The sequence below is a fragment of the Mastigocoleus testarum BC008 genome, assembly GCF_001456025.1.
GTDB lineage: Bacteria > Cyanobacteriota > Cyanobacteriia > Cyanobacteriales > Nostocaceae > Mastigocoleus > Mastigocoleus testarum.
On sequence record NZ_LMTZ01000156.1, the window covers coordinates 1 to 57,671 of the forward strand.

Sequence of the window (57,671 nt, forward strand, 5' to 3'; positions counted from 1 at the left end):
GCGTCATGGGTCATATTCTACGACACATGCTCTACTTTTGTTCCTTCTTCTTTTTTCTTCTTACCCCGACTTACTGAGCGGATACAAAGATTGTGTATTTTGTAAAAAAAGTAATAATGCTCGGGGAAAATGAGACAACCGAGTTATTACAACAAATAAAAAACTATATTCAAAGACTAATATCTCTAATTAGGAATCAATCTCTGCTAGTTCCATCCAACGTTCGGTTGCTCGATCTATTTCTTCTTTAAGTATTTCTACTTGTTCGTAGAGTTGTTGCACTTGCGTATAGTTTCCCGGAGGGACACTTGTCATTTCCCGTTCTACTTCTGCTTTGTGATTTTCGAGTTGGGAAATTTTTTCCTCTAACTGTTCAAACTCCTTCCTTTCCCAATTCGATAACCTATGTTTCTTCTTCTTCTCTATTTTCTGGGGTTTTGGCTGAGTTGTTTCTGATTCTGCTTTTTTAGTTTTTTCCTTAGCAGCTATACTTTGTTGCTGTTTTTCTTCAGCTTGCTGATAATCCAAATAGACAGAATAGTTACCCGGATACTGTCGCAGTTTACCAGATTCTTCAAAAGCAAAGATTTTATCTACAGTACGATCTAAGAAATAGCGGTCGTGAGAAACTGTTATGACACAACCTTTAAAATCTTCTAAGTATTCTTCTAGTACTGCCAAAGTTTGAACATCTAAATCGTTAGTCGGCTCATCCAAGATTAAAACATTTGGCGCACTCATCAACACGCACAACAGATATAAGCGCCGTTTTTCTCCACCCGAAAGCTTATGAATTGGAGCATATTGTTGATTGGGAGGAAACAGAAATCTCTCCAACATTTGAGAAGCTGTAATCCTGTTTCCATCCGTAGTGTTGATATATTCCCCTCCCTCTTCTTTAATATACTCAATTACTCGTTGATTTTGATCGATTGCGTCTAATAATTGTTCGGAGTGCTGATCGAAATACCCAATGTGAATGGTCGAACCAATGTCAACAGTACCGAAATCAGGCTGTACGCGTCCAGTGATGATGTCCATTAAAGTTGATTTTCCAGCACCGTTACCACCAATAATCCCCACGCGGTCTTCTGGGCTAAACTCATAGCTGAAATCTTTAATTAAAATACGACTATCGTAAGATTTAGCAATATTATTTAGCTCAATAACTTTTTTGCCAATACGACGACTAACAGTGGACATATCAACTTTACCCTGAGCTTGTTTAAACTCAGTATTTTGCATTTCCTGAATGCGATCTATTCTTGCTTTTTGCTTAGTACTTCTGGCTTTGGGTCCTCTTTTAAGCCATTCTAACTCGCGTCGTAGTACTCCTTGATGTTTGCGTTGGGTTGTTACAGCAGTTTCTTCAGCTAAAGCTTTCTTTTCCAAATAATATGAATAATTACCTGTAAAACTATAAATATCTCCTCGGTCTATTTCTACAATTCTGTTGGTTACTTTGTCTAAAAAATAACGGTCGTGAGTTATTAATAGTAATGCACCACGATAGCGTTTTAAATAACTTTGTAACCACTCTACGGAATTAGCATCTAAATGGTTGGTTGGCTCATCCATTAATAATAAATCTGGCTCAGAAAGTAAAGCTGATGCTAAGCTAATACGTTTGCGATAACCACCAGACAAACTACCAACTTTTACGCTAAAATCTGTTATTCCTAATTTAGAAAGAATAATTTTGGCATTTGTTTCCAGATCCCAAACACCATTTGCTTCCATCTGCTGCATGACTGTGGAAAGACGAGACATTAATTGGGAATTTTCTGGATTATGGGCTAATTTATCAGATATTTCTTGATATTCTCGCACTAAATCAATTTGTTCGCCACGGTCAGCAAAAACTTGTTCTAAAGCTGTGTAATCTTCATTTAAATCTGGATCTTGTGGTAAGTAAACGATATTAGCACCAGAATTTACTAAAATTTGACCGCTATCAATTGATTCTATTCCAGCAATTATTTTCAATAAGCTTGATTTACCAGAACCATTAATGCCAATTAAACCAACTTTATCACTATTATCGATACTCAAGTTTGCATCTTTGAGGATTTCTTTGATGCCAAAATCTTTTTTTACTGATTGTAGCGTAACAATACTCATAGTATTTAATATTTAGTGCTTATATTTTCAATATTTATATTTTGGCTTACAGATTTTACAATATCTATGGATTTTTCGACAATTGACTACTTTAGTAAAGACTTTTTTATGTTTGGCTTAAGGTGAATTAATGCAAATACATTGTTGAATTTATTGCACAAAATTGATTTTTTTAAGTTTGGACTTTGGATTGATGAATTTACTTTCCCATTGATGGATTTAAATTGTTATATGTGGGCTTCTATTATTGTAAGATAGTAAAGATATTCAACTAAGAACACTTGCATAAATAATTTCCTAAGTTTTGAATGGTGAAGGCTAAGTAATAACGCAGAGCAAAAAAAGTTATTGGGAAGTTATTTTTTCTCGCCTCCTAAGTAAGTAGACGAGGAAAAATTAAACTATGTAAATAAGTATAAAATATCTGTATTTGGCTCGTAGTAGCGCTTTAGCGCTAAGATGCTATTACAAACAAGTTATGATTTTTCTTACTAACCTACTTAAAACCAATTATTCAACAACCTCAATAGTCGCAGATAGTGCTGCTAGTTGACTACTATCCACAGCCTTTACGCCAGCACTTTTCAAACCGATACTTGCACGAGTAGTAGTATCTAAATCCCCTAACAGACTTTCCATTGACGATACAGAGTCATCTCCAGTAAGTTCTAACGGCTCACCAGAACGCGTTCCCCGACCTTTGGCTATCTGCTTGAGTCCCCGCAGAGCATTTCTTAAAGGTTTTTTACTGGCTAATATCAGTAATTCTAGAAAGCCAGATGGACCTTGGACGACAAAGCGGAAATCGTTTTGCAGGTTAGGTGTGGTAGGAGGTACCACTAGTTTATTTCCAGGTGCAACCAATGATGCATCTTCCGGCGAATCATAATCTGATGGGTACAGCAAAATAATGTTACCATTGCTGTCTATTACCAATACGGAAATATACAGATTGTGATTTTCGTTATTACTTACGTGTATTTTAATTTCAGTGTTCGGCTTGAGTGTTGGTAACTCGGGATTAAAATTTTGCATTACAAGCCCACTTTCTTTTGCACCCCGACTACCAATCCTACTAGAATTTTCTTTAATCCTATTGGGAACGATATCTGCAACTACCTTGAGACCAGATGTATTTTTGTTGAGGATGGAGTGCAAAATTCGACCTGCAAGCAAAATTTTAAATTTGGGTTGCAGTCTTTCTATTGCTGCATCGACTGATTCTTCTCCAGACCCAAAACTATCAGCAATTGGAATCATTCCGGAAGTAAATAAGCCAATACTTTCTAAGGATGGTAAAGGTGTGACTTTTTCTTTTTCTGCCAGTTTCAGATATTCTGGTGTCATTTTACCGAGAATAAAGTCTAAATCTTGCTGTTGATTAATAGCCACTAACTTTAATCGGTTAATTTTTGCCAATTTTTTACGGGCGATCTCAGTCTCATTGACTAAAGATGAATCAATTCCAACTCGCAAGCTCAGATCTGTAGGTATTCCCCTTACTCGTTCCCGCAATAACACGCCAGGTTTAATTGCTCTTCGCTGTCCGTTGAGGAATTTACCTTGTCCTACCATACCCTCACGAGAAGTTTGTTCGATCTGTGCCAAAGTCTTTCCTTGGGGATCGACTAAATTAAATATTGCTCCTTTTTCAGATAATCCCCCACCCAACCACATTGTTATTTTTTCACCTTCGACGCTTTGAACCACAGCTTCAGCAACTTGTGTGGTGGGTTTAAGGAAGTAGACTGGTTTTTGTTTATAATTACTTTGCGGCTTATACTCAATTTGAGGTACTTGAATTCTATGGCTTAACTTCGCAACATCTGCGGTACTGCGTTGTAAATTGACAAAAGTTATTCCCATAGACTGATTGACAGTTTGCTGCCAAAGATACCGAGTTAGCAGATAACTAAATGCTCCAGCATTAAAACCATTAAAGCGTGCATCTACGGCTAATTGGTCGCGCTTTGCTGAACCCCAACTTACACCTTTGGCAATCCCCTTTTGTCGTAGCTCCTGAAATTTAGCAGGGGAAAGCTTCAAGCGAGAAAGCCACTTGGCTTGATATTCAAATTCCTCAGAACTAGCTTCAGTTTTTTTCCCACCTAGACGCGTATCTGCTGCCCGCACTAGTAAATTACCCCGCGTTCCACCTCCAGAGTGACAACTATCCAGGACTACAGTGATGTTTTCTGTTTGCAATGCATAGGTTAATAGGAATAGTGTTTTGCCCATAATATCCCGAACTCGACTGGGGGTTGGCGTACCTGAGGCAAAACGGTCTATTGGTACCATAGTACCATTAATTCCATCAGGGTGAATCGGGTTAGGATCGACGACCCGCGAACCATGTCCAGAAAAGTGAAATACAACAACATCACCGGGTTTCGCCTGCTCGATCAAATGATTTTCAAATGCTGCGAGGATATTCTCACGGTTTGCTTGTTCGTCTGTCAGGGTGAGAATATCCTGAGGACTAAAACCAAAACGATGTAGTAGGAGTTCCCGTTGCATTTCCACATCGGTGACACAACCCCGCAATGCACCGATACCTGAAGTGTAATCGTTGATGCCGACTAATAAGGCTAATTTACGAGGGGTAGTTTGAGCTAAAACCTTACCGATTGAGTTACCCTGCTGGATGATATCAAGTTGATTTAAACCTAATGCAGTGAGAGTTGAACCGGCGAATTGCAAGAAACTACGGCGATTGACACGAGGCATAACTAAACTCTCTTTATTTTAGACAACTAACTGAGGTGATAATCTCCTCAGTCAGATCTTCGTGATTATCAGTATAAACCCAGAAAAAAATAGGAATATATATTTAAAAATTACTATCTTGCTTAACTTTCGATTAAGTTAAGTGTAGACTTTCATGGAAGAGTAGTATTTTTTTGAGAATAACCGATAAACTTGGGATTATTTACACATTAAAAAATTGAGATTAGCCGATTAAATTATGACAAAACCTAAAAATTTCATATTTAATTAAAATTTTCATTAGCTATTGCTATAAGTAATTTAACTTATTTTACCTTGCATAAAAAGTAGTTTATTTAACTATTAAATTAAGGCTGTGTAAATCACAAAACTAAATTGTTCAGATATTTAATTAATTATCTGGAAAAAATAAAATACGAAATATACCGGAAGTTGATTAATGGATTCACAACTTCTAACAGCTTGCTTGTGTGGTTTAACTGGTAGATTAACAATCTGTAAATTAATTATTGGTAGTTCACTCGTTGTCATTATTCTACCGGTGGTTGCTCAAACATCTCTCATACCAAGCACGAGCAACGAGCGATTACCCAATATTGATCGTTTCCCCCAACCTTTACCTATATCTTTGTTTGGATTCGAAGAAAAATGATGTTTTGGAGTAAGTTTGGTTTAACTGTTTTGTTAACAGCTAATTTGATTGCTGCTATACCAAGTTCAGAAATTCATTCCCAAACTCTCTCCTTAGGAACAAAAGGAGAGCAAAATGTCCTCGCTCAGTTTCAAAGCGATCGCACCAAAGCAGAAAGTTTATCCGAACAAGCTTTAGAAAAATACCAGGCAAATCAATTACCAAAAGCAGTCAAGCTATGGCAACAAGCTTTGAAGATACATCTTCAATTAGATAACAAAAAAGTTAATACTAAAAAATCAGATAACAAACAAGCAATTGCAACAATTTTAAAAAACCTCAGTGCTGTAAACCTGGAATTAGAAAATTACCCCCAAGCAATTACTTATTTACAGCAATATCTTACCCTTTCAAGAAAACTCAAAGACCAAACGGGGGAAACCATAGCTCTGACAACTTTAGCCAAAACCCGCAGGAAACAAGGTCAATTAAGCAAAGCCGCACAATATTATCAACAAGCTTTAATTTTGGTGCGTAAAACAGCTAATAGATCGGAAGAGGGCGTAATTCTGGGTAATTTAGCCATTGCTTATAAAACATTAGGCGATTACGTTAAAGCCATTGAAACTAACAAACAAGCGTTACAAATTTTTCGGGCGATCACAAACCCTAAGGCTGAAGGAATTGTTTTAAAAAATCTGGGTAACGCTTACGAAGCTTTGGGAGACTATAATAGCGCGATTAAATCCTACCAACAAAGTTTAGACATTGCCCACAAAATTAATCATCGAGTGGGAGAAGCTACCACTCTGAGCAACTTAGGACAAATTTACGCTAATCAAGGTAAATACGATCTGGCGATCACAAACTTCCAAAACAGTCTCAAAATTAGTTCTTCTGCAAATGATATTGCTGGAAAAGCAAGTACGCTGATTAACTTAGGCTCCACTTACTATTCTTTAGGAAAGCTAGATCGAGCAATTGAAAATTATCAACAAAGTCTTAAACTCGCTCAAAACATCAAAGACAAGCAAATACAATTTGAAGCTTGGGGTAGTCTGGGATTAATTTATGAAGACTTAAAGAAATATCCCACAGCAATCAAATACTTTGAAAAAAGTTTAGCGATCGCCCGCGAAATCGACGATCCCAAAGCACAAGCTTTAACGCTCAACAACTGGGGACATACTTTATTTAAGGCTAATAGATTAACAGAAGCGAAAGAAAAACTTACACAAGCAGTTAAGCACCTAGATCGACTTCGTTCGGGGCTCAGCGACGCTGACAAAATTTCTATATTTGATACTCAAGTTTATACCTACAACCTATTACAACAAATTTTAATCGCTGCGAAAGATAAAGAAGGAGCATTAGAAGCTGCAGAACAAGGACGCGCTCGTGCTTTTGCTGATTTAATCGCAAGTAAAATAATCAAACACCAAACAAATAATTCTCAAGAATTTGCGACCTCAATCGAAAAAATTCGAGAAATAGCGCGAGCACAAAACGCCACCTTAGTGGAATATACAATTATTCCTGCAGATGACTTTAAACATCGAGGTAAATTGCGCGCAGAAGCCGAGAAAATCTATATTTGGGTAGTTAAACCTACGGGTGAAGTTCTTTTTCGCCGTAGTGGTTTAATGTCTATGGGAGACAAAAACAAAATATCTCTGGAAAAACTTGTAAGTAACAGTCGCATTCAATTGGGTACGAGAAGTAGAGCCACTATTACAGTAAGCTCCAATACCAATATTCCGAAAACAGGTAATCAATTAAAACAGTTACATAAATTATTAATTCAACCTATTTCAGACTTATTACCATCCAAAGAAACAGATAAAGTCATTTTTATTCCTCAAGGTTCTTTATTTTTAGTTCCCTTTAACGCATTACAAGACGAATCAGACAAATACCTAATTGAAAAACATACTATTTTGATCGCACCTTCGATTGAAGTATTAAATTTAACTCGTAAGCAAAGTCAAAGATTAACTAAGGAAAATAAAGAAGTATTAATAGTAGGCAATCCGATCATGCCTAGGGTTGCATCCAAACCAGGAGCCGAGCCACAGCAATTAGAAGCCTTACCAGGTGCAGAAACAGAAGCAAAAGAAATTGCTCGCCAATTCAACACTACAGCTACGCTCGGCAGTCAAGCAACCGAAACAAATGTAGTGCAAAAAATGCCCCAAGCACGAATTATTCACCTCGCAACTCATGGTTTACTTGATGATTCCCAAGGTTTAGGAAGTGCAATCGTACTGACTCCCAATGAGAAAGATGATGGTTTACTTACTGCTGAAGAAATTCTCAATTTTAAATTTAAACTAAATGCAGAATTAGTAGTTTTAAGTGCTTGCGACACCGGACGGGGAAAGATTACAGGTGATGGTGTAATTGGGTTATCGCGTTCGTTTATTAGTGCAGGTGTTCCAACTGTAATTGCTTCTTTGTGGGCGGTACCCGACGCACCTACAGCATCACTCATGACTGAATTTTACCATCATCTGGAAATAGGTCAAGATAAAGCACAAGCATTACGCCAAGCAATGCTAAAAACCATGAGAAAACATAAAAACCCAAGAAATTGGGCGGCGTTTACTGCGATCGGTGAAGCAAATTGAGACATCTTTTGCTGTTCTTTTATTTTGCTCTTCTCTGAGAAACTTAATAATTGCTTAAGTATTTTTAATTACTTTGTATAAACAAGACGCATTAGCAAATAGTTTTGTTAAGAGGTTTTATTAATTTATTTGCTTAATTTTTGTATGAGTCCTGCCAACATTCAATACGCAATAACAGTAGGAATAAATGACAATAAATAATTCCTTATTTATCTTCATATAGATAGAAAATTTTCTAGTATATCCAGTTACTTGTACTCTCTTTAGCTACTCTAAAGTTAAGGGAGTATCATCTATACACCCAGAACTTATTATTATCTTTCCTCTATTTATTTAACTCTCCTTTATTTATTTAAGCACCCCACTAAATATCTTTTGTCTTTCGTCAAATATAGTGACCAATGCAGCTTGGGTCGTACATTTGCTTTAAATTTATTTGCTGATTGGTCTTTAAACCGTTAATTCCTGTTACTTTCTCAAGAAAGGGAAAATTAAAGTTTGAGCATAAAGTAAACATTATTAAAAGTGTAAGTTTATGCTCAACCATGAATTAGTTAATTTCGAGATGCAAATCATCAATTAATTTCTTGTTGATTCCCAATCACATCAGTTGGGTGCAACTCACCCCAACATCTAAACAAATAAATCTAGGGGTAAATGACCGTACATCTCATTGACTCCCTGTTCGGAATAAGACTGACAAGAAACTAAAACACCACGATGATGTCCGAGATAGGAATCAATATGGCATATGCCGTTTTTACCGTTTAACTTAATGTAAACCGGACCATCAATATGGGGTAAGTTACTAGGAGCTTCGTAACCAAAAGCATGAGAATAAGTTTTCATAGCCAGTATGCCTTTTTCTGCAGTCTCAGCACAAATTCCTAAAATTTGATAATCAGAAAGATTTCCTAGCAATAACAAAGCCGAGCGAATCCGGATTTTATCTGATTGCTTAATCGGTGGTGCCACATCTACACAATTGAATTTGTTTAAAATTCTTTTGGCTTCTGAAAGACCGAGATGATTCTGATTTTTACTGGTCATAAACCTGGATTATGAACTCACTTACTTGGTGTTGTTGCTTGATTTTAGATTCGATAATATAGCAGTTCTCATACGAATACAATACAACTGTCTCTGGTTTCAGAAGCAATAGTAATTTCGGCAGCCATAAAGGATTTGTATATTCATGGTCTGGAGAACTGCTATATCTAGTCTAGATTCCAAACTAGTTCTGAAGGTTTCCGGTATTAAAAATGAAAGGAACGCTATTACTATTTTTATCACTTCCACCCATTACTAGAACCCTCGGCATTTGAGCGCCACCCATTTTCCAGGCTTCAATTGCTTCTTTCTGTAGTACTAATTCACCACCTTGGGCTTTTAGGGTTTCTGCTAGAAGTCTTTGAGCTTCTGCTTTACCTTTGGCGCGATTAACCTCTGCTTGTGCTTCTTGTTCTGCTTCTTGGGCTACATAAACTGCTCTTTGTGCCCTTTGTTCTGCAATTTGTTTTTCCTCAACAGCTCTGGCAAATTCGGGAGAAAAAGTTAAGTCAATAACGCTGGTATCCAGTACGATAATTCCATATTTATCTAAACGCTCTCCTAAGGCACTATCAAAATCTTCTTTAAGTTCGCTTCTGCGGGTAATTGATTCTTCTACTGTTCTCCTTGCGGCTGCGATTTTAAATGATTCTTGGGTTTGGGGAGCAATAATTTTAGTAACAATATTTTGTAGAGTCCCCTGTTTGCGTCTAATTTCTACCGCTTGGGTTGGGTCTATTCGAAAGTTAATTGCGAATTTAGCAGTTAATTCTTGTAAGTCTTTAGTTGAACTTTGGGCTGGGATCTCATATTTTTGTACTGTAACATCATATATATCTACAGTCGAAATAAATGGTGGTTTAATATGAAAACCTTCCAGTAAAGCTCCATCTCTTGCTTTACCTAATATACTCAGTACACCCGCTTCTCCCGGATTAACAATCACAAAGGAATTGATACTGAGAATTATAATTAATGAAGTCAAAATTCCTGCCAGTAAACTCTGCCAATTACCAATCTGCTGATTTTTCACCCTTCTGTCTCCTTTGATTGATTCTCAGATATCCTACTTGATTTTCAGTAATACTTTAGTGCTAATAATCGTGGTAATATCAGTTTGAGGTAAACTTTTTTTCAACCTTGACTACTGTAGTTAAATCCTCTGGATCGTCAAGCACAAATTCGCGTTCGGTGCACCCTCTAAAACGTTTGCTTGACTACGGACACAAATATCATCAACAAATTTGGCAAGCAACAGCCTGTTCTATCCTCAATAAACTTTTTGACTTAGCACCACCAGCTTTGATTGGTATAGCTGTAGATGTAGTTGTCAACCAGCAGGATTCTATCATTGCCCGGTGGGGAGTTAAAGATATATTCGGACAATTTGTTATTCTTTCGCTTTTGACTGTCATCGTTTGGGTTTTAGAATCAGCCTTTGAGTATGCATACGAAAGACTTTGGCGTAATTTAGCACAGAATATTCAACACGATCTGCGTTTAAATGCTTACGGGCATTTACAAAATTTAGAATTAGCTTATTTTGAAGAACGCAGCACTGGCGGTTTAATGTCTATTCTTAATGATGACATTAACCAGTTAGAAAGATTTTTGGATGTGGGAGCGAATGACATCCTCCAAGTACTAACTACAGTCATTATTATCAGTGGTGCTTTCTTCTTTTTGGCTCCCAGTGTAGCATGGATGGCTATGTTACCAATACCTGCAATTCTTTGGGGTACCTTTGCTTTTCAAAATTTACTTGCGCCTCGTTATGCTGATGTTCGAGAGAAAGTCAGTTTTTTAAATTCCCGCTTGGCAAATAATTTGAGCGGTATCATTACGATCAAAAGTTTTGTTGCTGAAGAATATGAAAGCGCTCGTTTGAACAGGGAAAGTGAAGCATATCGTCAATCTAATGCTCGAGCAATTAAACTTTCGGCTGCTTTTACTCCTCTAATTCGCATGCTCATTTTGGTTGGTTTCACCGCCCTAATGGTGTTTGGTGGAATTTCAGCAGTTAATGGTAATTTATCTGTTGGGGCATATAGTGTTTTAGTATATCTCATTCAAAGATTACTGTGGCCTTTAACAAGACTGGGAAATACCTTTGACCTATATCAGCGAGCAATGGCTTCTATAAATAGGGTTATGAATTTATTGGATACTCCCATCACTATTCATCAGGGAGATATTTCTTTACCTATAGAGAATGTCAGAGGCGAATTGCTGTTTGATAATGTTACTTTTGCCTATAAAGACCGCTATCGGGTGATTAAAAACCTTTCATTGGAGATTCCTGCAGGAAAAACTATTGCTATCGTTGGCTCTACAGGTTCCGGTAAGAGTACTTTAATTAAACTTTTACTCCGATTTTACGATCTCAGTTCGGGCAAAATCGTCCTCGATGGAATTAATATTAATAATTTAAAATTGGCAGATTTACGTCGCTGTATTGGTTTAGTTAGTCAGGACGTATTCTTATTCCATGGAACAGTAGCAGAAAATATTGCTTATGGCAAATTTGACGCTACAGATCGGGAAATTCAAAATGCTGCAAAAGTCGCAGAAGCCCACGAATTTATTACTCAATTACCCGAAGGGTATAACACCGTAGTTGGCGAGCGGGGACAAAAATTATCTGGCGGACAAAGACAGAGAGTTGCGATCGCCAGAGCAGTATTGAAAAATCCGCCAATTTTAGTTTTAGATGAAGCAACATCTGCTGTAGATAATGAGACAGAAGCTGCAATTCAACGTTCTTTGGAGCGCATTACTGTAGATCGAACCACAATTGCGATCGCTCATCGTCTTTCAACTATTCGCAATGCTGATCGTATTTATGTTATGGAATATGGTCAACTAGTAGAATCTGGAACCCATGAAGAGTTAATAACAGAAAATGGAATTTATGCAAGTTTGTGGCGAGTACAATCGGGCTTAAAGTTAGTCGATGATTGATAGTCCATCATTAGTTGATCGTTAGTACTATTGTAGAACTGGTTATGTAATAAGTGGGACGGACATAGTCTTATATTTTTGCAATTCTTATACAAATCAAAAAAAAGAATGCGACAAATAAATTTCTCTAGAAACGTTCAATTGAACGTCTCTACCGAGGAATATGTTGCAATCATTTATTGAATTGGTATTATTTTCTCATTGATAAATGTTCGCACCGATCTACTCCTTTTGCGACATTTGCCAATAATTCATCTGCTAAATCGAGAAATTGTGCTACTCGTGGATCGCTTAGTCGGTATACTACATAACGACCCTGTTGCTCGCCCACAACTAGTTCGCAACTGCGCAGACACGCAAGGTGATTAGAGACGTTGGATTGGGTCAGTCCGGTTACTTCAACAATTTCATTTACGCTTAATGTTTTGAGACGTAATGCTAACAGAATTGATAAACGAGATGAGTCTGCCAATCCTCGAAATAATTTCAATTTGGGATCTTTAGTTTTAGCGATTGAATTAGTGGTCATAAGTTGATGATAACCGAAATGAAATTCATTTTCATATTAATAAACTACCTATTACATATCAGTACTTGCTGATATCAGATTTTAGTGATATCAGTAAATAATGATATGTGGGTGAAATTTGAATAAATAATCACCATGTTTTTCGTTTCAGGTTTGGAAAAATTCTTATTTTTCCAAACAAAAATGAAGGGGTTGTCCTATGCAAAAATTTTTCCAATTACAGACATTACAAGCTCGAATAAATGGAATGGATTGTCCGAGTTGTGCGAAAACAATTCAATCAAATCTAGAGCAGCTAACGGGTGTAAATGAGGTAAAAGTAAATTTTGGCAGCGCACAATTAAGTGTTTCCTACGATTCTCAAGGAATAACTCAAAAAGATATTTTTCATCGTGTGGAGTCTTTGGGTTACCAGATTCAATCAGTTATGACCCAAGGAGAAATGACTCAAACAGAGATAAATCAGGTTACAAAGCAAACAGCATCCTCTCAAACTAATTCTCAATTACCTCAGAAATCGAAACCTCAGAAATCTAGTATCTGGCAATTTTGGTTGACAACTCGTCGTGGACAAAGAGTGATTTTATCCGGTTTAGGGTTAGTACTGGGATTAGTTGCTCATTCCCTGGGATTATCAGTATGGGTGGAAAGAGCTTTCTATGGATTAGGAATGGTAGTTGTAGGATTTCCCATTGCTCGTGCAGGTTGGTTTGCACTTTTATCTCAGGAAGCTGATATGAATTTGCTCATGACCATTTCTGCAACTGGTGCTTGCATCTTGGGGGATTGGCTAGAGGGTGCAATGGTGGTGTTTCTATTTTCTTTAGGAACAACACTACAAACTTTCACTTTTGGAAGGACTCGCAATGCAATTCAAGATTTGATGGATTTAACTCCATCGGTTGCCACTGTTAAGCGTGATGGGGAAGAAAATACAGTTCCCATCGTCAATATTGAAGTTGGAGAAATCATTACAGTACGTCCTGGTCAACGTATTCCCCTGGATGGCATAGTGGTTTCTGGTATTAGCGCCATTGACCAAGCACCTATTACTGGAGAATCCATACCTGTAGATAAAGGACCTGAGGAGACTGTATTTGCCGGTACTTTCAATCAAACCGGGTACTTGGAAATCAAAACAACTCGCCAAGCAAATGAAACCACAATGGCACGAATTATTCATTTGGTCGAATCAGCCCAAGGAAGTCGTGCTAAAACTCAAAAGTGGGTTGATAAATTCGCTTCAGTTTATACTCCTGCAGTAATTATTGTGGCAGCATTAATTGCCTTTATTCCCCCTCTGCTGTTTGCTCAATCTTTGCAGACTTGGATCTACCGCGCTTTAGTACTTCTAGTTATTGCTTGTCCTTGTGCTTTGGTTATTTCTACACCTGTCTCCATAGTTAGCGCCATTGGTGCAGCTACCCGCAAAGGTGTTTTGTTTAAAGGTGGTATGAGCTTAGAGGCTGCCGGAAAAATGAATATTCTAGCTTTTGATAAAACTGGAACTCTCACTGAGGGTCTACCAAAAGTAATCGACATTTATAGTTTGGAACAAAGTAATTCAAATTCTATTGTAAATAATCCTGTTTTAAATCACTCCGTTTTAAACATTGCAGCGAGTTTGGAGCAAAATTCCGAGCACCCTCTAGCTAAAGCAATCTTAAGTGAGGCAAAAGTTAAAAAATTAATCTTACAGCAACCCCAAGATTTTATTGCTATTCCTGGAAAAGGTATTCAAGGGAAGTTAAACTTAAAGACTAGTTGTAGCTGTCATCATGATTCCAACCCCGTCACTTACTTGGTTGGTAACCGTCGTTTATTTTCTGAGCTTTCCCCACAAGTTGAATCAAAGCTCAAAGAGATCGCTCAGCTTGGTCAAACTCCTATACTAGTGGGAACTAAGCAAAATTTGCTTGGAATTATCGCTTTAGCCGATGGATTGCGCTTGGAATCAAGGGAAGCAGTCAGATTACTCAAAGAGACTGGTTTAAAAGAAATAGTCATGCTTACCGGGGATATTGAACCTGTAGCCCGAGAAATGGCGCAACAAGTGGAAATTTCCCAATATAAAGCTGAATTATTACCGGAAGATAAACTGACACAGGTAAAACAACTACAAGAACGAGGTATGGTTGGTATGGTTGGCGATGGGATCAACGATGCTCCAGCTTTAGCATCAGCAAATGTGAGTTTTGCCATCGGAAGGACAGATATTGCTTTAGAAACTGCAGATGTGGTTTTAGTCAGTGATGATTTGCGAAGACTTGCTTATGCAGTGACACTAAGTCGTCAGACAGTTTCTGTGATGCAGCAAAATATTGTGTTTTCCCTAGTTACCAAAGGTCTATTTTTGCTTTTAGGAAGTTTTGGAGTCGTAGGTTTAGCCGTTGCGGTGTTAGCAGACACTGGAAGTTCGCTGTTGGTGACTCTGAATGGAATGCGATTATTTAAGGTTTGAGGAAATATCATTCATCGGGAGGTACTTATATCGGTGCGTAGCTGCAGATAATAAGTTCTGGTGAATTATTTGTTGAAAATGTCTATACATTTCCAAATTAGCAACAAAAATCAATTTCGTTAAATGTAATGCCACATATCTAACTTTTTTCTGTTCCCTATTTCCTTTTCCCTATTTATTAGTCGCCAATATCTGAAATTTTTTACCCCAGAGATTCTCCCAATTCCTTTTATCTCGATCAACTCCATGAATAAAAAACCTGACGCAAGACAGTACGCTTATGCTACTCAACGCAACCGCGAACCAATTCTAGAAGTACTTTTGCAAGTACTACCACCAAACGGTACTGTACTGGAGATTGCTAGTGGTACAGGGGAACATGCTATTTTCTTCGCTCCTCGATTAAATCAACATAAATGGCTCACTTCCGAACCGAATCCCCAATTACGTGCCAGTATCAATGCTTGGTATCAGCATCATCCTGCAGACAATATTTATCCACCACTTAATATTGATGTTCGAGACCCTGTTTGGGCTGTAGAAACTGAATCCCAATTAGATTTACTCCCAATCATGGCGATTGTTAACATCAACATGATTCACATATCACCTTGGTCTGCTTGTTTGGGACTAATGGCTGGTGCTAGTCGTATTTTACCTGCTGACGGTATTCTCTATCTCTATGGTCCTTTTAAACGAGATGGTAAACACACTGCACCAAGCAACGAAGCGTTCGATCGCAACCTAAAAATGCAAAATTCCGATTGGGGAGTGCGGGATCTAGAAGATACAATCGCAGCCGCCAGCAAGCAGAATCTAAAATTGAAAAAAATATATCAAATGCCTGCTAATAACATTTCTGTTATATTTGAACGTTGCAAGTAATACTATTTATGACATTAAGAAACATTTTTTTCAAGATTGTTAACATTTCTACCCGTAAGCAGTAGACCAAAGGGGAAGTATTTGTTTACAATAGTTGTAGACCTCACTAGTTGTGTGTTTTAGAACTTGGTTGCATTTTGGTCAGGGAGTGAGAGCCTTGACCATTTTTTTTATTCTATTAGATTTAAAATATTTACACTGAAAGCATTACATTTATTATAATACTTATTGCATCAGTGTAATTACGAGTTTATATCTTTTTTATCTTCGATATTGGGTAATTAGATATCGACCGTTCTAATACTCATAAAAAAATAAATTAATTTGCGAATTCGCAAATTGATTTTGATTGTGTTTGAAAAGCAAGCTAAAGCCAATTAAAGCAAAATACTATTGAGAGGGCTAGATTTAATAGGACTAGATTTCTAAACTATTTAGATTTCTAAACTATTTAGATTTCAACCCCTAAAATTTAGTCAGCAACTATTAAGGACAAACTATGTCTTAATTCGTATGTCAATTTTATTTTTCGACTTTATCTATCGATTTGACCAACACGATGAATATTGATAATGTCGCTCATTTTTTTGATTTGGCTAAAAACCTGTTCTAGTTGGTAGCGATCACTAATTTCTATTCCTAAGTCAATCAAGGCTGGTTGATTATGACCGGTTTTGACAGTAGCATGACGGACATTGATCCCTTGATCGCTCAAACGTGAAAGGATATCTTTGAGAACCCCCACTCGGTCGAGTGCTTCTATCTGCACATTGACTGGGTAGGTGTGGGTATGACGACATCGACGGTTTGCAGTTCCGCAGTTCCAACTCACAGGTACCAGACGCTCGCAATCGACTGTTTCTAAATTGCGACATCCTTGACGATGGATGGTAATTCCTCGACCTCGAGTAACCGCACCAACTATCTGTTCGCCAGGAATTGGGGTGCAACAACCTGCAAGATGATAAACTAAACCCTCAATCCCAATGATGGGAGAATCACTTGCACGGGAGCTTTTAATCGTTGCGTCTCGTGATGTTTTGCTGCTTTCTTTGGGCAGACGATCTATTTGTTCCGGCTCAGATATTAGCGGTTGCTGTGCTTTAATAATTTCTCGCCAGCGGTTGAGGACCAAGTTTAAAGTAATTTCCCCATACCCTAAAGCTGCAATTAAATCATCCACACTGTGATAATTGCATCTGTGCGCCACATTTTGCATGGGCTCGGATTTAAGCATGGAGTCAAAACCCTTCTTGCCTAATTCTTTTTCTAACAGCTCTCTACCACGAGCAATATTCTCCTCGCGTCGAGAACGCTTGTACCATTGCTTAATTCTATTTTTGGCTGCGGAAGTGGCTACAAAGTTTAACCAATCTAAACTGGGGTGGCAATTCTTATTTGTAATAATTTCAATGATATCACCATTTTTTAGTCGAGATGACAGGGGTACCATTTTGCTATTAATTTTTGCCCCAGCACAATGATTCCCAACTTCTGTGTGAATGCGATAGGCAAAATCTACTGTTGTAGAACCAGGACTTAGGGAAATAACATCACCCTCAGGGGTAAAGACATAAACATCATCTTCGAATAAATTATTTTTGATGTTGTCTAGATATTCCTGAGCATCCTTGAGATCGTTTTGCCATTCCAACAACTGACGTAACCAGGTGAACTTTTCATCTTCTGGAGTCCAAGAAGTATTTAGAGAGCCACCAGTTTCTTTGTATTTCCAATGGGCTGCAATACCATATTCAGCAACTTGATGCATTTCTAAAGTACGAATTTGCACTTCCAAAGGACTACCCCAAGGTCCTATTACTCCAGTATGCAATGATTGATAGCGGTTGGGCTTAGGCAAACCAATATAGTCTTTAAATCTTCCAGGAATTGGTCGAAAAGAATCGTGAACTACAGCTAAAGCACGATAACATTCTTCATTGGAATTAACTATAATTCGCAAGGCTGCTAAGTCATAGATCTCGTGAAATTCTTTACTTTGTCGCTGCATCTTTTGATAAATACTATAAAGATGCTTGGGACGACCGCTTAAATCAAAACACTTAATCCCAGATTCTGCCAATTTATTACGCAGAGTTTCTGAGACTTTTTTCAACCTCTGTTCCCGTTCGGCACGCTTAGCTGCTACAAGTTTTTGAATTTGACGAAAAGATTCCGTTTCTAAATATTTAAAAGCTAAATCTTCCAGTTCCCATTTAATGCGCCAGATCCCCAAGCGATTCGCCAATGGAGCAAAAATGTCTCTGGTTTCTTGAGCGCTGCGAAGACGACTTCTCTCCGACATATGGTCTAAAGTTCGCATATTGTGGAGACGATCTGCTAACTTAACCACAATTACCCGGATATCTCGCGCCATCGCCAAAAACATTCGTCTAAAATTCTCGGCTTGACTTTCTGTTTTATTCTTAAAGTTAATCTTGGAAAGCTTTGTTACGCCCTCAACTAGACGACTAACTTCGGAGCCAAAGCGTTTTTCAATTTCTTCAATGGTTACATCTGTATCCTCCACTACATCATGCAAAAACCCAGCTGCTATCATATCAGCACTGCCACCTAAGTCACGTAACATGCTAGCAACAGCAACGGGATGGATAATGTATGGCTCTCCTGATTTGCGATACTGTCCTTGATGCAATTGATAAGCAAAATCAAAAGCATCCGCAATCAGTTGATTGCGCTCGAACTCGCGTTGATTTTGGGCATCATCACTTGTTTGTGATGATGCTTGCAAACAATCTTTTAACCATTCAGGAAGGGGAATATCGATTGGTGTAGTTGTAAGTGTACAGTTCATACTATACAGACTTGCTTGTACTCAGTTTTAAAGTTGGTAAGTTAGGCAAAAACGACGAGATTACTGCCCCAAATACTTTCGCAAATACATTTAGACAGACAAAGCTTTGGGTGAGAGTTTCCCTTCACTACTTATTCATTCCTTATAGTGTGGGATTCAAGCATAATAATCTCTTAATTTGATAAATGGCAAATAAATTGCAAAATCCGCCTCCTAACAACAGCAGGCAGAAAATTTGGTAAAAAAGTCAAAAAAGTTTATTGTGAAAAAAAAATAACTTGTTTCTAATACTATACTAATTAGCCTTAGATGTCTCTCTATTTTGAAAAATATAACTTGTTTGCAAATTTGTTGAATCAAATGCGTGAAGAACTTGATAGTTCTCAAACGAACATAGATAAACAAAAATTGCGTCAAGCTTTTATTTCCTTGAAACATTTTTATCTGGAAGAGATATTATCTGCAAAAACAGATATAGTCAATAATTCTTATTTTCAGCGAGAGCAATCTTATTTGACGGAAATCAGTAAACAAATGCGATTACTGGAGATGGACATAACTTTTTTCCAAGGCGCTCGCCAAATTGCTACTCTTAGAGGGCGCTTTGCATCTATCCATCAGCGCTTAAGTACTCTACTAGAATATTGCGATAATTTGACACAATCTACTGATAGGGAAAACTCGTAATTAAATTAACGATTGAACATGAAATATTTATTTTTATTTGTATTTTAAAGTACACAGTCTTTATCTGTTTTTTTATCCTGCAAAGAATTGAAATCTATCTTCTGTATGATTAAATACAAAATAAAATACGACTATATGATTGAGAAAAATTTTTAGCTTTCTACTTAAGCCTAACATTGCAGAATAATAGAAAAAAAGCACATAGAAATAGTACTTAGAAATTGAAAATAAGAAATGAAATATAATACAGGCTATTACTACTGGTAAAGCTAAAAGATACTTCCCCTACCAGATAAATATATTTAATCTGCTACAGTATTTGAAATTTCCAGTTCGAAAAATTAATAGCACTTAGCTAATTACTGATCGCGAACTATGAGTGAAGCTTTATTTCGTATTGAAAATTTGCGGGTATCATACCCGCACCGCGTTAATGAAAAAGCACATTGGGCTGTAGATAATGTGTCTTTTACTCTTGAAGCCGGGAAAAAAATGGGGTTGGTAGGAGAATCGGGTTGTGGAAAGTCTACCCTAGGAAGGGCAGCTATGAGATTGTTACCCCCGAAAAGCCTAGTTGAAGGTCGAGTAATTTTTCAGGGACAGTCAGTATTGGATATGTCTCCAGACGATTTAAGAAAATTTCGTGGCGAAGCGGTGGGTTTGGTTTTTCAAGATCCCATGACACGGCTCGATCCGTTAATGACAATCGGCAATCATTGTTTGGAGACTTTGTTGAGCCATTCCCCAAATTTATCTCGCAAAGAAGCTAAAAAAGTTGCAATTGAAACTTTAGAAAAAGTTAATATCCCCGCAAATCGCTGGGGTCAATATCCCCATGAATTTAGCGGTGGAATGCGTCAAAGGGTTGCAATCGCTTTAGCTTTATTACTCAAACCCAAATTAATTGTTGCTGATGAGCCCACTACTAGCTTAGATGTAACGGTATCGGCGCAAATATTGCAAGAGCTTACCCGCTTATGTAGTGAAGAGAATATGGCGCTGTTACTAATTTCCCACGATTTAGCATTAATTGCAGAGTACTCTGACGACATTGGGGTAATGTATGATGGCAAAATCGTAGAAATAGGTGCTTCTAAAGATGTTTTTGGGCGACCGCAACATCAATATACTCGTTCCTTGCTGGAAGCTGCTTTACACGTACAAACTATAGATGATGGTGAATCCCAACCCCAACTTTCTTCTGTAGGAAGTAACAAAAGCGATGATATCGAAAATTCTGAAAATCCTATTTTGCGAATTAGTGAATTACGTCAGCACTTTTCCATCGAACCAAATCTTATAGAAAGATTATTTAAAGGAAAAGGTCAAACCATCAAAGCTGTCGATGGAATTAATTTGGAATTATATCCTGGAGAAATCTTGGGATTAGTTGGAGAATCTGGTTGTGGTAAAAGTACTTTGTCGCGGACAATCTTACAGTTGCTTCAACCAACAGACGGGAAAGTTGAATTTTTGGGAAAGGATTTAACTACTTTATCTCGCCGCGATATTCGTTCCCAAAGACGACAAATGCAAATGGTGTTTCAAGATCCCCATGCTTGTCTTAACCCAACAATGACAGTGGGACAAAATATTGCAGATCCTTTACTAATTCATAAACTTGCAGAAAAAAGTCAGGTGAAGGATGAAGTCATTTCCATGTTGGAAAAAGTTGGTTTAACTCCCCCATCGATTTATTACGAACGTTACCCATCTGACTTATCTGGAGGACAACAACAAAGGGTTGCGATCGCTCGCGCTTTAATTACTCGTCCCAAGTTACTAATTTGTGACGAACCTGTGAGTATGCTGGATGCTAGCGTCCAGTCTCAGGTTCTAGACTTGATGTTGGAGTTAAAAGATGAATTTGATTTAACTTATTTGTTTATTACCCATGATTTATGGCTTGCAAGATTTTTGTGCGATCGCATTGCTGTGATGAATGGAGGTAAAATTGTTGAAATTGGTCCGACTAAAGAAATTTTTGCTGCTCCGGAACATGAGTATACTAAGACTCTTTTAGCTGCCGCGCCTTTACTTGCGAGAGTGTGACGCAAATTGAAAGTAATGAGTAATAAGTAATAAGTAATGAGTAAGGAGTCAGGAATTAGGAGTTAGGAGCTAGAAATGAGATCTTTGATCTGTTATTAAGGTTTACTCTGGGTTTCTCGCCGAAAAGCACCTGGAGATATTTGCATCCAACGCTTGAATGCATTACTAAATGCAGCTTCCGACTCATACCCGACCTCAGAAGCAATTTCTGCTAGGGTTTGATATCCCAAACGAAGCAAACCAGCAGCTTTTTGCATACGCCATCGAGTCAAGTATTGTAACGGTGGTTCTCCAACCAATTCCCGAAAATTACTAGCAAATCCCGAACGTGACATCTTCACCTCTGAAGCCAAACTTGCAACAGTCCAAGGCTTTTGTGGATAACGATGAATTAATGTAATAGCCGTGCCAATTTGCGAATCTTTTAAGGCTTTTAACCAACATCCTCCAGGTTTTTCTGCCTGACATTCTTCGCTTTTACTGTGGATATAGTAACGTATTGCTTGGACAAAAAGAACTAATAATAAATGATTGATAATAGCATTATTACCTGGGTTTTGACTGGATAATTCTGCAGTTAAAAATTGTACAGTTGTATTTAACCAAGGTGCAGATTGTGTTTCTTGCTCTCGAATAAGTATGAATTGTGGTAAAGGTGTTAACAATTGATTGACGATAGGGCCTTCCAATTGTAGTTTCCCATAAAGCAAAGTTGTTTCTAAGCCTTCTCCTAGAAATTTTATTGGCTCGGAAGGTAAATGAGAATGACAATTCAACCAATTAGTGTCATTTGAGATTAGACTTTCAGGTTTGTCGTAGAGTATGTGCTCTTGAAAACGGGGAAAAAGAATAAAATCTCCGGCGACTAAAGAAAGAGGTTTTTCTGTATCTGCTACCTGAAGCCAGCAACTACCCCGTCTTACTGTCCAAAAACTAGTACCGATAAACTCTTCACTGCGGATCCCCCAAGGCGCACATATTGTTAAGGGGTAACAGGTATTGTTTCCGATATGAATTGTTGCGAGAACTTCACTTAATGCGTCCATATCAAAATTATAAATTATTTTGGACTAATAAGCATAAAAATTAGTGTTTTAATTATTGGTCGTCCAAATTAATTGGATTATGCTAATAACTGTCTTGGAACGCACCGGTGTTGTTTCCGAGCGCAAAAGCAAGCAAATACTTACTGCGTTTGGGAAATAAAAATGATTGATTTGTATACAGCAAGTGCACCTAATGGTTATAAAATTTCTATTGCTTTAGAAGAATTTGGTCTTCTTTATAAGGTAAAGCGAGTAAACATAAGTGAGGGAGAACAATTCAAACCAGAATTTTTAGCTTTAAATCCCAATGCCAAAATTCCAGTGATTGTTGATAACGAAACTGGACAAACAGTTTTTGAATCTTGTGCGATTTTACTTTACCTTGCAGAGAAAACAGGTAAATTTATGCCTAAATCAGTTCGAGGTCGTTGGGAAGTAATTCAATGGTTATTTTTTCAAGCAGCTTCCATCGGTCCAATGTTAGGACAACTAGGGCATTTTATGCGTTATGCTCCGGAACAGATACCTTATGCTATTGAACGTTATAGCAAAGAAGCCCATAGACTTTTTGGAATTTTAGAAGAACGGCTCGAGGATCGGGATTTCATCTGTAGTGAGTATTCAATTGTTGACATGGCTCATTTTGGTTGGTTGTACTTTGCAGTGAAAATGGGTGCGACCGATGCCGAAAAATATCCCAGGCTCATAACTTGGCACGATAGAATTATCAGTAGACCTGCTGTTGTAACAGGATTAACTGTTCCTGAACCATCTAATTTCAGATAAGTTATGTTGGTATTGCTTGGGGTTAACCATGGAGTTTATAAATATAAAATAAAGTTTTTTGAGGCTTTCTAAGGTCTCCCTGCTCCTATACTTATCCTCACCAAGCAAAATTAATTTGCTCGACCGCTACATCACTTCCCCAAGTAAATCATCCATTGGGTAATCTTTATCTTTAAAATCTAGTGAGACTTCAGATCTAGTCAAAGGAAAAGGTGGCAAAAGCTTACCTTTTTCTTTACTTTCCAGTTGCCACCAAAGGGTTTGGACAACAATATCTTTTCCATCTACTGATTCAAAAGTAATTTCGGCAATGTTATTTAATCCAACAATTTCTTTGCCATAATTTTTGCCAAGTTCGTGATGATGCTCATTTGTCGCAAGAGCTAAATATTGCTCTAAAAATGGCTGGCGATTTTGTCCGGGAAGAGGTGTAGGTATTGAGATTAAATCTTTAGAATTTGAATCTTTGGAATTTGAATCTTTGAAATTTGAATTTACGTAAGAAAAATCTTGTTCGATCTTTTCCCGCTTAGCATTAATAAAATCAATGCGATACCACCACTGGGGCTTTTTAATAATTTCTAATTTTTTTAAGCCACCACGTTTTTTCAATAAATCTAACTTTGCTGGATTGTTTTGAGAAGATACTAACGGAATTGGTTGCAGTGCTTCATTAATTGCGGTGTAACAAACTCCCAGATTTAGCTCCTCTTTTTGTGGATTTTCCCACCCCAAAACCTCTGCACTTGGTGAATTCATCAACAAACGAAAAGGAACAAAACCTTTTATATGTAAAGAATGGCTTCCACCAATACCTTTTTTTTCATTTTTGAGAGAGCTACTCGTAAGTTGAGCGATCGTAAGTTCAGTGTGGATGTTTGTTGCAGCTTCAAAAGGTTTGGTTGCACGATACTGTAAACGGGCACTAAAGCTATAATGTACATCGCCTGATAAGATAACTAATTTATTTTGCTTATTTGGTAGTCCCCTTAGCGCCATACGCGACAACATTCTTTCAAATGCGTTTTCTTCTAATCCCCAGGCTTCAGTATCAAAACCCCATGCAGCACTACCAAACTTTTCAGATATATTTTTAGCTACTCTTTGTAGATCTTCCATAAAAGGAACCCCTACGAAAGGACCAGGTGAGATCGCTAAAGTAACCTCAATTTCAGGATCGCGGGGCACATTAGAAATTTGTTCTTCGTAAGCATCAGCGTGTAAAAGTCCAGGGAAATCAAAATCATTTTTCCCAGGAAACTCTCTTTGGGTGCGGGTATCAAGTACTAAGACTTCATACTTGGGTCCAGGAACTATATAATGCCAAGTTAATGCTTCGGGATCTCGTGTTAATCTTCGAGGATAAGTTTGAGCAATCTCAGCAAACTTGGGTAAACCTATAAATTTGCTAATGTTTGTTTCTTGTTTTCGGTCTGTTCCTGCCGATCTTGACCATAACTCAGTTGCTTGAAGTAAAGCCCAACCAGGTTTCCCTTCTGTAAATTGTTCTGGTGTATTTCCCCAACCTTGGCAAAGTGCATAGCCCAGCATGCCATTTTGTAAGATTCTTCTTCCTAAGGGTTTATTTAAAAGGCGATCGCACCATGCGACATTGAGATACCAATCATCAGTAATTTCGTGATCGTCAAAAATTGTATATGTGGGAATATTTGCCAGAGCACGTCTAACTTGCTTTAGAGTCGCCCAAAATTCTTCGATATATCTAACTTCTCCTTGAAAGGTATTTTTATTTTTCTTAGAAATCTCTGGGGTCGAAGAGCCCAGATTAGAATAAACATCTTCGAAATTAGGAAAATTTTGTGGCTCAACCCATAAAACATCACTCCAAGCAAATAAATACATTGCACAAAATTCACCAAGAGTGAATAAATGACTTTTGGCAAGATTAGAAATTGTGCCAATTTTGCCAATGCTTGCTGTAAGACCAGCAATATGCGTGGCGATACTATTTCTTTGACCGGGATTCAACTGCTGGAGATCTTCAACATCTGGCAGCTTTTCTGACCAACCTAATAATGCTTTTTCAGCATCCATCAACATAAATAGTAAAACATCTGCCACATCATCTGCATAAATTTGGTCGCCGGTGAGAAATAATTGATGGGGTCGTTTTTTTGGATCTCGCGCCAATGCTTCGCCAATCATTTTATCCAGACTAGCTAGAGCATCCATACTTTCACCATGTGGTTTGCGACAAGAACCATGAACTAAACGTAATTCTTGTAAAACTTTGGGTACGACGGGAAAACTAGGTAACTGATATTCAGGGTAAACAATATCTTCAACAGAACCCTCTAATGTTAATATACCTGGTGTTCTCAGGCTTGTGGCATCATCAAAGCCCAAGTCGTAAAGATACTGTTTGCCATATTCGAGAATTTTGACATTATTTTTAGCTGTTACTGCAACAACATGTAAATTTTGGCCAACTTCAACAGTTCTTCTACTACCTGCAAACAGAATATTGCTATCCAAATCGAATATTTTTAAGGTAACATTATGGCTTTCTTTTAAGGCAATCCAAACAGTAACGGTATCGGGTTGGGTACATCGCACCATAGGTCCAGCCAGAACAAGTGGTATTTGATGAATGCGCTCTTGTAATGATTTCCATCCCATGAGACTATTACCCTAACAACTTTATTTGACCACATCAGCCAATACTTTTTAGGATAACGATGCCAAGGTTATGGGACAAGAAAATTTTTCGATTCAAAAAATCTGCTAATCTAACTCTGAATCCTGTCCGGTTTGAACTGAATTCGCTATCCTTCCCCATTCCGCGTTGCTAGATACGAACGGACTGATGACTATAACGTGGCGTTAGGTCTAAACTAACAAATCAAGCAAATTAACTTTGGTGACGAATAACTAAATTATTTCTTTGAAAATTCACACCTGTGATCCTACCGATCCCAAATTTTTTTAGCTGTGAATATAATGAAGCAGCTAACCGTTCGCGGGTGCGTTGATTATTTAATTGGGCACGGAGATTACTTTCAATTGCTGAGGCAATACGTTTTTTATATTTAAACATCCTATTGCAGATATCTGTACCCCTTATATTACAGACTCCACCTGCCTGAATATTAGCATCAAATTTTACATCAATACTATCATAGCTCAAACGACCAAAATTATCTTTTGCAGGTTTGAGATAGACATCCAAACGCATATTATCCATTTCAATATCTGGCGCACCTCGGTCGCCAAAATCAACAAATCTTGCGGTGTGATAACCTTTCAACTCAGTACCATTACTTTCAAAAAATAAACTCAATTTGAAGGCGTCATTTTCTTTCTTTACATTCAGTCGTGAAAGCTTAATATTATCGACATAGTATCGCAATGTTCCATAAGCACGAGCCTTAACTGTCGATTCGGGAATATCGAAGTTCTGTTTTCTCCCACCTAAAGTTTTACTTAATTGAATATAAGAAGAATTTTTTTGATGCCAGCTTTTACCCTTTTTTGGACCAAGATTATGTAAATAAATTTTAGTTCCTTTAAATAAATTTTCAATAAGCTGGGTAATGATACCAGTTCTAATACGTGTTATCTGGCCGGAATTTTGAGCAAAAATCGAGTTATCATTACCAAGAGATAAATCAGTTTCAATTTTTTTTTGTTGACGATTATTTACTTTCTCTCCTGCCATAAATATTTCATTTTGGGAGACTCTTGCAGAAGCATAACCAATCATTAAATTTGCAGTTACAGCTACAAGAAAAAGAGATTTAACAGATTTATTTAGCATCTTTCCGTTCTGATAAATTCAAGAATAAATAGATAGTAAATTACAGATTAGTAATGTTTACACAGCAGCTATATATTAATCTGTATAATATTCCAGCTAAGTTGTTACTACAGGTTTGAATTGAGAGCAGTAATTACTTAACAAAAGTTAGACAATTACTATACTTGTTATTTGTTCATACAAAATATAAATCAGTATTGCAGTCCCAGAACCAATCTTAAGTATAAACCAGTGTTTAATGGGTTTTTTTAACTACTCTATAGTATACTCTGTACGCACAATGTTTAGCTTGTTAAAATCAGCGAGATATTCTGACAACAGAAGTGTCCCCTTGGGAGGATGGACCTCGAGAAGAAAATTCTTACAATAATTCCCAGAGGTGCCTGTTATTCAATATTTAAAAATTATGTTAACCCTGATTTTATTGTTCTAGTTTTAGGCGTAAGCACGTATAAGATACTATCAAAATTAATTCAAACAATCGCCTGATAAATTTGGGCAAAGAATTTGGGATTTATAGTTAAATTTTAGTAATTTATGAAGTAACTTTAATCCTCTAGGAAAGTCTCTATGCGAAAATCAACATTAAATTGAGTAATAGTTTCTGAGATAATTCATGCAATTCATGGTGGATCAAACCCTGGGTGGACGCTACCGTATGATTCAATTATTGGGGCAAGGGGGTTTTGGGGTTACCTTCTTAGCTGAAGACATTCAGCGTCCGGGAAATCCCAAATGCGTTGTCAAACAATTTAGACCAATGTCTACCGACTCGAAAACTTTCGATGCTGGTAAACGTTTGTTTCATAGGGAAGCTCAAACTTTAGAAAAATTAGGAGTTCATAAACAAATACCACGACTGCTAGCGCACTTCGAAGAAGAACAACAATTCTATTTAGTACAAGAATATATAGAAGGTCACGACCTCGAACAGGAATTACTTTCGGGACAAAAATTTAGTGAAGATGAAGTTATTAAACTTTTACAAGATATTTTAGAGGTCTTAATATTTGTTCATGAGAAGAATCACGTTCATAGAGATCTTAAACCTTCAAATATCCGCCGTCGTCCAGATGGAACAATTGTTTTAATAGACTTTGGGGCTGTCAAACAGATTAGTACTCAGATTATCAATTCCCAAGGAGGTACCAGTTACAGTGTTGCAATTGGTACTCGTGGCTACATGCCAGGAGAGCAAGCCCAAGGGTTTCCCCAATTTAATAGTGACATCTATGCGCTTGGAGTAATTGCGATTCAGGCTTTGACTGGAACAACACCTCACAACTTAGTTACAGATCATCAAACAGGTGAGATTGATTGGCGTCATAGCTTAAATGTTGTAGTCAATCCTGAATTAGGTGATATTTTAGATGGGATGATACGCTACGATTTTCGACAACGCTATCGTAGTGCAAGGACGGTACTTGATGCCTTAAACTGTCTTTCCGATCCTGCCATGTGCACAAAAACTCTTTATGGCAATCCACTGTACAATAAGATAAGGAAGGGTCGTAATCGAAGTGCTTTCTCTTCAAAGCTCATCAAAATACTTATAGGTTTGGGCGTGACTGCGAGTCTTGCAGCAGGTTTTGTTGTTTGGAATAAATTTAGTCCTCGAAACGAACTATTGGAAATAGCACAACCTGTAGAAACTTTTTCTACCTATGAGAATAATAGTCGAGGTCTCAAAATCAAGCATCCTACAAGTTGGGAGGCACAAAATATAGAAGATCCAATTGCAACAGATGTTGTTATCTTTAATTCACCCCATCAGAATTCTCAAGATAATTTTATCGAGCATTTAACTATTAGTGTGAGAAGATTTCCGGGTACTTTAAAAGATTCTCAAACATCATTTGTCAATATTATCAAAGATAATTTTCCAGAAGCAAAAATAATTAGGAATGATACAGCAACTTTAGCTTATAGACCTGCTAACAAATTAATTTATACTCGTGAAGATAGAGGAAAAACTTTTAAAAGTTTATTGATTTGGACCTTGAAAGGTGACAGGGCATATACTATTACATACACAGCAACAATTAATGAATATGATACTTTTATCCAAGATGTAAACCAGATGATTGAATCATTTGAAATTAGATAGCTGTTAATTATGAATTGGTAAATATCTCCCCTGGGTTCAGGATTTTAACTATTACTTTAGTTACCGACTCGATGATTGATATTTAAAAGTACAATCTCTTGAGTCACTGCTCCTGAAGCTTCTCAATTAAATTTTGAGCTTTGTGATAATCATCTTCTTTACCTTGCTTGCGAAAAACATCTGCAGCTGTCTTTAAATCTTGGATCGCTCCTTTTTTATCACCCGAACGCAAACGAGCTAGACCCCGGTTACCGTAAGCTTGTGCATAACCAGGGTTAATTTTTAATGCCAGATCGTAATCTGAAATCGCTCCTCTATCATCTCCTAAACGGGAACGAGCAACACCACGATTATAATAAGCTTTAGCATTTTGAGGATTGAGTTCTAAACTTCGACCAAAATCCTTTATTGCTCCTTGTTTATCTCCCAAACGAAAGCGGGCTATAGCTCTACTATCATATGCTTGTACATCATTAGGGTTAATATTTAAGGCTTGATCGTAATCAGCAATTGCTTTTTCTTTTTTTCCCAAATAGAAATAGGCTTTACCCCGATTGAGATAAGCATCAGCAATATTAGAGTTTATTTGCAAAGCCCGATCAAAATTGGTAATTGCTTGCTCGTAATTCTTCAAATTTAAACGAATAATACCTAAATTTACATAAGCTATAGAATATTGAGGATTAATTTTTACAGCTTGCTCGAAGTCTTTAATTCCTTCAGGTAAACTTCCCAGAGCAGAAAGAACTACACCACGATCATTATATGCATCCGTATATTGAGGATTAATACTGATTGCTCGATTGTAAGCAGCAATTGCTTCTTGAAAGTTTCCTGATTTAACTTCAGATGAAGCTTTGATATAAAAATCATCTGCTTTGGATTTTGTAGAATCTTTGTTAGTGGGACTAGTTTCAGGAGAAACAAAATCTACATCAATCCCAGCACTTTTAGAGAATTTTAAAAAGGTACCGATGGGAATAGCTAAATTCTTTCCCGTTTTTAGATAAGTAGCAGTGGGATTGGGTATTAGTTTCCGGTTTTGATAATTTTCATCTCCTAAACCGTGAATCCCAATGATTTCACCTTTTTCATTTAGCACCGGTCCTCCATTCATACCCGGTGAAGCATCTATTCTGTAGGCTAAAGCATAACCTCCCGGTAATGCTTGAGAAGCATTTGCTGTAATTTTACCTGCTGGAGGAAAACTGTAAGGTAAGTTTTGTTTCTCATTGATAGCTTTGGGAAAACCAGCAACATAAGTCGTCGCTCCCAAAACAGCTGCACTAGAATTTCCGATCTTGGCAATTGAGTAATTATTATTACTTGTAAATTCTAGTAAAGCTAAATCTACGTTCGGTATTTTTTTTATGTTCTTAAATTGGATCGCGTGCTGTTTACCATCTGGAGTTATAACGGTGTACGCGTCTTTTTTTTCTACAACATGGCGGGCAGTTAAGACAGTATAAGTTGTATCATCTTTCTTAATAAGTACTCCTGAACCAGATTCATTTTTGCCACCAATTAATACTGTAATTTCTCGAGCAATTTTTCCTACTTCACTATCAGATAACCCTACTGCTATTTTTGGCGTAGCCAATACACTTAATGCGCCAACAACTATGGGATACAACGAATAATTGTGCCTCATTTATTGAATGCCTTAATTTTCCCTATAAGTAAATACTTCACTATATAATATAATTTATTGGCTGTTTTCTATGTTAATGAACCTCTAATATTAAAAATTTTCGTTGAAATATATATCACATATATACTTGTAAATAACTAAATTTGATAGTATTATAAATGCAAAATAAATATTGTAATAATTGTTAGTTTTTGATAAATATAAAAACATAATATTTGTTTATTGATTCATAGCCATTAAATTTATAATTAAAACAAATTATAAATAACACAAATACTTTAGAAACGTGCTTCAGAAATGTACTTAGATACAAATCATCATTAAATCCATACATCACTTTCATTTTATGCCCTAGGTACAGATTTTGACTAAATATATAGCGTGGGAAGTGTTTAATATCAATACACTTTGATTAGCAATAATAATAGACTTATAATCTAGCAAATATTTTTATAACTTTTTGCATGTGTAGCGAATCTCCTTAACTTGTATTAAGTTATCCGACAGAAGAAAGTGATTTATGCATATTTATTGAAAATTGTTGGAATTTATGAGATCTGATTAAAGAATATTTGCAAAGTATAATGCTTGATTAAGTAGCGATGCATAATTAAATGTAAGATAATAAATAGTATTAAGCTAAAAACTAGACTCAAATGTAATGTTCTTTCTCAGAAAAGAGAAGAAAGTTAAAATTAGTGTGTTAGCCCATCAATAAACTATTTTTAAGAAAGGGACTGCAAGCAGTGTTTGCCTGTCACTATGATTTAAAAATAGTCTTGTGTTATTGGTTGTTATGTACCTTGGTGTTTACTAAATATGCGTGAGGTGGATAGTATACCTGGAGTACATATTAAAATGCTTAAGCTTTGTTGTACCTATCTACTGTCTTAGTATAAATGAATCAACGCCTACGGAGGAATACAAGTTAGGAACTATTTTCCCATTTTGTGGTACAAATGTTAGCCAGGTGAATCTCTGTTCAAGGTAATGGTTCTCTATTCATAGAAATCATACCTTTTTCAATGTGATGATGTGGTTAATATTTTTCCGTATCACACTCTTGCTTATCTTCGAGGGTTGAAGGCTTAATGTTAAGTTTAACTGGGAATCTAGGGACTTAATCTATTTATATTAATGCTGTACCCTATTTTAATCATAGCCTTTTCAATATGAAATCTTCTCGCAATTTGATTGATGCAGGACCCCGGTATTCTAGTAATTCATTGGTAGTTGCTACAAGTTGAGACTCGTTACTCAGTCAAATCTCAAAAAATCACATTAGATATTGATGTACGACTTGTGTCTTTAATATTTTCACCTCCTTGTTAAACACGCATCCACCATGCTGTCGAAATATGCAGGTGACCCATCGCATATTTCAGTTCAGGAAAAATATCTTTGGCTATGAATTATGTTTGTGTACATTTTTGTATTGAATAGTGTATTAAATAACTAATTTTCGTATATAACACTACCTAATTAGGTGAAGATATTCATAAATATTAAAAGCCATGAGGAGTAAAACGCATGCTATGCTTACGCTCCATATTAGCGGAACTGTAGGTGCTATCTATTTTGATTTGCACGTAGAGCTACATCTTCTCAAATACAGGATGTGAATAAGTGAACAGCTTTCTTTGCTTATATTAGTGCTGATGTACCTCTCAGGGAAAATGTAGGGAATTTGTAACATCAAAATCTATAAAATCAAAATCTGCCGAGTATTTCCATATATTAATCACTCATAATGGATCTATTTGCATGATAGATATCACGCTTTACTTAAAAAAAATTAGGGATTTTGGAAATAATGAACCAACAAGTTTTCTCTCAAAATATATTTGACCTGATTCATGCCAAAGCAGTTAGTATGGTGAATCAGGTAGAATTTTAAGAAAGATATTTTGTGTGTTTCGTGCAATTTCTCTGCAAAATAGGAATTGAGGAGAGCTTGATATTTTGAAATTTTTGTTTTGAAATTTTTGATTCTCCAGCTAGAGAAGGTAGTTATTTCTGGAATTAAGAACTCAAAAATGAACCAATCATTACTCGTTCTAAATAACAAATATTACAAAATAGTACTGTTGTTATGAAGCCACAATTAGTAAATAAGGAATTTTTACCTCGTTATTTGAGCAAAAAACTTCAAGTAGGTTTTGAGAACGCGAGCAAAACTTCCTAGTTTAATTTTTAAGCTTCCAGGTATTTGCGAAATAAGGACATAGATGTCAATATAAATCAGGCTTGAGGGTCGCTAATAGGCATCACCGGATGCTGAATAGCTATACGCTAGTGAATAATTATTGCAAGCTTGAAACCCCTTCATCCAGACCTAGAGTGGTATAAGAGCCAGTTCAATAAAAGCTTTACTTAAAAGCTGTAACAGTTATGTAATAGAGGAAAATTCTATTTCTAAAATGTTCTCATACATCATCAACACAACTAAATACCAGACCTTTAACAATGGGAAAAGCTGTTTTATTGTTAAAATTATCCCAAGCCAGATATGGCTTTTTCTCAGTGCTTATATATTCAGATTTGACACTTTATGAAGTGAAATATCGAAGATGATGAAATTTGACTTAGATTATTTTGATTTATCTTTACTCTAAGTCTTATAATTCATATACTGTCTAAGTAAATCCTTTTATAAGTTAGTAGTGAATTAGAAAGTGCTTATATACGAACTGATATAATTCTCTAACTTGTAAAGGCTGTTGTAAATTCTGCTTTTCAGTATTGGCAAAAGTCTTCACTCTCCAGTATCAGTTATTATCTATCCACTGTGCCGTTAGATTTGACTTAATATATTGAGAGGGTAGTTCACCGAGCAAGATTATTGCCTAAAAAAGAGGAGTTTAAAAGGCTAGTTCAGTGTATCTGCAGTTGTGAAATATAGTAAATTTTTATCAGGATTAATGTTTCAAGACATCAGAGAGTTGGTAATTATGCTCACCAATATTTTGGAGGTTAGTCTGTTGGAATTTCCAGCCGGTAGACTCGACCTTCCATTATCGTCCTGACCAAACTAGATAGAGGATTAAAATTTATGTCGTCAGTCTATCTTCATATTAAGGCACTATTTTTTAACAATAAATTTATTCAGTCGTAAAATCAAATATTGATTTCCTTATACCTGGATTCAATTTTGTCGGTTTGAATAATTATATTGGTAAGAACGTAATTCACATTTTTTGATTATGACAAGCAAGTACGTCAATGTTAAGGAGTATACGGTCAGAGCACACAAGCGCCTGATTCATACCAGAGTTTTTCACTTTGTCTGTAAGCAATGCAACTCTCCTACGGAGAGAGAAACTTTTGGACCTCGCCCACTATATTGCGAAAAGTGCCGTCCACCTCAGCCATCCGGGAAATCACGCTTTAGATCTAGTAATAAGCGTGTTAAACCGGTACCAATGACCTATAAAGGTGAAACTGACGATAGAACACAACTTTAACTAAAGCCCTATGAACTCAAAAGGACAATTGAAACCTCCCCCCCAAGACTTTATACAACCCCTCCTGGGATTACGAGACCATTATGCTCGTCTGGTAAAAGAGTACGAGACTCTATATCAAAACGCACGTTCCCAGCTAGCCCATGTAGAAGCATTGCTAACAAATAATAGCGATGTAAATGGTCTTAATGGAAATAATTCTGTAACGTTACTAGATGCAACACCAGTTAGTGTTACAGAAGCATCGTTAACTACAGAGGAAATTACTAGCAGCAGTGACTCTTTACCAAAATCTCTCACAGCAGCAAACAAAACAAGTGAGGATACTCAACAAGCAAACAAGCAGGAATTAGGTGGAACTTCGGGTTCTTCGCAAGACTCAGATGCTTCTTCTTCTCCACGTACAACTGCAACTGTTCAGAAAAGTAACAAATCTAAGCAGCTGGTTCCTGATATTCCAATGGTTGCTGAATATGAAACCCTAACCAGAATGCAAGCAATAGAAAAGCTATTGCAAGAGCATATTGGTGGAGTATGTCACATAGATTTTATTGTGCGATCGCTTTACGGAGATTTAGAGCCAAACTTATTTAAAGTGGTCAAAGGGAGAGTTCAATCTTCTCTAACCCACGGTAAAGAAAAGACTTATTGGTCTGCAGTTCCTGAGGAACCTGGTTGTTACACCTTTGATTTAGAAAAGTTACCGCTCAAAAAAGGTAAGTCAAAATCTAAAGCAAAACAAAAGAAACGTAAACCGTTTGTGCTGCCGAAAACCAGGCGTATACCAATGCTCAGAGCCTACGAAGGTAAGTTCTTAATTGACGCCATTTCTGATTTTCTAGAAGAAAATAAAGGAACCATTTTCAGTGTGGCTGATATTATTACTGGGCTTTATGGGGACTTAGACGAGCAGCAATTGCGGGAAATTAAAAGCGCCGTCCTCAATGAATTATCTAGAGGTTATCGTATCGGCAGATTCTCTAGAGTACCGAAAAAAATAGGCTATTACACCTGGGAGATGGATGCAGCTAAAGAAAAAACAGCGAATTAGTTTATTTTATCTGTTTTAGTTGCCCGAATCCGTTAAAACCAGTTGAATCTAAATCTCTAAAAATCGCATGAGAATCGGATTTTATCCTTTATTACTGCGATTTTAGAGATTTATATTTTGTACAAATAATTGGCGTAAATTTGACTTACTTTGTATTTGTAATTTCCTCACTTTTAGTTCTATCATCATAATGATCGCAAGAAAATCTATAATTATTTTTATACCAAGTATCTGTTTGGACAAAATCAACTGAGCGCAAGATTTTAAAAATTAGGCATGAATTCACTTAGAAGAAATGCTACTAGTAGTGCTAGGCGTAAGTCAAAATATAATCTCTGCCCATTATGGTACGCTTGGGGCACAGCAAAGTCCTAAAAAAGTCAAACGTCATAATAGACTGGGCAAGAAGGTGATAAAAAGTTTACTAATCATGGTTTTTAGGGCGTCTACGACGTTAGCGGCTCCGTAAGCAGTGCAGCTATAGCTATAGCGTGTCCGTAGGACAAACAGGATTCTATTAATGCCTAACCTAGTCACTAAATGCCGTACAAATAATTTGGACTATCAGTTAAAAGCACTTGATTCTACTTATATTTCTGACTGATACTCCTTAATTTTCTTTGCTTAATAATAAGATAATTTAATATTTAAAGATAATTAATTATTTAAAGATAATTAATATATAAAATTAGGTGGCTGTTACAGCCACCATTACTTCTAGTAGATTTAAATCGTAACTTTCAATCAAGCAGCTAAAACAAAGTCAACGTCCTCGCTACCTTCGGTTTCAGACTGACCGGATTGTAATTTGTTGCCATTTACATCAATAGCAAAGGGAGTATCTTCAAGATTTAAGTTATAGTCTGTTTTTTCACCGGTGTAACCAACACTAGCAATCATTTTTCTGCCAGCATCAGTATACTTAAAAGCTAACATTTGATTTTTTTCTTGTTCATTGTCATACGCCCAGATAACCATATATTGTTCGCCTTGATAGTCAAAAATTTTGGGCGGACGATTGGGAACATAACGACCAGCATCACCAAAGCTCACATCTAAAAATTCTTGAACAGAGCTTTCTTCTACAGTTGCATAAGCAACTTCTTCTGGTGAAGTTGCTTCAGCATCGCCTTCACTCTCATCAATAACTTCTTCTTTCCCGCGATTTTGAAAATAATCTACTGCTGCTTTGGTTCCGATTGCGCCAACAGCTGCAATTCCAGTCCCAACAAGTATATTGCGCAGTGTTTTATTCATGATTGACTCCGATTGCTGAAAGTACCGTCGTAAATAGTAGCATCACTTACGCGAAATTATCTATCTCTATATTGTTTTTTTGATATCAGGATAAATGTAATATTTGTATCCTGAAATTACTTGAATAGCTGCGTTAATAAGTGACGTAATTTTAAATTATTTATCGACTGTATTGCAGTTATTGAAAGATTATAAGGAATTTATCATTAGTTGATTAATAATTTATAATTTATGATTATAACCTTTTATGAAAATTGCAATAATAAATATGAGTTATATTGACTCAGGTGCACAATCATTCAATAAAAGCCAATAAGATAATATTTTTATACACTAGTTGTAGCGATAAAATATAAATATCTATTAGGATGGGAATCCTAACTTTAGTTAATCGAAAATTAAAATTTTAATTAAAAATTAAAATCTAAAATAAATATATTGAAAGTATGAATTCATAACAGTCTTAAATTATTCGCGCAAATAGAAATCATTAAAATATAAAATGTAGAGATACGATATATCGTACCTCTACCTAAATATCCGATATTTCAGTTAAAAATTAACCTGAAAGTGAACCGTTAATTAAATTTAGATTTGTTACTTGGACTTAGCTTCCAAATTTTCTAAACGGCTTCTTAAGTCCTGATTCTCCTTCTTGATTTGATCAAGTTCTTCACGTAATTTACGCACAGCGCTATCGGAGCCAATACTTTTTTGTACTTTAGGGATTTGCTCTTCTGCAAGACGACGTACTCTTCCATCTGGAGTTTGATTCGCCAAAGTTTGCAAAATCGCGATCGCTTTAGGTGTTTCCATTTGTCCCAAAGCTACTGCAACTGCGACTTGAGTTAGAAAGAAGGTTTCTTTTGCTAGTTCTTTTAACTTATCTAAGATGTTTTCTAAATTAGCAGGAGTTTGACCGATGCTAATTTTACCCAAGGCGCGGATTGCAGACAAACGTAGTGCTTGGGGTACTCCAGGCTTACTATACTCTATCAAAACATTCAAGGCTGCTTCACTGGTTTTTAATTCGGCTAAACCTGCTATAGCACCACTTCTAACGACCTCATTCCAACCAGCTTTTTCTTGTAAGACAGATTTGAGTAACTTGATAACTTTTTCTTCCTTGGGTTTTTCATCTTCCCCAGAAGCTGCAGCTATTGAACCAATAGCACTGGCTGCAGAGGCTTCCACATAATAACTGTTGTCTCCATCTTGAACTAAATTTTTCAAAGCTTTGTAACTTTCATGGGTTTTGATATCTGCTAATGTTTGAACCACTGCTCGGCGCACAAAAGCATTTTGGTCTGCTAAACCAACAATCAAAGCATCAAAAGCTTGATTTAGTTTGATTTTGGCAATTTGCTTTGCAACTTCAACCCGGACGCCCCAAAATCGGTCATTTTTCAAAGCTTCTGATAGTGCTTTCAGGGCTTCTAAACCACCTTTCTTTGCTAAAGCTGCAGCTGCATAGATCCGAGAGATAGGATCAGGATCTAATTCTAGCTGTGCTTTCAATTCTGGAATTGAGTATTCTAAAGATACAGTTTTGAGAAAATGATTGCCTGCATCAAAACTAATAAAATCAGGTTTGGATTCCAGAGGGAAGTAAAAACTTTGTTCGCGTTCATTAATCCGCACAGTGAAGATTTTAGATGTTGGTTCTCCTTCCTGCTTATAACCAAACCCGATGGGAATTTTTAGATCAAATAAATCTTTGCTGCTACCATCTGCTTTTGCTTGGGTTTGAGTAACTGTAACTTTTGCTAAATTTGCATCTCCGTCCCAGGAGTAAGTAACTTTAAAGTCAGGATGACCTCCACGATAAACGTATTGATCGAAGAGAAACATTAAATTGCGACCAGTTGCTTTCTCAATAGCCCGCAGTAAATCTATTGTTTCTACGGTTTGATGGGCATTATCCCCTACAAAAGTTTGAATTGCTTTCCAAAATAACTCGTCGCCTAATTCAGCACGAATCATATGATATACGCAAGCACCTTTCTCGTAAATATGGCGATCGTATAACTCTATGGCTTCCCGGTAAACGTGAGTTACCATTGGACGACGATAGCGATTACTATCTTCAGCTAAATAGCTTCGGGCTTCTTTTAAACGATAGTATGCAGCTTCTTCGGCTCCATATTCATTGTCTGTCCACATGACTTCTGAATAAGTTGCCATTCCTTCTTTTACCCAAGCATGGGACCAATGTTTAATTACAACTAGATCGCCAAACCACTGATGTGCAAGTTCGTGAACGACTAAACTTTCAGCAAAACGATTATCTAATGCTGCCCTTTTATCCAACAAACATCTATCGGTTAAAAGTGTGGTGGAAGTATTTTCCATCCCACCAAAAATAAAATCTTCAACGCAGACTTGAGCATATTTGGGATAAGGATAGGAATAACCATATTTTGCACTGAGGAACTCCATCATTTTAGGAGTTTTGCTCATCGTGCGCTTGGCGTCATCTTCTCTACCTTTTTCAACATAATAAGTAACTGGAATGTCATTCCAGCGATCGCTAATGACAGCAAAATCACCGACCGCTAAAGTCATTAAGTAGGTTGGATGAACTTCTTCCTGGGACCAATGATAGATTTTTTTGTCCCCATCTACTTCTTCAGCAATTAGTTTACCGTTGGAAACAGCAATAAATGATTTGGGGATGCGGACGCGAATTGCTGAAGTTGATAATTGTCCGGGGTAGTCAAAACAGGGGAACCAGTAGCGGGAATCTTCATCTTCACCCTGAGTCCAAACTTGGGTATTTTTTTTCGGATAGTCTTTGTTCGGTGCAACAAAATAAATCCCGCGTTGGGGTTTTTCCACAGAATAGGCAATATCGATAATTATCTGTTTACCTATTTGAGTTTGTTGGTTAAGCTCGATTTCTAATTTCTCACCATCGTAATCAAATTTTTGCCCAACCTCATTGACCTGGATGGATTTAATGTTGAGGTTGACAGCATCTAAGGTCAGACGGTCGATATTGCTGCGAATCGGATTTAAGGTAATCTGACAATTCCCTTGGTAACTTTGATTGGGAATATCCAAATCGAGATCGAGAAAAATATGTTCTACCTGTCCCGGACGGTCGGGATTATATTGAGGTTTTGAACCTGGTAACTCAAAAGATTTATGACGGTTATTTTCCGTATCGAAATAAGATTTCAGCATTGATTTTTCTAACTATGATTTTTTCTAGCTACGAAATGTAAATCTGATGGGGTCAAATAAGAACACTTGCTAAGTATTTTGGCAAAAAAATAAAGGTGTGGTTAAATTTTTCTTTCCCCTTTAAATTCTGTCTGCCCCGTTCTAAATAAATATTGGCGCGTGTAAATGGTTTGAATAGTTTAAATATTTTCTTCTGCTTAAACTAATTCAATACCACAAGCATATGCTATGTTATTAATTCTTTCATCCTGATTTCTAACTCCTTTTTCAAATTCCCGATAGATAAATTGACAAGATTAGGTAATTCTTAACAATACAATTTAATTGAAAATATTCATCAAAATTAGAATTCTGATTTTATTTGACAATTTCTTTCTGATTTGTCCCGACTTAATATGTTCTGGATAATAAACCTAACAAGTACTAGAAATACTTGCACTATCTTTTGCCTTTGTTTTTTCCTTTGAATATTAGTTTTATTAAGTCCTATGTTTTATTAAGTCCTATATTCTATGACAATTTCATCCTTTATTCACAAATTAAAATTATTTTTTAGTTAAATAATTATGTCATTTATCTAGGGACCATAGCACTCTGTTTCCCCAGTTTTTTCTAATTGCAGTAATCAAAATCGAAAATAGTATGCGGTACGACCTCAAAAATCAGTAAATATCGCTAAATTACAATATTCCTTGCATAAATCCGAATACTTTACCATGACGTTTGTAGTTTGTTAAATCAAAATTTGAAAGAAAGAGGTTAAATTAACGATAATGCCACAAAATAAAGCAAAATTTTTAATTCCTGCAGTAGGTGCAGCTTTAGTACTTGGAGGAATTGCAACTGCAACTTATTTATTCTTAAAGGGTGGTCCTTCTGGAACGATTTCAGATGCTTTAGGTAGTGCAAAATTGGTTCCAGATGAAGCAATTATGACAGCCTATATCTCAACCGATCCCGAACTATGGTCGAATCTAGAAAATTTTGGAACTCCAGAAGCGCAAAAACTAATTACTCAAGGTCTAGAAGATTTCAAAAAAGATTTGACGAAAGATAGGGACCTTTCCTATGAAAAAGATTTAAAACCTTGGTTGGGTGGAGTAATGTTCGCTGTGCTTCCACCAAATCCAGTTCAACCGACTCAAGGTACTCCTCAAGATCGGTCAGAGCCCAATTTACTGATGGTTGTAGGAGTGAAGGATAAACTCGCAGCGTTAGATTTTTCCAAAAAACTAAAATCACAAAAAGACGTTGAGACAAAGGAAATAGATTATAAAGGCGAAACAATTACACAAACTATTGAAAATAAAGGAGCACCTAGTTACAGTGCGATTTTAAACGACCGGGTAGTCCTTGCTCCCAACAAGGAAAACATACAGCAAGCGATTGATACCTATAAAGGTGAAGCATCTTTTGCGAGTAAGCCTGGGGCGGATAAATTATTTAATCACAATGTAGACTTACAAAATACTTTAGTAAAAGTATATGTACCTGACTATGGAAACACTGTAAAACAATTACTTACCACCAACTCTTCCTCTCAAGTACCTCCACAAACCTTGGAACAGTTGAAGCAGGTTAAATCTATGGTCGGGGCGATCGGAGTTGATAACGTGGGGATTCGGATGAAAGCGACTGCAAATCTGGATCCCCAACTTGCTGAATACCAGTATCCAAATAGTCCTTCAAATTTAGTCAATCTGTTTCCGGTAGATACTATTGTTTCTGCAAATGGTAAAGATTTAAAAGATGTTTGGTCAGCTTTTGTCAAACAGTCTGAAACTAATCCCGAACTTAAGCAAGCCCTTCAGCAAACAAGAACTCAACTGCAAACTGTCAATATTGATTTAGATAAAGATATTTTTAGCTGGATGAATGGAGAATTTGCATTAGCTTTAATTCCTGCAAATCAAGGAGTTTTAGCAAATACTGGTTTTGGTGCGGCGCTGGTATTTGACACGAGTGATCGCCAAACTACTGAAGCAACGTTCAATAAAATCAATAATATTGCCCAAAATCAACTACCTATCAGTATTCAGAAAGGTAAAATTGGCGATAAAGACGTTACCAAGTGGGAATTTCCGGGACAAGGTGCTTTAGTAACCCAAGGTTGGTTGGATAATGACACAGTATTTATGGCTGTTGGTGACTCTGTAGCACAAACCGTCGCAACTGCAAAAAATCCATCTTTGAAAGATAGCGACCCTTTCAAAACTATCGCTGGTTCTTTACAACAGCCAAATAGCGGTTATTTTTACCTGAATATGGATCAAAGTATGAATATATTTGACCGTTTTGCTGCATTACAGCCAATTCCTAAGGAAGCAAGAACTGTCCTGGATTCGATTCGTGGTGTGGGTATGACAGCGAATAATCCTAACAAAGAAACTTCGCAATTTGAATTTGTGCTAGCACTTAAGCAGAAAAGTCAATAAGAAGTAAGGAGTAAGGAGTCAGAAGTCAGGAGTCAGAAGTCAGAAGTCAGGAGTCAGAAGTCAGAAGTCAGAAGTCAGAAGTCAGAAATCAGGAGTAAGGAGTCAGAACAGACAGCGCAATACCTACGATACGCTACGCTAGCGACGCGAGCAGGAGTCAGGAGTCAGAATATGACCTGCGGTCACGCAATACCTATAGCTGCGCTAAGAGCGGATCCGGTACGCTGTCGCTAGACGCTAACAGAAGTCAGGACTTAAGAGTTATTCTTCAGTATGTTCTTCTAAATACCCAATCCCCAACTTTACACTACTTTCCAAACTTCCCACGCTCCCCACACTTCCCACACTTCCCAAACTTTTGCCCATCCCCAATCCTTAATGGGAAAATAATATCAACCGATCCACAGTTACAATACCTCCAAATATGACCGACGCAGCTACCCAAGTTCGTAAAGCAGATCACATCCGTATTTGTCTGGAAGAAGATGTACAGTTTCGCCAAATTTCCAATGGATTAGAACGTTATCGTTTCACCCATTGCTGTTTACCAGAACTAGATCGTAATAATATCGATCTCACTACTCAGTTTTTAGATAAACAGCTTGGCGCACCTATACTCATTTCTTCCATGACAGGAGGTACAGAACAAGCTGCGACCATCAATCGTCGGTTAGCGATCGCAGCACAACAATACAAAATCCCTATGGGTGTAGGCTCTCAACGAGTAGCCCTAGAAAAGCCAGAAGTCGCAGATACTTTTGCTGTACGTAAATATGCTCCTGATATACCTTTATTTGCTAACTTGGGTGCCGTACAACTCAACTACAACTGTGGTTTAGAACAATGTTTGCGAATTGTTGATATCCTAGAAGCAGATGCTTTAATTTTGCATATCAACCCACTACAAGAATGTATTCAACCCCAGGGAGATACAAATTTTCACGGGTTATTTGACAAAATTGAAACCGTTTGCTCAAAATTGCCAGTTCCAGTTATCGCCAAGGAAGTGGGAAATGGAATATCGGCAGCCATGGCGAAAAAACTCCTTGCTGTTGGGGTAACTGCAATAGATGTAGCTGGTGCGGGGGGAACATCCTGGGCAATGGTGGAAAGCGAACGAGCCCAAAATACTATGGGACGTCGTTTGGGCAGAACATTTTCTGATTGGGGTTTACCTACGGCTGAATGTATTAAAAGTATTAGAAAAGTAGATGGAAATGTACCTTTAATTGCTTCAGGAGGATTGCGTCACGGATTGGATATCGCAAAGTCCATTGCTTTGGGAGCTAATATTGCAGGATTGGCAATGCCTTTTTTGAAAGCTGCTGCTACTTCAGAAATAGCTGTATGCGAACTAATAGAAGTTTTGATTGCTGAAATTACTACTGTACTATTCTGTACTGGTAATATTGATATCGAACAGTTGAAGCGTTCACAAAGTTTACAACTAGTACAAAGATTAGAATAGTAAAAGATTAGAATATTAAAAGATTAGAATAATTTAAGTGGTCATATTAGAACTTAATTATTTCTGTTCTGTGTGAGGAATTTAGTGTAAATACGAGGGACTTTCAAGTCAAAATATACCACCCTTCAGAAAGGAGTTGATGCGTCCCTATGGTTCGCAAATTATGGTGTGAATGATTTTTGAAACTCCTTAAACCAACAGTCTAAAGTCAATAGTTGTTGGTTCTAATTTTCTTTCAATGACGACTAAAAACTGAATACTCCTAATAAAGAACTAAATCTAATTCTAAAAATGGCCAATTTTGTTAAACAAACTTTTGCTAGCTTAGTAGGAAGTTTGCTGGGATTATTTATTTTTTTTGGTATTGGAACTACCGGATTGCTTCTGCTGCTACTTGCAGCCACTTTTTCTCGAGAGCCCGAACCAGTTGTAAAAGATAAGTCATTTTTGGTATTTGACCTATCAACGAAAATTACTGAAGGAGAGCCCAAATCTAGTCAATTTTTTCAACAAGTAATATCAGGTAATTACCAAAAACAAATTTCGCTCAGAGCTTTAGTGGATACGGTTGAAAAAGCTAAAAATGATAAACGGATTATTGGTATTTACTTAGATGCAAGTAAAGCAACCCAAGGAGAAGCTGAAGGTTTTGCAACTTTGAGGGAAATCCGTCGTTCTTTAGAAAAATTTCGTGATTCGGGGAAAAAGATTGTTGCTTATGGAACGAACTGGGGGGAAAAAGGATATTACCTGAGTTCGGTTGCTGATACTGTAGCAATAAATCCTTTAGGAGGGATGGAAATCAACGGTTTTAGCTCTCAACCGATGTTTCTTGCTGGTGCTTTTGAAAAGTACGGTGTTGGGGTACAAATTGTCAGAGTTGGAAAGTTTAAAGGAGCTGTCGAGCCATTTGTACTGAAAAAGCTAAGTCCAGAAAATCGAACTCAACTTCAAGTATTGCTTAATGATTTGTGGTCTGAGTGGCGCACAACGGTAGGTAAAACGAGAAAAATTACCCCACAACAGTTACAGCAGATAGCTGATAATCAAGCCGTATTATTAGCAGATCGAGCTAAAGCTAATGGTTTAGTTGATAAAGTCGCCTATGCTGACGAGGTGATCGCCGATCTGAAGAAATTGACTGGTAGTAAGAAACAGGACGAAAGCTTTCGGCAAATTAGTTTGGCACAATATACAAAAACCCGCGATACTTCTTCACCTACTAAACGCAGGTCGAAGAATAAGGTTGCTGTTGTCTATGCTGAAGGTGCAATTGTCGATGGTGAAGGAGAAAATGAACAAATTGGTGGCGATCGCTTTGCCAAAATATTCCGAAATATCCGTCAGGACAAGAATATAAAAGCGGTGGTTTTGCGAATTAATAGTCCTGGGGGTAGTGCAACTGCGTCTGAAGTTATGCAAAGGGAAATACGTCTAACCCAAAAGCTAAAACCTGTGGTGGTTTCTATGGGGGATGTTGCAGCTTCAGGAGGTTACTGGATTGCTGTGGATTCCAACCGAATTTTTGCTGAACCAAATACTGTTACGGGTTCTATTGGCGTATTCGGAAGCATATTTAATATTCAGGAATTAGCAAACGATAATGGTATTACTTGGGATAGTGTCAAAACTGGACGTTATGCTGACAGTCAAGGTGTTTCTCGCCCTAAATCTCCCCAAGAATTGGCGATTTATCAGCGCATAGTTAATAGCATTTACGATGTATTTTTAAATAAAGTTGCCAAAGGTCGCAATCTTCCCAAAGCAAAAGTTGCAGAAATTGCTCAAGGAAGAGTTTGGTCGGGTAGCAGAGCGAAGCAAATTGGTTTAGTTGACGAAATTGGTGGTCTGGATAAAGCAATTGCACATTCAGCTAAATTGGCAAAATTAGGCAATAATTGGCAATTGAAAGAGTATCCAAGGCTGAGTTCATTTGAGGAACGCTTTTTTGGTATAGCCAAGGAAGAAGTAAGTGCAATTATAACTCAGCAAAAATCTCAAGAGTTACTATCTCATCCACTTGGAGGTGAACTTCGTAAGCTCAAAGAAGAGATAGAAATTTTTGAAAATATGAAGGATCCCCGGGGTGTATATGCTCGTTTACCTTTTAATTTTCGGATTGAGTAGGAACAGTTATCAGTTAACTGTTAACAGTTAACAGTCACCAATCACTTAACTCATTACTCCTTACTCCTTACTCTTTACTCCTGACTCCTACTGTGCTTTACGCCCAACTAGGTTAACGCTGTAAGCGCGGTCTGTCCTGACTCCTGACTTTTTACTTTTGAATTTATTTATGGATCTACAAACCAAACGCCTTTTGCTACTTGTTGTTTCTTGTTGCGTGATCGGTATAGTTTTTGGTGGTGTTATAAGTTGGACGCAAAGTAATACTTGTTTGCAGGCAAGTAATATAACTAGTCAGTGTCTAACCCAGAATCCCATTGAAAAAATTATACAGGGAATGGGAACTGGTTTGGGAGCAGGTGCAGGGGCAGCTTTTGGGATTGCGTGGCAATTTAACCATAAAAGTTAGATGTCTATTTCCTGTTTGCTTCGAAATAAATATTATCTCCTAAGTGATATGTCTGTTATTCAATAGATCGGGTATGGGAAAACCTTCGAATTTATTATTAAAACTATCTAGGCGTATATTTGAAGATATTGAATCAAGGGAAAAATTTGTTGAAGCATTAATCAACCCCAAACCCTTCCATCCTTGTATTCTTTGGTGTCGAGAAAAACCCCAAAATTCTCCATTTGACACAGAATTTCCGATTGATTGGCAGCCTGATTTTATTGATCGTTTATCTTTAGCAACTAAACCAGGTAAACATCCACTCCACGAACAAGGATACTTTTACTGCTTGGATTTTTCGTCCGTATTTGCAGCATCAAGTTTACTCACAATTTCTCCCCAAAGAACTTCTCAGCCAGTAAATACAATATTTGACATGTGTGCTGCGCCAGGAGGGAAGAGTATCTTTGCTTGGAAACTTTTACAACCGAACTTACTTATCAGCAATGAAGTAATAGGCAAACGTTTGGGAATGTTAATCTCTAATTTTAAACGTTGCCATATTAATGCCCACACAATAGTAAATAGAGATTCCAGTATTTTTGCCGAAAATATATCTTTATCCAGTAACTTAGTAATTGTCGATGCTCCCTGTTCTGGACAATCTTTACTTGCTAAAGGAGATAAAGCTCCGGGATGTTTTCATCCAACTACTATTAATAAAAATGCGAATCGTCAAAAGCGGATTATTGCTAATTCGGCTAAAATTGTTGCCCCACAAGGATATCTTTCCTATACTACTTGCACTTATTCGCCAGAAGAGAATGAAAGAATTTGTGAATGGTTATTAAAAAAATTTCCTCAGTTTAGAGCAATTGAGATTAATCATTTGCAAGCCTATAGATCTCAATTAACAAGTATTCCTTGTTACCGCATGTTTCCACAATCAGGCTTGGGTGCAGGTGCATTTACAGTTTTGTTTCAAAATACTGAGGAAAAAGCGGTAAAATCAATAAATATAGAGATTCTATCAAGTTTCACTAATATAATCGGAGGGACTACGCACAAGTAAAAAGTCAAAACTAAGTGTGTATAAAAGTAAGTTAAATCGATCAAGAAGTGTCAGATGCGATAGTGTTCATTTTTCAGTAGTGGAGATAATTTCTAATTCTGGATATCCAGTTTCTCGATCCATATTTCGAATGAACGTAAAATCATCGCTACTACCAATAATAATTTCTGCTGTGGTGTAGATGATACAACCATCAACTAAATGTCCGCCAATTACATTACCGTATTGGTTAGAAACTGTAATGTGTAAATGGCATCCAGTATTGGCAATAGTGCCATTTAAAGCAAGTATTTCAAAGTAATTATTTAAAACAATAGCTTTATCTTGATTTGCAAAACGGATGGATGCTTCTTTTAAACTACCTGCTGCAGTTACTACGAATCCTGCGGTAATATTTTTGTCTTGAGCAAAATTTTGTAAACTCTGACGTAAATCCTGATTTGGTTCGAGTCTGAGGGGGAATAATTTCATGACTTTTCGTACCCACAACTAAAGCTACAAATCTGTATTTTAATTGTTAAAGGTGAACTCAAATCAATTAATTTTCTATAATATAGTATTCACAATAAATATGGAGAAAAAACAGTTTTAGCGTTCGTAACCGGCACTGCATTTCAGCAAAAAAAAACACAGATAAACATTTTACGGAGTTTACCTGTGCGAACTTTACTCTAGCCAAAATCTAAAAATTTCTAAATCTTGTTTACACCAATTTGAAATTTTATTTAAATTGTGATTCTAAATATTGTGAAGATTCATACCAATTTTGTAAGTAAGTTAATTCCAATTCACTAGCAACTTTCGAGAAAAACTCTATCTGTTGCGATCGCAGATTGGTGAATAATTTTAAGAAAAGTAAAGCAATCACAGCTACACCAATTCCGGTTGCAGAAGTAATTAAGGCTTCACTAAGACCAAAAGTTACTGCACTGACATCGGCAGAATCTACTTGGCCGTTCTTCATATTAGCAAATACTGCGTATAAACCGCCAATAGTCCCTAAAATTCCTAATAATGGGGCAATAGCAGCGACCATTTCTAAAACTTTTTCACCCTGACGCATACCTGTCAACTCCTTCGTTGTTGCTGCTTGTAGTGCGTGGTGAAATCCTTCTGGAGAAGGTTGTCTCAACCTCAATGGAGCTAACAAAAGACGACCTACCGCCAAATTTTGGGCACGAGAAGCAATTAATTCTGCATTTTCTAGGTCGACTTTCGCCGCTCTGAGAATTTCTTGCACTACCTTTTTTTCCCAAATCGTTAACCTTAACCAAAACCAAATACGTTCTAAAGCATAGGCGAAGGTTACAACTGATAAACCCAACAGGGGCCACATCATGAGACCGCCTTCTCGAAAGGTATGGAAGAATGTGGTCATTGTTATCAAGCTAAGTGCTGATAGGGTAAAAATTCAGGCTATCATTTCAGTAGAATAACCCATTATTGTGAATATAGGAGTTAAGTTGAATACAAGTGCTATCACCAATCCCTAATCCCTAATCCCCATATGACGCTGTCGCGTCACGCAATACCTATAGCTGCGCTAAGAGCGGATCCGGTACGCTTACGCTAGGCGCTAACGCCAATCCCCAATCCCATATAAAATATAAAACAGCGCTTCACATTTCTTAAATATCTATAATTTATAGGAACGATGGCAAGAGATTTACGGGGATTTATTAAAATTCTGGAAGAAAAAGGACAATTAAAGCGAATTTCGGCTTTGGTTGACTCGGAACTAGAAATTGCGGAAATTTCTAATCGCATGCTGCAAAAAGGCGGTCCAGGATTATTATTTGAAAATGTTAAAGGTGCTGATTTTCCTGTCGCCGTTAATTTGATGGGAACGGTGGAAAGGATATGTTGGGCGATGAATATGGAACATCCCCAAGAATTAGAAACTTTGGGGAAAAAGTTGGCGATGTTACAACAACCAAAGCCACCAAAGAAGATTTCCCAAGCAATAGATTTTGGTAAGGTTTTGTTTGATGTTGTTAAGGCGAAACCTGGGCGGGATTTTTTCCCTGCTTGTCAGCAAGTTGTTGTACAGGGCGATAATTTAGATTTAAATAAGTTACCCTTAATCCGTCCTTATCCTGGCGACGCGGGCAAAATTATTACTTTAGGATTGGTAATTACTAAAGATTGTGAGACGGGTACTCCAAATGTCGGTGTGTATCGCTTACAACTCCAATCCAAAAATACTATGACCGTACATTGGTTATCGGTAAGGGGTGGTGCAAGACATTTACGTAAAGCCGCTGAAAATGGCAAAAAATTAGAAATTGCGATCGCTCTGGGTGTGGATCCATTAATCATCATGGCTGCGGCGACACCAATTCCTGTAGATTTATCAGAATGGTTATTTGCTGGTCTCTACGGTGGTTCGGGAGTCCAACTAGCTAAATGTAAAACGGTAGATTTGGAAGTTCCTGCAGATTCTGAGTTTGTTTTAGAAGGAACAATTACTCCTGGAGAAGTGTTACCGGATGGTCCTTTTGGCGACCATATGGGATATTACGGTGGGGTGGAAGATTCACCTTTGGTTCGTTTCCAATGTATGACCCATCGCAAAGACCCGGTTTACTTGACTACCTTTAGCGGTCGTCCTCCTAAAGAAGAAGCAATGATGGCGATCGCATTGAACCGGATCTATACACCGATTTTGCGCCAACAGGTTTCGGAAATTGTCGATTTCTTCCTTCCGATGGAAGCTTTGAGTTATAAAGCGGCGATTATCTCTATTGATAAAGCATATCCAGGACAAGCACGACGAGCTGCTTTGGCGTTTTGGAGTGCTTTACCACAATTTACCTATACAAAATTTGTAATTGTCGTCGATAAGAATATCAATATTAGGGATCCGCGTCAGGTAGTTTGGGCGATTAGTTCCAAGGTTGACCCAACCCGAGATGTGTTTATTTTGCCCGATACTCCTTTTGATACCTTAGATTTCGCCAGTGAAAAAATTGGTTTGGGGGGACGGATGGGAATTGATGCTACTACCAAGATACCTCCAGAAACTGACCATGATTGGGGTGCACCTTTGGAGTCAGATCCGGAAGTTGCGGAAATGGTGGAAAGAAGATGGGCTGAGTATGGTTTAGATAATTTAGATTTGCAGGAGGTTGACCCTAATTTGTTTGGGTACGATATGAGATGAGTAATGAGTAATAAGTAATAAGTAATAAGTAATAAGTAATAAGTAATAAGTAATAAGTAATGAGTAATGAGTAATGAGTAATGAGTAACCAATTACCGATTACCAATTACCGATTACCAATTACCGATTACCAATTACCGATTACCAATTACCAATTACCGATTACCAATTACCAATTACCAATTACCGATTACCAATTACCAATTACCAATTCCCAGTCCCTAATCCCCAATCCCTAATCTTCAGGTGTATCCGCATCTTCTCGATTAAGATAACGGGGATAGGGAAGATTATATTTGGTAAATATCTTTTTTGCCCTTGTGGTTAGATCGGTTTTATAAATAAATTCATCTCTGGCGTCAAGGGGATAACTTTTTAGTTGAAACCGCGTTCCCCAACGAGTTTCTTCTACCCATACCAAAATCGGTAATTTTAAGTGAGTGTATTTACTTGTATGTGCGACGCGGTAAAGTATTTTTTTTACTAATTCAACATCTACTGAATGGTGTAGGAAAAATTCTGTAACAACTTGGGCTTCTAATGCTCCCATATTGGCATTGGAAACCGGATCCGTCCAAATTTTGTTGTGGGGAATGGTAACAATATTATCCTCTGGCGTTCTGAGGCGAATTCCTCTCAACCCGTAAGTTACCACCTCACCATAGTTATCTCCTAATTGAATGCGATCGCCGAGACGATAAGGTGCTTCAAATAAGCCGATAATTCCTGCTATGATCGAACTGGCGTAATCTTTAAACGCAAAACCCAAAGCTACAGCAATTGTTCCTGTAACAGCGAGTAAGTTGTCTCGTGACAGGTTCAAAAACAAGTTCATCAGAAATATAACCGTGATGGTTAGTACCATCATTCTTATAAAAGGAAGAAACTGTTTGACTTGCAGTCGTCGTTCTTTTGCAACTCGTTCGGACAACCAATTAAGTAACTTGTCAACCGCTTTAATTAGAATATAAGAAAAAGTCAAAGCTATTATTGCTTGAGCTACTTTTCCTGTAGTAATTTGAGTAATTACTTCTTGGGCTTGTTTTGCGGTCTCCTCTGCTGCATCCCCAGTAGATTGAGCTAATACATAATAATTTAGATACATCAAATTTAGATACATCAATAATTTAGTCAAAATTTAATCAAATTCATCAATTATAAAGTTGTTATTATCCAGTTCTCTTTTTACTCGAGGATAGTGAATGGGGTTTACGCTAAGTATGTCATCTTGTTGTTCGATTATCCCCATACGTCGTAAAATTCTCACTCTACCTTTGACCAAAGACTGTCGATCTCCCAAGCTATCAGCTAAGGCAGAAAGAGTTAAATCTCCGTGTAATACAATGGAGTATAAAATGTAAAGGTCATCTTGCTCTAGGCGTGGTAGTAATGGTAAATCGGGAGTCTTCATTCTCAAAACTCCGGACCCTTTTTCAATACCCGTATTTGTTTCTGTTTTTTTTGTTTCTGTTTTTATATCCGATTCTGCAGGTTCGTAGCAAAGTGAGTGTAAAAACACTTCTACAGCAACACTACTGACTCCTTCACTAAGAGATGCTAATCGATCGAAATATTTGGTTTGATTGCTTCGAGATTCCTCCGAATCACTAATAGCTTCCATCGGGTCGTCATCATCTGTATCTATTTCCCCAAAACTAATTTCGAACTCGTCAATAATAGGTTCTAACCAGGTTTGTAGTTGTTCGCCCTCAAGTTTTGGTAATACTAAAGAGTTACCACAATAAGCCTTAAAATGAGAAACGTGATTGAGATATTCCCAGCCAACTAAACCAGAACCAATTATCCAAAATCGGGAATGGTTTTGGAGTAACAAATCTTGCAAATAATCAATTCCTTCTAAACCTTCAAAACAGCGTAGATAACACCAATTTAAGTTGGGAATTACAATAACTTCTGATTTTTTTTCTTCTATCGCTGATTCCTGAACGTCTATTTGCCGACGCAACTCGGTAATAATATCTTGTTGTACTGGTCTACTATCTAATTGTAAGGGTCGCAAAGATACTTTATGTTCTTGTGCCCAATTATCATCTAAATCTTCAGTTAATATACGTAGAACTGTACTAACGGGAGAAGTTAGAATAACAAAAGAATTATCAGCATTTTTTGGATCGTCACGCCATTCTTTGAAAACTTCATCTAATCTAGAATGAATCGCTTCTAATTCTGCGCTATTAATGGGTAAATTTTCCACCGCAGCAACCAATTTCGACCTTAAAGACGGTGGTAATTCTGTCAGTAATGCTTCTGGTTCTTGAGCTTCCTTTTGATTGGTGGGGAACCAGGAAAGTAAGAAGTCACGGCTATTTTGTAACCAATTTTGAAATTCTTCAAATAATCCACCCATCTTATATCAGTTGTCAGTTATCACTTATCAGTTTAGTGGAGTTATGGATTGTCTTGAACTATATTATGTCTAGTTTAACCTTCATAGGACTTACGCAAAATCAACGTAATTACGTCATTACGTTAGCGCTTAGCGGAAGCGTACCGTAGGTATTGCGTGTTCGTTAGAACAAGCGTTAGCGACGTAATCTCCCGAGACGCTGGGATTGCTTTCCTACACTGCGTTCCGGTCGCAATGACAAATCTATGTCCTGCGGACACGCGATGCTAACGTTGCGTAAGTCCTGCTTCATACTCCCCTATGAGATTTTGCAAAAATATGAAAGCTATAAACAATTAATTGAGCTTGCATATAAAAAAGCATTGCATCAGTTATTGTCTCGTCATTCTCATACGGTTAATGTTAGGGTGCGCTAATGCTAAGTCCCAAAAACATCTTAGGAGTTTAAAGATGACAAGAGTACCGCTTGTTAAACCTGATGCTGTTGAGGATCCTCAGATTGAAGAACTGTTTAATTGGGTTACGCAGATGGAGGGTGCTGTTCCCGATCATTTCTATATGGAGATGAATTTCCCAGAATATTTTAAAGCTAAACTGGGATCCTCAAAAATTCTTTGGCAAATGGGAGAGCTTTCGATTTCAGAAATTCAACATGTGGGAATTCTTGTTTCCAAGGCAAATAATTGTCCCTATTGTACTGCGGCATTTTGTACAATTTTGAACTATGGTTTGGGTACAGAAGAAGAATATGTAACGAATCTTGCTTCTCAAGGTATTGAAGCTGTAGAAGATAATCGATTGAAAACAATTCTGGATTTTGTGTTAAAGACAAACAACGATCCAAAATCCCTTGAGGATGAAGATTTTAATCGTTTGCGGGCTGTAAATTTGACTGACAAAGGGATTGTGCAATTAGTTCACTTGGTAGGTGATTTTGCATCTTACAATCACTTTAACTTAGCGCTTCAGACAGATTATCATTTTCGTGACATCTGGCGTACAGTTGCTTTTCCTGGAAATTCATAGGTTTAATAGAAGTCATCAATTACGAGCTGAATTTGAAAGATTCGCTTTGAGACGTAGCACTGCTACGTCTCTATAATTATGTGAGATTAGGTTTCATTTAAGCGATAAGCCTTTTGGGAATCAACCGCAAGTATTCCCAATAATTTATTTTCATTTTGCAGATTTGTAGCTTTAAAAAATATCCATTGGAGTAAAATCTGAAGTATTAATAACTACTTGTATTGAGGCTCAGAACTCTGAGCCTCAATATGACATTAAATAACGATAAATACTTAGGCATTCTTGAGCAAATTCGCTGGAATGGTAAGCCAAAGTGTCCTTACTGCAAGTCAAATAATGCTACAGCTTACAAAAGTGAAAAAAGATATCGTTGTAATTCATGCTACACATCATTTAGCGTTACTGTTGGTACAATTTTTCACAAAACTCATGTGAGTTTAGATAAATGGTTTTTGGCGATTCGATTGGTGATTAATTCCTGTGGAGGTATTAGTGTACGTCAACTTGCATCAGAGGTTGGGGTTAATAAAAATACTGCTGCTTCTATGGTGAAGCGGATTAAGGAGGAGATGAAGCAGGATTCTGATGTGTTGAGGAGATTTGCACAAATCAGGTCTTAGAAGTTTTTTAAAGTTCCCCTTCAGTGGGAGAAAGGGTTTTTTGTGTTTTTAATAATTCACAAATTGCTTTGTAGAGACGTAGCATTGCTACGTCTCATCTCTTGGGGTGATGAGAGATCATTGGAATGAATGAATGGTGCCTTATGGTGGACACCTCACAAAAGTAATTTATACAACGTACAAGATGGTATTAATACTGCTACACTCTTGCATTAGATTCATCTGGTTTTAAAGAAGTGATTTATTGTTTGCTATTGGTTTTGTGACAATCATAGTACTTACGCAAAAGCAATTTAGTTACGTCATTACGAGCGATAGCATTCGCGCAGCGTTTCCGTAAGTAAATAGTAATAGCAAAACTCTGCGATTGCTTCCCTACACTGCGTTTCAGTCGCAATGACAAATCTTCGTTGCGTAAGTCCTGAATTATTTGAGAGGTATTATTATTAGTCCGCTTATTAAGGAGATTTATAACCCACAAGTTATTTAAGAAAACTTAAGTATTTCAGTAAAAATTAGTGCAAGTAGAACTATAAATACTATAGCTAATAATTTTTAATTAACTATTAGTTTATTAAAATGATGTGTGATGTGTGAGTTATGAGCCCAACACAAGATCCAGTGAAGTGGACTGATTCTGTGACTGCAATTGTTGGCATTATAAGTGCAATTATTACTCTGCTAACATATATAGATGGTAGACGTAAAGGTAAATCGTCAGAAACTATTATAAAAGAAACTCTTATAAAGGGAGAATTAATATTCATAAATAGTTCTGTGAGTATCCTACAAAAAACTGAAAAAATTGCACCCAAGTCAGAATCACTTAAAAGTATAAATTCAAATATTGTAAATTATAAGAAAAACTTGGAAGATAAGCTTGAAGCCTTAAAAAGACGCTTTGAGTACAGCCAAGAAGCTCATAATTGGTTAGATAAAAATAGGAAATCTTTATCTAGAGAAGCTGGTAGATATGCTTTAAATAAGTGTCCTGAGCTAATTAATATTAATCAAGATACAGTCTCGAAGGAGAATATTATAAAATTCTACCGGCAAATTAACTTCTATCTTGATTTGATTTGTGGTTGTCTTAAATTCGGCAGATCTAATATTTTAGATAAATCACCTATTTTTCAGCTTGTACATCTTGATTTATATCTAGAAGCATTCGCATTTATTAAAGAAAAAGTTAAAACTAAGAGTGCTTCAAATAATTTATCAAAAGAAGCTTCTTCTCAAATAGTACTTTATGTAGATGATTTAATTGACATTATTCGTACTAAAACTCAGTAGATTTAACGCTTTAATATTCTTCATTCATTAGTCTTGTCAAAGCTGATAATAAATACTTATCTTCTTCTAAGTTTATGTTTTCTACCACATAATAGCGTAAGTTCGATACTTGTTTTTTTGATGTATTTACGCAGTTAAACATTCCTGGGAAATTATAGTCATCACTTCCGAAGATATTCTGGGCGGCGTTTAAGTACTTTTCAGACTCTTCTAAGTAATATTCAAGTTCTGACAGAAACTGTTGAAGCTCGTCAAAAAAGTAATAGCCTTGATTATCTTGTGGCATGGGTACAATGGTAATTTTTTACAATTATTAGCTTGATGTTAATAATTTGATTCTTAGCAATCACTACCGCTAACTAGGACACCCCAAAATTATTTTTTTATCCCACCAAAACAAAAAGCAGCAACTTTAAAATCTAAAATGCTAAAACGTGATACGCAGCCCGATCGTAATTCCCACTCACCCTTTAAAAAAATCCATAGACAGCGCTTTCACCTGTCTCATCCGCTCAAAATCTCTATATCGTGAAACGATAGTCAAATTTTATTTAAAATCTTCTACAAATTACCAATATCCTGAGAATACCCACAATGCTTACAGTAAGACAAATACTTGTAAGTCATATTATGACAATTTGGACATTCAACGTATTGATGATAGCCACAATGGGGACAATAAGTATCATTGTTCCGAATTTTCTTCGCACACCTGATACAACTTAGTTTTTGAAATCGATTACTTGCTTGAATTTTAGTGTTGAAGACAATTTTTTGAAAGAATTTTATAATTCCAAAACCTATCAGGGGAATAAATAAGATATAAAGATAACTGACAAGGAATCTTAATCCACCAAATAATATTTGGATAAAATCAAAAATAAATTCAAAGATTGCACCAAACTGCAAAAATTCAAATACTTTAATAATTAATGGGATAAAGAATATAACTAATAAATGCCAACTAATTAGGGAAATTAACCCGTACCCTCTCCCCATTGCAAATCTATGAATAGATAATGCGAGCACAATCAGTGGAATGAGGAATAAAGATTGAAAAGCCAGTTGAATAGTTGGATACCAAAATGAAGCTTGTTTATAGCCTTTATCAACTTTGTCAAATTGATTTTTATCTTGAAGAAAGTTGAGAAAAGTAATACTTTCTGGTTTGTCAGTTAATTCTTTTTTCAGGTTAGATATTTCTTTTTCCAGAGTGGAAATATTACGAGTATTTTTATCTAACTCAATTTTTGCTTTCTCTGCACTGACTTGATTAATTGATTGTCCGCGAGGTTGACCAGCAATCTTTTCTAAGAGCGTGGAATCATATTGAGCGCGAATTTTAGTATTTGCTCGATTTAATTCGTTGATTTTAAATTCTTTGTTTTCGACAATATTTACTATCTCCTGATTTTTAGGGTTATTAACTTTATCTTTGTATTGTGCATAATTTAGACAAGTTTGAGAAACTTTTCCTAAATGCTCTGACTCAGCTTGTCGATATATCTCTTCTTGTTGTAGTTTACTAAACTTAGATGGTAGTGATTTTTTGATAATGTTATAGTCTTTATCCTGATTATTTCCTGCACGGTAACTTTGCCATTCAGAATGACATGGATAAGCTTGATAAGGACTTATATACCACCTACTGATATCATCAATCCCAGTAAACACATTGATGAGTATAAAAATGTCAATTAAAACAATGACAACCAAACTTACCTTATTCAAGGGTTCGTTGTTGATTGTTCTGGATTTTCTGAAAAAATTTCTAAAAATCCTTTTGATTCTCGCCAACATATATTTAATTTCCGTTATTAATAAAGTTTTGATATA

General features: G+C 36.8%; 39 protein-coding genes. 21 read left to right on the forward strand and 18 right to left on the reverse strand.

Annotated features, from left to right (window positions below; all coding sequences use genetic code 11):
• Positions 1 to 189 precede the first annotated feature (189 nt).
• A complete protein-coding gene (locus tag BC008_RS41970; RefSeq protein ID WP_027846889.1) occupies positions 190 to 2,121 on the reverse strand; it encodes an ABC transporter ATP-binding protein in 1,932 nt (643 codons plus the stop codon).
• A 510-nt stretch (positions 2,122 to 2,631) separates the two neighbouring features.
• The gene (locus tag BC008_RS41975) at positions 2,632 to 4,848 is read right to left on the reverse strand and encodes a caspase family protein (RefSeq protein ID WP_027845963.1); all 2,217 of its coding nucleotides are present in this window, start codon (positions 4,846 to 4,848) and stop codon (positions 2,632 to 2,634) included.
• Positions 4,849 to 5,287: 439 nt separating this feature from the next.
• Here BC008_RS41975 and BC008_RS41980 point away from each other — a divergent pair, with 439 nt between their 5' ends.
• Positions 5,288 to 5,500, forward strand: a complete 213-nt coding sequence (locus BC008_RS41980) for a hypothetical protein (protein WP_058184691.1) — start codon at positions 5,288 to 5,290, stop codon at positions 5,498 to 5,500.
• On the forward strand, positions 5,497 to 8,106 hold the full coding sequence (locus tag BC008_RS41985; RefSeq protein WP_235596016.1) for a CHAT domain-containing protein: 2,610 nt from the start codon (positions 5,497 to 5,499) through the stop codon (positions 8,104 to 8,106). The genes BC008_RS41980 and BC008_RS41985 overlap by 4 nt, the downstream gene beginning before the upstream one ends.
• Positions 8,107 to 8,739: 633 nt before the next feature.
• On the opposite strand, the gene BC008_RS41990 is transcribed toward BC008_RS41985, so the two are convergent.
• Together BC008_RS41990 and BC008_RS41995 are read right to left on the reverse strand one after the other, a co-directional pair.
• Positions 8,740 to 9,156 (reverse strand): DUF1824 family protein, encoded by a 417-nt coding sequence (locus tag BC008_RS41990; protein ID WP_027845965.1) that lies wholly within the window; start codon positions 9,154 to 9,156, stop codon positions 8,740 to 8,742.
• 184 nt (positions 9,157 to 9,340) lie between these two features.
• Positions 9,341 to 10,189 carry a prohibitin family protein gene (locus BC008_RS41995; protein WP_058184693.1) on the reverse strand — a complete coding sequence of 283 codons (849 nt, stop codon included), beginning with the start codon at positions 10,187 to 10,189 and terminating at the stop codon, positions 9,341 to 9,343.
• Between the two features lie 107 nt (positions 10,190 to 10,296).
• Here BC008_RS41995 and BC008_RS42000 point away from each other — a divergent pair, with 107 nt between their 5' ends.
• Positions 10,297 to 12,117: an ABC transporter ATP-binding protein gene (locus tag BC008_RS42000; protein ID WP_036265048.1), complete on the forward strand. Its 1,821-nt coding sequence runs from the start codon at positions 10,297 to 10,299 to the stop codon at positions 12,115 to 12,117.
• Positions 12,118 to 12,307: 190 nt separating this feature from the next.
• On the opposite strand, the gene BC008_RS42005 is transcribed toward BC008_RS42000, so the two are convergent.
• Positions 12,308 to 12,646, reverse strand: a complete 339-nt coding sequence (locus BC008_RS42005; RefSeq protein ID WP_058184695.1) for an ArsR/SmtB family transcription factor — start codon at positions 12,644 to 12,646, stop codon at positions 12,308 to 12,310.
• Between the two features lie 199 nt (positions 12,647 to 12,845).
• Between BC008_RS42005 and BC008_RS42010 the strand changes: the two genes are divergently transcribed.
• On the forward strand, positions 12,846 to 15,107 hold the full coding sequence (locus BC008_RS42010; protein WP_027842407.1) for a heavy metal translocating P-type ATPase: 2,262 nt from the start codon (positions 12,846 to 12,848) through the stop codon (positions 15,105 to 15,107).
• 246 nt (positions 15,108 to 15,353) lie between these two features.
• Positions 15,354 to 15,992, forward strand: coding sequence for a DUF938 domain-containing protein (locus tag BC008_RS42015; protein ID WP_027842408.1), 639 nt, complete (start codon positions 15,354 to 15,356; stop codon positions 15,990 to 15,992).
• Positions 15,993 to 16,527: 535 nt separating this feature from the next.
• On the opposite strand, the gene BC008_RS42020 is transcribed toward BC008_RS42015, so the two are convergent.
• The gene (locus tag BC008_RS42020; protein ID WP_027842409.1) at positions 16,528 to 18,807 is read right to left on the reverse strand and encodes a RelA/SpoT family protein; all 2,280 of its coding nucleotides are present in this window, start codon (positions 18,805 to 18,807) and stop codon (positions 16,528 to 16,530) included.
• A 309-nt stretch (positions 18,808 to 19,116) separates the two neighbouring features.
• Between BC008_RS42020 and patD the strand changes: the two genes are divergently transcribed.
• Positions 19,117 to 19,494: a heterocyst frequency control protein PatD gene (patD, locus tag BC008_RS42025; RefSeq protein WP_027842410.1), complete on the forward strand. Its 378-nt coding sequence runs from the start codon at positions 19,117 to 19,119 to the stop codon at positions 19,492 to 19,494.
• A gap of 375 nt (positions 19,495 to 19,869) precedes the next feature.
• The gene (locus tag BC008_RS42030) at positions 19,870 to 21,546 is read left to right on the forward strand and encodes an ABC transporter ATP-binding protein (protein WP_027842411.1); all 1,677 of its coding nucleotides are present in this window, start codon (positions 19,870 to 19,872) and stop codon (positions 21,544 to 21,546) included.
• Positions 21,547 to 21,641: 95 nt separating this feature from the next.
• On the opposite strand, the gene BC008_RS42035 is transcribed toward BC008_RS42030, so the two are convergent.
• Entirely contained in the window at positions 21,642 to 22,592 is a 951-nt protein-coding gene (locus BC008_RS42035) for an AraC family transcriptional regulator (protein WP_058184697.1), read from the reverse strand.
• 162 nt (positions 22,593 to 22,754) lie between these two features.
• Between BC008_RS42035 and BC008_RS42040 the strand changes: the two genes are divergently transcribed.
• Entirely contained in the window at positions 22,755 to 23,378 is a 624-nt protein-coding gene (locus BC008_RS42040) for a glutathione S-transferase family protein (protein WP_027842412.1), read from the forward strand.
• Positions 23,379 to 23,504: 126 nt separating this feature from the next.
• Here the strand turns inward: BC008_RS42040 and BC008_RS42045 are convergent, their stop codons facing one another.
• Positions 23,505 to 26,018 (reverse strand): alkaline phosphatase D family protein, encoded by a 2,514-nt coding sequence (locus BC008_RS42045; RefSeq protein ID WP_027842413.1) that lies wholly within the window; start codon positions 26,016 to 26,018, stop codon positions 23,505 to 23,507.
• 232 nt (positions 26,019 to 26,250) lie between these two features.
• Positions 26,251 to 27,156, reverse strand: a complete 906-nt coding sequence (locus BC008_RS42050) for a hypothetical protein (protein ID WP_027842414.1) — start codon at positions 27,154 to 27,156, stop codon at positions 26,251 to 26,253.
• Between the two features lie 625 nt (positions 27,157 to 27,781).
• Here BC008_RS42050 and BC008_RS42055 point away from each other — a divergent pair.
• The gene (locus BC008_RS42055; RefSeq protein ID WP_027842415.1) at positions 27,782 to 29,263 is read left to right on the forward strand and encodes a serine/threonine-protein kinase; all 1,482 of its coding nucleotides are present in this window, start codon (positions 27,782 to 27,784) and stop codon (positions 29,261 to 29,263) included.
• A gap of 103 nt (positions 29,264 to 29,366) precedes the next feature.
• On the opposite strand, the gene BC008_RS42060 is transcribed toward BC008_RS42055, so the two are convergent.
• The gene (locus BC008_RS42060) at positions 29,367 to 30,914 is read right to left on the reverse strand and encodes a serine protease (protein ID WP_063800863.1); all 1,548 of its coding nucleotides are present in this window, start codon (positions 30,912 to 30,914) and stop codon (positions 29,367 to 29,369) included.
• A 3,203-nt stretch (positions 30,915 to 34,117) separates the two neighbouring features.
• Here BC008_RS42060 and BC008_RS51930 point away from each other — a divergent pair.
• Positions 34,118 to 34,378, forward strand: a complete 261-nt coding sequence (locus BC008_RS51930) for a hypothetical protein (protein WP_072207819.1) — start codon at positions 34,118 to 34,120, stop codon at positions 34,376 to 34,378.
• Between the two features lie 10 nt (positions 34,379 to 34,388).
• A complete protein-coding gene (locus tag BC008_RS42065) occupies positions 34,389 to 35,429 on the forward strand; it encodes a hypothetical protein (RefSeq protein ID WP_027842416.1) in 1,041 nt (346 codons plus the stop codon).
• Between the two features lie 744 nt (positions 35,430 to 36,173).
• Here BC008_RS42065 and BC008_RS42070 read toward each other — a convergent pair.
• Together BC008_RS42070 and BC008_RS42075 are read right to left on the reverse strand one after the other, a co-directional pair.
• Positions 36,174 to 36,686 carry a hypothetical protein gene (locus BC008_RS42070; RefSeq protein ID WP_027842417.1) on the reverse strand — a complete coding sequence of 171 codons (513 nt, stop codon included), beginning with the start codon at positions 36,684 to 36,686 and terminating at the stop codon, positions 36,174 to 36,176.
• 597 nt (positions 36,687 to 37,283) lie between these two features.
• A complete protein-coding gene (locus tag BC008_RS42075) occupies positions 37,284 to 39,872 on the reverse strand; it encodes a M1 family metallopeptidase (protein WP_027842418.1) in 2,589 nt (862 codons plus the stop codon).
• Between the two features lie 773 nt (positions 39,873 to 40,645).
• Between BC008_RS42075 and BC008_RS42080 the strand changes: the two genes are divergently transcribed.
• From BC008_RS42080 to BC008_RS42100, 5 genes are all read left to right on the forward strand, one after another.
• Entirely contained in the window at positions 40,646 to 42,307 is a 1,662-nt protein-coding gene (locus BC008_RS42080) for a DUF3352 domain-containing protein (protein ID WP_027842419.1), read from the forward strand.
• A 424-nt stretch (positions 42,308 to 42,731) separates the two neighbouring features.
• Positions 42,732 to 43,775, forward strand: a complete 1,044-nt coding sequence (fni, locus tag BC008_RS42085; RefSeq protein ID WP_036267664.1) for a type 2 isopentenyl-diphosphate Delta-isomerase — start codon at positions 42,732 to 42,734, stop codon at positions 43,773 to 43,775.
• A 291-nt stretch (positions 43,776 to 44,066) separates the two neighbouring features.
• Positions 44,067 to 45,902, forward strand: a complete 1,836-nt coding sequence (gene sppA / locus BC008_RS42090) for a signal peptide peptidase SppA (protein ID WP_027845860.1) — start codon at positions 44,067 to 44,069, stop codon at positions 45,900 to 45,902.
• A gap of 169 nt (positions 45,903 to 46,071) precedes the next feature.
• A complete protein-coding gene (locus tag BC008_RS42095) occupies positions 46,072 to 46,311 on the forward strand; it encodes a hypothetical protein (protein ID WP_058184702.1) in 240 nt (79 codons plus the stop codon).
• A gap of 73 nt (positions 46,312 to 46,384) precedes the next feature.
• Positions 46,385 to 47,365: an RsmB/NOP family class I SAM-dependent RNA methyltransferase gene (locus BC008_RS42100; protein WP_058184704.1), complete on the forward strand. Its 981-nt coding sequence runs from the start codon at positions 46,385 to 46,387 to the stop codon at positions 47,363 to 47,365.
• A 66-nt stretch (positions 47,366 to 47,431) separates the two neighbouring features.
• Here BC008_RS42100 and BC008_RS42105 read toward each other — a convergent pair whose 3' ends face one another.
• Complete coding sequence (locus tag BC008_RS42105) at positions 47,432 to 47,836, reverse strand: PPC domain-containing DNA-binding protein (RefSeq protein WP_027845862.1); 405 nt, start codon at positions 47,834 to 47,836, stop codon at positions 47,432 to 47,434.
• A 250-nt stretch (positions 47,837 to 48,086) separates the two neighbouring features.
• Positions 48,087 to 48,704: a MotA/TolQ/ExbB proton channel family protein gene (locus BC008_RS42110; protein ID WP_235596017.1), complete on the reverse strand. Its 618-nt coding sequence runs from the start codon at positions 48,702 to 48,704 to the stop codon at positions 48,087 to 48,089.
• A gap of 315 nt (positions 48,705 to 49,019) precedes the next feature.
• On the opposite strand from BC008_RS42110, the gene BC008_RS42115 reads away from it, so the two are divergent.
• Together BC008_RS42115 and BC008_RS52955 are read left to right on the forward strand one after the other, a co-directional pair.
• The gene (locus BC008_RS42115; RefSeq protein ID WP_027845864.1) at positions 49,020 to 50,528 is read left to right on the forward strand and encodes a UbiD family decarboxylase; all 1,509 of its coding nucleotides are present in this window, start codon (positions 49,020 to 49,022) and stop codon (positions 50,526 to 50,528) included.
• 80 nt (positions 50,529 to 50,608) lie between these two features.
• Positions 50,609 to 50,767, forward strand: coding sequence for a hypothetical protein (locus BC008_RS52955; protein ID WP_063800864.1), 159 nt, complete (start codon positions 50,609 to 50,611; stop codon positions 50,765 to 50,767).
• On the opposite strand, the gene BC008_RS42125 is transcribed toward BC008_RS52955, so the two are convergent.
• Entirely contained in the window at positions 50,764 to 51,648 is an 885-nt protein-coding gene (locus tag BC008_RS42125) for a mechanosensitive ion channel family protein (RefSeq protein WP_036267770.1), read from the reverse strand. The genes BC008_RS52955 and BC008_RS42125 overlap by 4 nt on opposite strands.
• Positions 51,649 to 51,666: 18 nt before the next feature.
• Complete coding sequence (locus BC008_RS42130) at positions 51,667 to 52,896, reverse strand: hypothetical protein (protein WP_027845939.1); 1,230 nt, start codon at positions 52,894 to 52,896, stop codon at positions 51,667 to 51,669.
• Between the two features lie 450 nt (positions 52,897 to 53,346).
• Here BC008_RS42130 and BC008_RS42135 point away from each other — a divergent pair, with 450 nt between their 5' ends.
• The 3 genes from BC008_RS42135 (at position 53,347) to BC008_RS42145 (ending at position 55,835) form a co-directional block, all read left to right on the forward strand.
• Positions 53,347 to 53,922, forward strand: coding sequence for a carboxymuconolactone decarboxylase family protein (locus tag BC008_RS42135; RefSeq protein ID WP_027845938.1), 576 nt, complete (start codon positions 53,347 to 53,349; stop codon positions 53,920 to 53,922).
• Between the two features lie 248 nt (positions 53,923 to 54,170).
• The gene (locus tag BC008_RS42140) at positions 54,171 to 54,542 is read left to right on the forward strand and encodes a transposase (RefSeq protein ID WP_027845937.1); all 372 of its coding nucleotides are present in this window, start codon (positions 54,171 to 54,173) and stop codon (positions 54,540 to 54,542) included.
• A gap of 600 nt (positions 54,543 to 55,142) precedes the next feature.
• The gene (locus tag BC008_RS42145; RefSeq protein ID WP_058184706.1) at positions 55,143 to 55,835 is read left to right on the forward strand and encodes a globin family protein; all 693 of its coding nucleotides are present in this window, start codon (positions 55,143 to 55,145) and stop codon (positions 55,833 to 55,835) included.
• A 10-nt stretch (positions 55,836 to 55,845) separates the two neighbouring features.
• Here the strand turns inward: BC008_RS42145 and BC008_RS42150 are convergent, their stop codons facing one another.
• Entirely contained in the window at positions 55,846 to 56,121 is a 276-nt protein-coding gene (locus tag BC008_RS42150; protein ID WP_027845935.1) for a hypothetical protein, read from the reverse strand.
• Positions 56,122 to 56,396: 275 nt separating this feature from the next.
• Entirely contained in the window at positions 56,397 to 57,635 is a 1,239-nt protein-coding gene (locus BC008_RS42155) for a zinc ribbon domain-containing protein (protein WP_027845934.1), read from the reverse strand.
• Positions 57,636 to 57,671 lie beyond the last annotated feature (36 nt).

What these genes read in the sequence shown, in the direction of transcription:
- BC008_RS42070 (WP_027842417.1), bottom strand. Translation starts at nt 36,686, where the DNA reads ATGAATAAAACACTGCGCAATATACTTGTTGGGACTGGAATTGCAGCT.
- BC008_RS42155 (WP_027845934.1), bottom strand. Translation starts at nt 57,635, where the DNA reads ATGTTGGCGAGAATCAAAAGGATTTTTAGAAATTTTTTCAGAAAATCC.
- BC008_RS42050 (WP_027842414.1), bottom strand. Translation starts at nt 27,156, where the DNA reads ATGCTAAATAAATCTGTTAAATCTCTTTTTCTTGTAGCTGTAACTGCA.
- BC008_RS41990 (WP_027845965.1), bottom strand. Translation starts at nt 9,156, where the DNA reads ATGACCAGTAAAAATCAGAATCATCTCGGTCTTTCAGAAGCCAAAAGA.
- BC008_RS42065 (WP_027842416.1), top strand. Translation starts at nt 34,389, where the DNA reads ATGAACTCAAAAGGACAATTGAAACCTCCCCCCCAAGACTTTATACAA.
- BC008_RS41980 (WP_058184691.1), top strand. Translation starts at nt 5,288, where the DNA reads ATGGATTCACAACTTCTAACAGCTTGCTTGTGTGGTTTAACTGGTAGA.
- BC008_RS41975 (WP_027845963.1), bottom strand. Translation starts at nt 4,848, where the DNA reads ATGCCTCGTGTCAATCGCCGTAGTTTCTTGCAATTCGCCGGTTCAACT.
- BC008_RS42145 (WP_058184706.1), top strand. Translation starts at nt 55,143, where the DNA reads ATGAGCCCAACACAAGATCCAGTGAAGTGGACTGATTCTGTGACTGCA.
- BC008_RS42115 (WP_027845864.1), top strand. Translation starts at nt 49,020, where the DNA reads ATGGCAAGAGATTTACGGGGATTTATTAAAATTCTGGAAGAAAAAGGA.
- BC008_RS42140 (WP_027845937.1), top strand. Translation starts at nt 54,171, where the DNA reads ATGACATTAAATAACGATAAATACTTAGGCATTCTTGAGCAAATTCGC.
- patD (WP_027842410.1), top strand. Translation starts at nt 19,117, where the DNA reads ATGTCTCTCTATTTTGAAAAATATAACTTGTTTGCAAATTTGTTGAAT.
- BC008_RS51930 (WP_072207819.1), top strand. Translation starts at nt 34,118, where the DNA reads ATGACAAGCAAGTACGTCAATGTTAAGGAGTATACGGTCAGAGCACAC.
- BC008_RS42100 (WP_058184704.1), top strand. Translation starts at nt 46,385, where the DNA reads ATGGGAAAACCTTCGAATTTATTATTAAAACTATCTAGGCGTATATTT.
- BC008_RS42135 (WP_027845938.1), top strand. Translation starts at nt 53,347, where the DNA reads ATGACAAGAGTACCGCTTGTTAAACCTGATGCTGTTGAGGATCCTCAG.
- BC008_RS42010 (WP_027842407.1), top strand. Translation starts at nt 12,846, where the DNA reads ATGCAAAAATTTTTCCAATTACAGACATTACAAGCTCGAATAAATGGA.
- BC008_RS42080 (WP_027842419.1), top strand. Translation starts at nt 40,646, where the DNA reads ATGCCACAAAATAAAGCAAAATTTTTAATTCCTGCAGTAGGTGCAGCT.
- BC008_RS42095 (WP_058184702.1), top strand. Translation starts at nt 46,072, where the DNA reads ATGGATCTACAAACCAAACGCCTTTTGCTACTTGTTGTTTCTTGTTGC.
- BC008_RS42150 (WP_027845935.1), bottom strand. Translation starts at nt 56,121, where the DNA reads ATGCCACAAGATAATCAAGGCTATTACTTTTTTGACGAGCTTCAACAG.
- BC008_RS42040 (WP_027842412.1), top strand. Translation starts at nt 22,755, where the DNA reads ATGATTGATTTGTATACAGCAAGTGCACCTAATGGTTATAAAATTTCT.
- BC008_RS42130 (WP_027845939.1), bottom strand. Translation starts at nt 52,896, where the DNA reads ATGGGTGGATTATTTGAAGAATTTCAAAATTGGTTACAAAATAGCCGT.
- BC008_RS42045 (WP_027842413.1), bottom strand. Translation starts at nt 26,018, where the DNA reads ATGGGATGGAAATCATTACAAGAGCGCATTCATCAAATACCACTTGTT.
- BC008_RS42125 (WP_036267770.1), bottom strand. Translation starts at nt 51,648, where the DNA reads ATGTATCTAAATTTGATGTATCTAAATTATTATGTATTAGCTCAATCT.
- BC008_RS42055 (WP_027842415.1), top strand. Translation starts at nt 27,782, where the DNA reads ATGGTGGATCAAACCCTGGGTGGACGCTACCGTATGATTCAATTATTG.
- sppA (WP_027845860.1), top strand. Translation starts at nt 44,067, where the DNA reads ATGGCCAATTTTGTTAAACAAACTTTTGCTAGCTTAGTAGGAAGTTTG.
- BC008_RS42020 (WP_027842409.1), bottom strand. Translation starts at nt 18,807, where the DNA reads ATGAACTGTACACTTACAACTACACCAATCGATATTCCCCTTCCTGAA.
- BC008_RS42035 (WP_058184697.1), bottom strand. Translation starts at nt 22,592, where the DNA reads ATGGACGCATTAAGTGAAGTTCTCGCAACAATTCATATCGGAAACAAT.
- BC008_RS42015 (WP_027842408.1), top strand. Translation starts at nt 15,354, where the DNA reads ATGAATAAAAAACCTGACGCAAGACAGTACGCTTATGCTACTCAACGC.
- fni (WP_036267664.1), top strand. Translation starts at nt 42,732, where the DNA reads ATGACCGACGCAGCTACCCAAGTTCGTAAAGCAGATCACATCCGTATT.
- BC008_RS41970 (WP_027846889.1), bottom strand. Translation starts at nt 2,121, where the DNA reads ATGAGTATTGTTACGCTACAATCAGTAAAAAAAGATTTTGGCATCAAA.
- BC008_RS42030 (WP_027842411.1), top strand. Translation starts at nt 19,870, where the DNA reads ATGAGTGAAGCTTTATTTCGTATTGAAAATTTGCGGGTATCATACCCG.
- BC008_RS42075 (WP_027842418.1), bottom strand. Translation starts at nt 39,872, where the DNA reads ATGCTGAAATCTTATTTCGATACGGAAAATAACCGTCATAAATCTTTT.
- BC008_RS42105 (WP_027845862.1), bottom strand. Translation starts at nt 47,836, where the DNA reads ATGAAATTATTCCCCCTCAGACTCGAACCAAATCAGGATTTACGTCAG.
- BC008_RS42110 (WP_235596017.1), bottom strand. Translation starts at nt 48,704, where the DNA reads ATGATGTGGCCCCTGTTGGGTTTATCAGTTGTAACCTTCGCCTATGCT.
- BC008_RS42005 (WP_058184695.1), bottom strand. Translation starts at nt 12,646, where the DNA reads ATGACCACTAATTCAATCGCTAAAACTAAAGATCCCAAATTGAAATTA.
- BC008_RS52955 (WP_063800864.1), top strand. Translation starts at nt 50,609, where the DNA reads ATGAGTAACCAATTACCGATTACCAATTACCGATTACCAATTACCGAT.
- BC008_RS42060 (WP_063800863.1), bottom strand. Translation starts at nt 30,914, where the DNA reads ATGAGGCACAATTATTCGTTGTATCCCATAGTTGTTGGCGCATTAAGT.
- BC008_RS41985 (WP_235596016.1), top strand. Translation starts at nt 5,497, where the DNA reads ATGATGTTTTGGAGTAAGTTTGGTTTAACTGTTTTGTTAACAGCTAAT.